The 56,221-nt window shown below is 65.0% G+C and carries 54 protein-coding genes (2 of these 54 only partly in view); 25 read left to right on the forward strand and 29 right to left on the reverse strand.

From position 1 onward, the window contains the following. Positions 1-601 carry the 5' portion of a LysR substrate-binding domain-containing protein gene (locus tag AC1DN9_RS11820; protein ID WP_478100273.1) on the reverse strand. Its footprint begins 338 nt before the window's first position, so only the first 601 of its 939 coding nucleotides appear in the window; its start codon is at positions 599-601; its stop codon lies beyond the left edge, outside the window. Positions 602-683: 82 nt separating this feature from the next. Here AC1DN9_RS11820 and AC1DN9_RS11825 point away from each other — a divergent pair, with 82 nt between their 5' ends. The 7 genes from AC1DN9_RS11825 to AC1DN9_RS11855 all read left to right on the forward strand — a co-directional run bounded on the left by AC1DN9_RS11825 (position 684) and on the right by AC1DN9_RS11855 (position 10,082). After that, on the forward strand, positions 684-2,027 hold the full coding sequence (locus AC1DN9_RS11825) for an MFS transporter (protein WP_478100275.1): 1,344 nt from the start codon (positions 684-686) through the stop codon (positions 2,025-2,027). Between the two features lie 40 nt (positions 2,028-2,067). Beyond that, positions 2,068-3,174, forward strand: coding sequence for a helix-turn-helix transcriptional regulator (locus AC1DN9_RS11830; RefSeq protein WP_478100277.1), 1,107 nt, complete (start codon positions 2,068-2,070; stop codon positions 3,172-3,174). Between the two features lie 128 nt (positions 3,175-3,302). Next, positions 3,303-3,800, forward strand: a complete 498-nt coding sequence (locus AC1DN9_RS11835; protein ID WP_478100278.1) for a hypothetical protein — start codon at positions 3,303-3,305, stop codon at positions 3,798-3,800. A gap of 245 nt (positions 3,801-4,045) precedes the next feature. Next, entirely contained in the window at positions 4,046-5,710 is a 1,665-nt protein-coding gene (locus AC1DN9_RS11840) for a ShlB/FhaC/HecB family hemolysin secretion/activation protein (RefSeq protein WP_478100280.1), read from the forward strand. A gap of 86 nt (positions 5,711-5,796) precedes the next feature. Beyond that, the gene (locus AC1DN9_RS11845) at positions 5,797-9,258 is read left to right on the forward strand and encodes a two-partner secretion domain-containing protein (protein WP_478100282.1); all 3,462 of its coding nucleotides are present in this window, start codon (positions 5,797-5,799) and stop codon (positions 9,256-9,258) included. A gap of 10 nt (positions 9,259-9,268) precedes the next feature. Beyond that, a complete protein-coding gene (locus tag AC1DN9_RS11850) occupies positions 9,269-9,724 on the forward strand; it encodes a FecR domain-containing protein (protein ID WP_478100284.1) in 456 nt (151 codons plus the stop codon). Positions 9,725-9,755: 31 nt separating this feature from the next. Next, positions 9,756-10,082 (forward strand): hypothetical protein, encoded by a 327-nt coding sequence (locus AC1DN9_RS11855; protein ID WP_478100286.1) that lies wholly within the window; start codon positions 9,756-9,758, stop codon positions 10,080-10,082. 43 nt (positions 10,083-10,125) lie between these two features. Here the strand turns inward: AC1DN9_RS11855 and AC1DN9_RS11860 are convergent, their stop codons facing one another. Continuing rightward, positions 10,126-11,652 carry an amidohydrolase family protein gene (locus tag AC1DN9_RS11860; RefSeq protein ID WP_478100288.1) on the reverse strand — a complete coding sequence of 509 codons (1,527 nt, stop codon included), beginning with the start codon at positions 11,650-11,652 and terminating at the stop codon, positions 10,126-10,128. Positions 11,653-11,764: 112 nt separating this feature from the next. Then, positions 11,765-12,670, reverse strand: a complete 906-nt coding sequence (locus AC1DN9_RS11865) for a LysR family transcriptional regulator (protein WP_478100290.1) — start codon at positions 12,668-12,670, stop codon at positions 11,765-11,767. 133 nt (positions 12,671-12,803) lie between these two features. On the opposite strand from AC1DN9_RS11865, the gene AC1DN9_RS11870 reads away from it, so the two are divergent. The 7 genes from AC1DN9_RS11870 (at position 12,804) to AC1DN9_RS11900 (ending at position 20,811) form a co-directional block, all read left to right on the forward strand. Beyond that, positions 12,804-15,143 (forward strand): NADP-dependent malic enzyme, encoded by a 2,340-nt coding sequence (locus AC1DN9_RS11870; protein ID WP_478100292.1) that lies wholly within the window; start codon positions 12,804-12,806, stop codon positions 15,141-15,143. Positions 15,144-15,220: 77 nt separating this feature from the next. Then, entirely contained in the window at positions 15,221-16,012 is a 792-nt protein-coding gene (locus AC1DN9_RS11875; protein ID WP_478100293.1) for an SDR family NAD(P)-dependent oxidoreductase, read from the forward strand. A 10-nt stretch (positions 16,013-16,022) separates the two neighbouring features. Continuing rightward, positions 16,023-16,853, forward strand: a complete 831-nt coding sequence (locus AC1DN9_RS11880) for a cysteine hydrolase family protein (RefSeq protein WP_478100295.1) — start codon at positions 16,023-16,025, stop codon at positions 16,851-16,853. Beyond that, positions 16,850-18,340: a dihydroorotase gene (locus AC1DN9_RS11885; protein WP_478100296.1), complete on the forward strand. Its 1,491-nt coding sequence runs from the start codon at positions 16,850-16,852 to the stop codon at positions 18,338-18,340. The genes AC1DN9_RS11880 and AC1DN9_RS11885 overlap by 4 nt, the downstream gene beginning before the upstream one ends. Before the next feature lie 98 nt (positions 18,341-18,438). Continuing rightward, positions 18,439-19,728: an oxalate/formate MFS antiporter gene (oxlT, locus tag AC1DN9_RS11890; protein WP_478100297.1), complete on the forward strand. Its 1,290-nt coding sequence runs from the start codon at positions 18,439-18,441 to the stop codon at positions 19,726-19,728. Positions 19,729-19,801: 73 nt separating this feature from the next. Beyond that, positions 19,802-20,212, forward strand: coding sequence for a DUF3830 family protein (locus AC1DN9_RS11895; protein WP_478100299.1), 411 nt, complete (start codon positions 19,802-19,804; stop codon positions 20,210-20,212). Positions 20,213-20,226: 14 nt separating this feature from the next. Further along, entirely contained in the window at positions 20,227-20,811 is a 585-nt protein-coding gene (locus AC1DN9_RS11900) for an LOG family protein (protein ID WP_478100301.1), read from the forward strand. Between the two features lie 6 nt (positions 20,812-20,817). Here the strand turns inward: AC1DN9_RS11900 and AC1DN9_RS11905 are convergent, their stop codons facing one another. The 6 genes from AC1DN9_RS11905 to AC1DN9_RS11930 all read right to left on the reverse strand — a co-directional run bounded on the left by AC1DN9_RS11905 (position 20,818) and on the right by AC1DN9_RS11930 (position 26,442). After that, positions 20,818-21,894, reverse strand: coding sequence for an amidohydrolase family protein (locus AC1DN9_RS11905; RefSeq protein WP_478100303.1), 1,077 nt, complete (start codon positions 21,892-21,894; stop codon positions 20,818-20,820). Beyond that, positions 21,866-22,576 carry an ABC transporter ATP-binding protein gene (locus tag AC1DN9_RS11910; protein WP_478100305.1) on the reverse strand — a complete coding sequence of 237 codons (711 nt, stop codon included), beginning with the start codon at positions 22,574-22,576 and terminating at the stop codon, positions 21,866-21,868. The genes AC1DN9_RS11905 and AC1DN9_RS11910 overlap by 29 nt, the downstream gene beginning before the upstream one ends. Further along, complete coding sequence (locus tag AC1DN9_RS11915; protein WP_478100307.1) at positions 22,563-23,342, reverse strand: ABC transporter ATP-binding protein; 780 nt, start codon at positions 23,340-23,342, stop codon at positions 22,563-22,565. The genes AC1DN9_RS11910 and AC1DN9_RS11915 overlap by 14 nt, the downstream gene beginning before the upstream one ends. Then, positions 23,339-24,328, reverse strand: coding sequence for a branched-chain amino acid ABC transporter permease (locus AC1DN9_RS11920; protein ID WP_478100309.1), 990 nt, complete (start codon positions 24,326-24,328; stop codon positions 23,339-23,341). Before AC1DN9_RS11920 ends, AC1DN9_RS11915 begins: the two co-directional genes overlap by 4 nt. A 1-nt stretch (position 24,329) precedes the next feature. Further along, positions 24,330-25,199, reverse strand: coding sequence for a branched-chain amino acid ABC transporter permease (locus AC1DN9_RS11925; RefSeq protein WP_478100311.1), 870 nt, complete (start codon positions 25,197-25,199; stop codon positions 24,330-24,332). Between the two features lie 70 nt (positions 25,200-25,269). Next, positions 25,270-26,442 (reverse strand): ABC transporter substrate-binding protein, encoded by a 1,173-nt coding sequence (locus AC1DN9_RS11930; RefSeq protein WP_478100313.1) that lies wholly within the window; start codon positions 26,440-26,442, stop codon positions 25,270-25,272. Positions 26,443-26,659: 217 nt separating this feature from the next. Here AC1DN9_RS11930 and AC1DN9_RS11935 point away from each other — a divergent pair, with 217 nt between their 5' ends. Further along, the gene (locus AC1DN9_RS11935) at positions 26,660-27,424 is read left to right on the forward strand and encodes a bestrophin-like domain (RefSeq protein WP_478100314.1); all 765 of its coding nucleotides are present in this window, start codon (positions 26,660-26,662) and stop codon (positions 27,422-27,424) included. Between the two features lie 15 nt (positions 27,425-27,439). Here the strand turns inward: AC1DN9_RS11935 and AC1DN9_RS11940 are convergent, their stop codons facing one another. From AC1DN9_RS11940 to AC1DN9_RS11960, 5 genes are all read right to left on the reverse strand, one after another. Then, positions 27,440-28,351 carry a LysR family transcriptional regulator gene (locus AC1DN9_RS11940; RefSeq protein WP_478100316.1) on the reverse strand — a complete coding sequence of 304 codons (912 nt, stop codon included), beginning with the start codon at positions 28,349-28,351 and terminating at the stop codon, positions 27,440-27,442. Between the two features lie 85 nt (positions 28,352-28,436). Next, positions 28,437-29,843, reverse strand: coding sequence for an MmgE/PrpD family protein (locus AC1DN9_RS11945; protein WP_478100318.1), 1,407 nt, complete (start codon positions 29,841-29,843; stop codon positions 28,437-28,439). 19 nt (positions 29,844-29,862) lie between these two features. Then, the gene (locus AC1DN9_RS11950) at positions 29,863-30,174 is read right to left on the reverse strand and encodes a DUF4387 domain-containing protein (RefSeq protein ID WP_478100320.1); all 312 of its coding nucleotides are present in this window, start codon (positions 30,172-30,174) and stop codon (positions 29,863-29,865) included. Then, on the reverse strand, positions 30,171-31,565 hold the full coding sequence (locus AC1DN9_RS11955; RefSeq protein ID WP_478100322.1) for an acyclic terpene utilization AtuA family protein: 1,395 nt from the start codon (positions 31,563-31,565) through the stop codon (positions 30,171-30,173). Before AC1DN9_RS11955 ends, AC1DN9_RS11950 begins: the two co-directional genes overlap by 4 nt. After that, positions 31,562-32,926 (reverse strand): LLM class flavin-dependent oxidoreductase, encoded by a 1,365-nt coding sequence (locus tag AC1DN9_RS11960; protein ID WP_478100324.1) that lies wholly within the window; start codon positions 32,924-32,926, stop codon positions 31,562-31,564. The genes AC1DN9_RS11955 and AC1DN9_RS11960 overlap by 4 nt, the downstream gene beginning before the upstream one ends. A 241-nt stretch (positions 32,927-33,167) precedes the next feature. Between AC1DN9_RS11960 and AC1DN9_RS11965 the strand changes: the two genes are divergently transcribed. The 4 genes from AC1DN9_RS11965 to AC1DN9_RS11980 all read left to right on the forward strand — a co-directional run bounded on the left by AC1DN9_RS11965 (position 33,168) and on the right by AC1DN9_RS11980 (position 37,734). Next, a complete protein-coding gene (locus tag AC1DN9_RS11965) occupies positions 33,168-34,250 on the forward strand; it encodes a flavin reductase (RefSeq protein ID WP_478100326.1) in 1,083 nt (360 codons plus the stop codon). 84 nt (positions 34,251-34,334) lie between these two features. Further along, complete coding sequence (locus tag AC1DN9_RS11970) at positions 34,335-35,810, forward strand: aldehyde dehydrogenase (protein ID WP_478100328.1); 1,476 nt, start codon at positions 34,335-34,337, stop codon at positions 35,808-35,810. A 25-nt stretch (positions 35,811-35,835) separates the two neighbouring features. Beyond that, positions 35,836-36,828: a Bug family tripartite tricarboxylate transporter substrate binding protein gene (locus AC1DN9_RS11975; RefSeq protein ID WP_478100330.1), complete on the forward strand. Its 993-nt coding sequence runs from the start codon at positions 35,836-35,838 to the stop codon at positions 36,826-36,828. A 24-nt stretch (positions 36,829-36,852) separates the two neighbouring features. After that, positions 36,853-37,734, forward strand: coding sequence for an NAD(P)-dependent oxidoreductase (locus AC1DN9_RS11980; protein ID WP_478100332.1), 882 nt, complete (start codon positions 36,853-36,855; stop codon positions 37,732-37,734). A 15-nt stretch (positions 37,735-37,749) separates the two neighbouring features. Here AC1DN9_RS11980 and AC1DN9_RS11985 read toward each other — a convergent pair whose 3' ends face one another. Beyond that, complete coding sequence (locus AC1DN9_RS11985) at positions 37,750-38,667, reverse strand: LysR substrate-binding domain-containing protein (RefSeq protein ID WP_478100334.1); 918 nt, start codon at positions 38,665-38,667, stop codon at positions 37,750-37,752. Between the two features lie 158 nt (positions 38,668-38,825). On the opposite strand from AC1DN9_RS11985, the gene AC1DN9_RS11990 reads away from it, so the two are divergent. Further along, positions 38,826-39,404 (forward strand): NADPH-dependent FMN reductase, encoded by a 579-nt coding sequence (locus tag AC1DN9_RS11990; protein WP_478100336.1) that lies wholly within the window; start codon positions 38,826-38,828, stop codon positions 39,402-39,404. A 7-nt stretch (positions 39,405-39,411) separates the two neighbouring features. Here AC1DN9_RS11990 and AC1DN9_RS11995 read toward each other — a convergent pair whose 3' ends face one another. The 7 genes from AC1DN9_RS11995 to badH form a co-directional block, all read right to left on the reverse strand. Next, positions 39,412-39,696: a hypothetical protein gene (locus AC1DN9_RS11995; protein WP_478100338.1), complete on the reverse strand. Its 285-nt coding sequence runs from the start codon at positions 39,694-39,696 to the stop codon at positions 39,412-39,414. A gap of 75 nt (positions 39,697-39,771) precedes the next feature. Continuing rightward, positions 39,772-40,209 carry a thioredoxin TrxC gene (gene trxC / locus AC1DN9_RS12000; protein ID WP_478100339.1) on the reverse strand — a complete coding sequence of 146 codons (438 nt, stop codon included), beginning with the start codon at positions 40,207-40,209 and terminating at the stop codon, positions 39,772-39,774. A 73-nt stretch (positions 40,210-40,282) separates the two neighbouring features. Continuing rightward, positions 40,283-41,167 carry a 3-methyl-2-oxobutanoate hydroxymethyltransferase gene (panB, locus tag AC1DN9_RS12005; protein WP_478100341.1) on the reverse strand — a complete coding sequence of 295 codons (885 nt, stop codon included), beginning with the start codon at positions 41,165-41,167 and terminating at the stop codon, positions 40,283-40,285. Positions 41,168-41,246: 79 nt separating this feature from the next. Further along, positions 41,247-42,902: a cyclohexanecarboxylate-CoA ligase gene (gene aliA, locus AC1DN9_RS12010; protein WP_478100343.1), complete on the reverse strand. Its 1,656-nt coding sequence runs from the start codon at positions 42,900-42,902 to the stop codon at positions 41,247-41,249. 34 nt (positions 42,903-42,936) lie between these two features. Continuing rightward, entirely contained in the window at positions 42,937-44,088 is a 1,152-nt protein-coding gene (gene aliB, locus AC1DN9_RS12015) for a cyclohexanecarboxyl-CoA dehydrogenase (protein WP_478100345.1), read from the reverse strand. A gap of 9 nt (positions 44,089-44,097) precedes the next feature. Then, positions 44,098-44,880, reverse strand: a complete 783-nt coding sequence (gene badI, locus AC1DN9_RS12020; protein ID WP_478100347.1) for a 2-ketocyclohexanecarboxyl-CoA hydrolase — start codon at positions 44,878-44,880, stop codon at positions 44,098-44,100. A 39-nt stretch (positions 44,881-44,919) separates the two neighbouring features. Then, entirely contained in the window at positions 44,920-45,687 is a 768-nt protein-coding gene (gene badH, locus AC1DN9_RS12025) for a 2-hydroxycyclohexanecarboxyl-CoA dehydrogenase (RefSeq protein ID WP_478100349.1), read from the reverse strand. 138 nt (positions 45,688-45,825) lie between these two features. Between badH and AC1DN9_RS12030 the strand changes: the two genes are divergently transcribed. Beyond that, entirely contained in the window at positions 45,826-46,341 is a 516-nt protein-coding gene (locus AC1DN9_RS12030) for a MarR family winged helix-turn-helix transcriptional regulator (protein WP_478100390.1), read from the forward strand. Between the two features lie 157 nt (positions 46,342-46,498). Then, positions 46,499-47,671: a D-alanyl-D-alanine carboxypeptidase family protein gene (locus AC1DN9_RS12035; RefSeq protein WP_478100351.1), complete on the forward strand. Its 1,173-nt coding sequence runs from the start codon at positions 46,499-46,501 to the stop codon at positions 47,669-47,671. Between the two features lie 28 nt (positions 47,672-47,699). On the opposite strand, the gene AC1DN9_RS12040 is transcribed toward AC1DN9_RS12035, so the two are convergent. Beyond that, positions 47,700-48,254 (reverse strand): nucleoside 2-deoxyribosyltransferase, encoded by a 555-nt coding sequence (locus tag AC1DN9_RS12040; RefSeq protein ID WP_478100352.1) that lies wholly within the window; start codon positions 48,252-48,254, stop codon positions 47,700-47,702. 62 nt (positions 48,255-48,316) lie between these two features. On the opposite strand from AC1DN9_RS12040, the gene AC1DN9_RS12045 reads away from it, so the two are divergent. Further along, positions 48,317-48,919 (forward strand): uracil-DNA glycosylase family protein, encoded by a 603-nt coding sequence (locus AC1DN9_RS12045; protein ID WP_478100353.1) that lies wholly within the window; start codon positions 48,317-48,319, stop codon positions 48,917-48,919. A gap of 20 nt (positions 48,920-48,939) precedes the next feature. Here AC1DN9_RS12045 and AC1DN9_RS12050 read toward each other — a convergent pair whose 3' ends face one another. The 4 genes from AC1DN9_RS12050 to AC1DN9_RS12065 all read right to left on the reverse strand — a co-directional run bounded on the left by AC1DN9_RS12050 (position 48,940) and on the right by AC1DN9_RS12065 (position 52,759). Next, positions 48,940-49,176: a hypothetical protein gene (locus AC1DN9_RS12050; protein ID WP_478100355.1), complete on the reverse strand. Its 237-nt coding sequence runs from the start codon at positions 49,174-49,176 to the stop codon at positions 48,940-48,942. An 84-nt stretch (positions 49,177-49,260) separates the two neighbouring features. Then, positions 49,261-49,974, reverse strand: coding sequence for a TSUP family transporter (locus AC1DN9_RS12055; RefSeq protein ID WP_478100357.1), 714 nt, complete (start codon positions 49,972-49,974; stop codon positions 49,261-49,263). Next, on the reverse strand, positions 49,971-51,401 hold the full coding sequence (locus AC1DN9_RS12060; protein ID WP_478100359.1) for an amidohydrolase family protein: 1,431 nt from the start codon (positions 51,399-51,401) through the stop codon (positions 49,971-49,973). The genes AC1DN9_RS12055 and AC1DN9_RS12060 overlap by 4 nt, the downstream gene beginning before the upstream one ends. Continuing rightward, positions 51,401-52,759 (reverse strand): uracil-xanthine permease family protein, encoded by a 1,359-nt coding sequence (locus tag AC1DN9_RS12065; protein WP_478100361.1) that lies wholly within the window; start codon positions 52,757-52,759, stop codon positions 51,401-51,403. Before AC1DN9_RS12065 ends, AC1DN9_RS12060 begins: the two co-directional genes overlap by 1 nt. 128 nt (positions 52,760-52,887) lie before the next feature. Between AC1DN9_RS12065 and AC1DN9_RS12070 the strand changes: the two genes are divergently transcribed. Then, positions 52,888-53,979, forward strand: a complete 1,092-nt coding sequence (locus AC1DN9_RS12070) for a LacI family DNA-binding transcriptional regulator (protein WP_478100363.1) — start codon at positions 52,888-52,890, stop codon at positions 53,977-53,979. Positions 53,980-54,060: 81 nt separating this feature from the next. On the opposite strand, the gene AC1DN9_RS12075 is transcribed toward AC1DN9_RS12070, so the two are convergent. Further along, a complete protein-coding gene (locus AC1DN9_RS12075) occupies positions 54,061-55,320 on the reverse strand; it encodes an MCT family MFS transporter (protein ID WP_478100365.1) in 1,260 nt (419 codons plus the stop codon). A gap of 73 nt (positions 55,321-55,393) precedes the next feature. Between AC1DN9_RS12075 and AC1DN9_RS12080 the strand changes: the two genes are divergently transcribed. Beyond that, positions 55,394-56,095 (forward strand): ArsR/SmtB family transcription factor, encoded by a 702-nt coding sequence (locus AC1DN9_RS12080; RefSeq protein ID WP_478100367.1) that lies wholly within the window; start codon positions 55,394-55,396, stop codon positions 56,093-56,095. A 16-nt stretch (positions 56,096-56,111) separates the two neighbouring features. Here the strand turns inward: AC1DN9_RS12080 and ggt are convergent, their stop codons facing one another. Next, positions 56,112-56,221, reverse strand: the 3' end of a protein-coding gene (gene ggt, locus AC1DN9_RS12085) for a gamma-glutamyltransferase (RefSeq protein WP_478100369.1). Its footprint extends 1,552 nt past the window's final position; the window shows 110 of its 1,662 coding nt (coding positions 1,553-1,662); the start codon falls outside the window, past its right edge; its stop codon occupies positions 56,112-56,114.

The following is a 56,221-nucleotide window of genomic DNA, read 5'->3' on the forward strand; positions in this document are numbered from 1 at the left end:
AGGCTTCCTTGGTCTTGCGTGAACCACCGGCGCGCTGCTGCTGCGTCCACCAGGACACGTCGAGCAATTCGGCCGCGGCTGGCCCGATCCACTGCAGCGGCAAACGCGCGAGGCGTTCGCCGTGCGCCAGCGAGGGCCCGCCCTCCACCTCCCACATCAGCGCGAGGTCGAGTTCGCCGAGTTCGAGCCGTTCGCGCAACTCGGCACTGCGCGCGACGCAGACTTCGATGCGCACCTTGGGATGCGCGCGGGCAAAGCGACCAAGCACACCTGGCAAGACGTTCTCTCCAAGGTCCTCCTGAAGCCCGAGGCGAACCCAGCCCTCGAGGTCGACACCCCGCATTGCGGCGGCTGCTTCGTCATTGATTTCCAGCAGGCGGTGCGCATAGGCCAGCATGGTCTCGCCCGCGTCTGTCAGCGCAAGGCCGCGCCCGGCCTTGCGCAGGAGTGGTGTCCCGGCTTGCGCCTCCAACTTCTTGAGTTGCGCACTGACCGCCGACGTGGAGCGCCCCAGCCTGTCGGCCGCACGCGCGTAGCTGCCGAGTGCCACGCCGGTAGAAAAACTGCGCAGCACGTCGAGATCGAACATTACCTGGGCCATTTGCAATCATCCTGTTTTTGTGGATTGTCATCGAAATATTTTCTGATTTTCAAAATGGTCAATTTTCCCGAAACTGACCGGCATGACATCCATCGACCCTCTCTCTTCGCCCCGGCATCGCTGGAAAGTCCTCGCCGCCGGGGTGGGCGCCAATGCGGCCTTTTCCACCGCCTTCAGCGGCATCCCGATGACGGCGGTCCTCATGCGCTCCGGCTATCGGCTCGACGACGCCGCGCTCGGCCTGGTGCTGGGGCTCATGGGCCTCGGCATTGCCGTCAGCGAATTGCCCTGGGGCTTGCTGACGGATCGATGGGGCGACAGGCCCGTGTTGTTGACGGGTCTTGGTGCGACAGCGACCGCACTGTTCGCGCTCGCGCTCTTCGGGGCGCCGGCGTCGGGCCATGTGCCTGGACTGGGCTGGCTCGGTGCAGGTCTGCTTCTCGTCGGTGTGTTTGGCGGAAGCGTCAATGGCGCCAGTGGCCGCGCGGTGATGGGCTGGTTCGCGGACGGCGAACGTGGGCTGGCCATGAGCATCCGGCAGACAGCAGTGCCCCTCGGCGGCGGCATAGGTGCCTTGGTGCTTCCCATGGTCGCGCTGCACTTCGGCTTTGGCGCGATGTACAGCCTGTTGGCTGTGTTGTGCATGCTGGGCGCACTGCTGGCGATGGCATGGGTGCACGAACCGCCAGTGGCAGCGGACGCTCCGCTCGTTTCGCATGTGCGACCCGCGGGACGCGCCGGGCCTTTGCACGACGCCCGTGTGTGGCGGCTCGTGGCTGGCATCGGGATCCTGTGCGCGCCGCAGTTCGCGCTGCTGTCGTTCGGCACGGTATTCCTGCACGACTTCGGACGCGTCGGCCTGGCGGCCATCAGCGCGGCGATGACGACCGTGCAGGCAGGCGCGATGGTGATGCGCGTTTGGAGCGGCCGGTGGACAGACCGCTGGAAGAACAGGCCGGCGTACCTGCGCGCTTGCGGCTTTCTGACGGTGCTGCTGTTTGCGGCGCTGGGCGCCACCGCCATGCTGGGCGAATCTGCGATCCTCGGCTCATCGATCGTTCGTACGGGGCTGATTGTCTTGCTGACGGTCAGCGGCGTATGCGTGTCCGCCTGGCACGGCGTGGCATACACGGAACTGGCCACGCTATCCGGTGCGGGGCGCGCCGGCACAGCGCTGGGGATGGTCAATACCGGCGTGTTCGCCGTGTGCTTTCTTGCACCGCTTTCCATTCCGCACCTGCTCGCGATTCAGGGCTGGCCGCTTGTATGGTTCGCAGCCAGCGGCTGCGCCCTGCTTGCACTGCCGCTCTTGACGCCGGCGACGCGCACTCAGGCACGTACCGCGGCTCGGCCGCCGGTGTCGGTTGTCGAAGGCCGATTCCAACCCTCTGGAGGGTGCCCTTCGATGACCATTCGGCCCAAGTAGAAAATTGCCAACCGGCGTGCGCCGGCCTGTAATTGCGGCCATGGAGTGCAAGCAGTCAGAGGCCGTCGCGAGGATCCGGCAAATCTGCTGTGCCGGCCTGCCAAGCCGATCGTTCGTGCCGATGGTGATCGCGCAACTGCGCGAATCGATTCCGTCGATGTATGGCCAATTCGCCTGGTCGAGCGAAGCTGGTCGCGTGACCAATGCGTGGGCCGACCGTTTCCTTCCGCGCCGCGCGGCGTGGATCATCCTGCACTACAAGCGCTACGCCATCGACGCCGGCATCAGCATCCAGGACCTGTTGATGTTCGGCAAGCCGACCGGCAACCTGCGCAGCTGCGGCGAGCCGGCGTTCGAAACCTCGCCCACTTATGCGGCCATCTTCAAGCCCTACGGCTTCAAGTGGGTGCTCGACGGCGTGGTGCGCGATGCGATGCGGCCGTATGGCTTTTTCAGTCTGATTCGCGGACACGACGATCAGGATTTCTCGGCAGCCGAGGAGGAACTCGTGGGCCGGGTACTGCCCTACCTGGCGCATGCCATGCGCGTCGAGTCGGCCCGCCCGCCCAGGTTCGTGCGCGGTGCGGGACGATCGGCACTGGTCGTCTGCGACGCGCAAGGCGAAGTCGTCGAATGGTCCGAGCAGGCTCACCACCTGGCGTTGTTTGCGCTGATGGACAGCATCACCCTCGAGACCGAAGTCGAGCGCGAAGACGTCCGCGCGATTCGTCCGGCCCTGCGCGACATCGCATTGGCACTGCGCGAGCGCATGGACCAGGGCACCGGTGGCGCCAGGTTGCCCACCGAAGTGCGGCGCAACGGCTGGGGCGAGTTCGTCTTCCGCGGCTACCGGCTGAGCGGCGAGCAAGGACCGTCCGAACGCATCGGCATCCTGATCGAGCAACTGGTGCCCTTCGAGGCGCACTTGCTGGAGCGTGTCAACGCCACCAACCTGACATTGCGTCAAAGAGAGATCGCGCTGCTGAGCGCCAAGGGCCTGTCGAACGCCGAGATCGCGCACCGGCTCAACATCACGCCGAACACCCTGAAGGACTTTTTCAAGGCCATCTACACACGGCTCGATATCAACAGCCACCAGCAACTGGTGGAGCGCCTGTCGGCCGATCAACCGGCCCTCGCCGACTGATCGACCTGCGCATTCCCCCCTGGAGTGGGATTCGGCGCATCGCCTTTCCAAATACCTTGGAGGCCTGGATCGCTTGTTGCCGGAAACGATCCGGATCCTTCAATTCCGGCCATCTCAAGGAGATCGAAATGTCAGTCCTCGACGACATCGCCAATGCCATGAACAGCTACCCCAGGGACGAAACCGTGATCGAGATCGTGAACGAAGGCCGGGTCGGAAGCAGCACCGACACCGACGTCAATTCGGGTGAAATCTGGGAATTCCGCATCAAGCTCACCAACAACGGACATGTCGACATGACCAACGTTTCGCTGCACATCCTCGGGCTGAACGGGACCACGGTGCGGGAGAAAGCGACCGACTCCTTCGGGCCCGGCATGATCGTCGGCAACCTGAATCCCCTGGGCGGCGGCAGCACGGTCACCTCACGCGCCTTCCAGTTCCAGGCGCCACCTGGAACGGAGCCCGCGGGCACCGAACTGTTCCACGTCCACATCCAGGACTGGGAAGCCGGATCAGGCTTCGACCATTTCTTCACCGCGCATACGAAGGACGACAACGACGCCGCAGCACTCGGGATCGTCTACCCCCGCAAGTTCTTCACTTCGCAGGTGTTCCCGGCGTAGTCCGTGCGGCAGGCGGGGCGAGGCGGAGCCGGCGCGGGTCCACGGCGATCGCGTAGCTCTACAGCGCATGGGCCGAGTTCGTGAAATACGCCCTGTTTTCAACCGAAGGCCGTCCGTTGATCCGTCACACCCGCCTGCCGCGTCGTTACATGACGTTACCATCCCCCGCATCCTGAACAGAGCTAGTTGCCACCGCGCGTCGTTTGTTCAGCCGAATGGACTGAGCAAGAACTGCGAGCGGACGCTTGAAGAAGAAGAAGACGAGATTCCTGGCCCGGCGCGGGCTGACCGCCGCCTTGGCTTTCGCGGCTGCATCGGCCATCGCTGCACCCGGCGAAGTGCGCTTCGACATCACCCGCTTCCAAGTCGAAGGCAACACGTTGTTGGCCTCTTCCGAAATCGACAAGCGCGTTGCCCCAATGACCGGTCCGGGCCGCGCGTACGGCGACATTCAACTCGCTGTCGAGGCGCTGCAAGACGCCTACCGGAAGACCGGCTACAGCGCCGTCACCGTCTCGCTGCCCGAGCAGGAACTGACCGGCGGCGTGGTGCGGATCAAGGTGGCGGAAAGCGTGATCGCCTCGGTCACCGTCATCGGCAACCAGCACTTCGACGCCGACAACATCCGCGCCAGCGTGGTGCCGTTGCAGGTCGGGCAGCCGCCCAGGCTGGGCGCAATCTCGGAATCGCTCCAGCTCGCCAATGACAACCCCGCCAAGCAGATCGGCGTGACGCTGGCTGAAGGCGCAGCGCCCGGGACCATCGATGCCAAGGTGGCGGTGACCGATTACCATCCGCTTCGCCTGATCGCCACGGTCGACAACACGGGGACGTCGTCGACCGGCACCTGGCGCACGGGCATCGCGCTGCAGCACGCCAACCTGTTCGATCGCGACCAGGTCGGAACGCTCGCCTACACCACCTCGCCCGACAAGCCGGACGGCGTGCGGATGGACCTCTATTCGCTGGGCTACCGGATCCCGTTCTACGGCATTGGCGACAGCCTGGACTTCGTCTACGGCAAGTCGAACACCAATTCGCCGGCCGCTTCGCCCACGCTGGGCGGCGTGCTGGGCTTCACCGGCAAGGGCGATGTGTACGGCATGCGCTGGAACCATTTTCTCGGCCGCGATGGCGAAAGCTCCGCGAAGCTGGTGCTCGGTGTCGATCACAAGAACATCGACTCGCGCTGCAACGTGGGCGGCCAGGAAGTCAGCATCGAAGGGCCGACGCCACCGATCGCCTCGTGCGTGCCGTACCAGACGACGCCGCTGACCCTGAGCTACGTCGGCCAGCGCGATGGGATCGACCAGAACCTGAGCTACACGGCCGGCGTGTGGCGCAACATCCCGACCGGCAGCAGCTACACCAACGTCGACGGGCGCGTCGACCGCTATTCGTACCTCACCTCCGGCAACCGCGACACGACGGACAGCTTCATGGCCGCGTACGGCGCGGCTGCCTTCAACAAGGCGCTGGCCGGTGGCTGGCAGGTGCGCCTGGCCAGCACAGCGCAATACAGCTCATCACCTTTGGTGAGCAGCGAGCAGTTCTCGCTGACCGGTGCGACGCTGGTGCGCGGCTTCGACGAGCGCGCGGTGGTGGCGGACAGCGGCGTGGTCGTCAACGCCGAAATCTACACGCCAGAGTTGGCCGGGTGGGCCGGCATCACGGGCCAGTGGCGGATGCTCGCCTTCCTCGACGCCGGCCATGGGAGCAACAACCGCGCGAACGGCGTCACGGTGCCGTACAGCGTCAACGTGTCCAGCGTGGGGTTCGGCACGCGCTATGTCTGGACGCGGGATTTCAATCTGCGCCTGGACGTGGCCCGTGTGGTGGACGCAGGCACCGCGACGAACGAAAAGCGCGGCGACTGGCGTGCGGAGTTCCTCGCGGTGCTGGCGTACTGAAGACGACAAGAAGAAAAGGAAAGATCCCCATGCGCTGCTTCAGACTCCGCCGTCTTCCACTTGCCATCGCCACACTGTGCGCGGCCATGAGCCAACCGTTGTGGGCGCAGGTCCAGCCAGGGGCCCTGCCGACGGGATGGAACGTCACCTCCGGCAATGCCGCCATCACCCGCAATGGCACGACCCTGAACATCAACCAGACGACCTCGCAGGCGCTGGTCAATTTCCAGACCTTCAATGTGGGCTCGGGCGCGGTCGTGGACATCCGCCAGCCGAACGCGCAGTCCGCGCTGCTCGCGCGCACGCTGGGCGGCGACCCTTCGCAGATCGAGGGGCAGATCAAGGCCAACGGGGCGCTGTGGCTCATCAATCCGGCCGGCATCATGGTGGGGGCTGGCGCGCGCATCGATGTGGGCAGCTTCGTGGCGAGCACCCTGAACGTGAGCGACAGCGACTTTCTCGCGGGCCGGCTGACCTTCAAGAGCGGTGCCACGGCGGGCGAGGTGCGCAACGCCGGCACCATCAACACGGCCAGGGGCGGGAGCATCTACCTGGTGGCACCGAGCGTGGTCAACACGGGCACGCTGAACGCGCCGAATGGCGAAGTGCTGCTGGCTGCCGGACAGAACGTGCAACTGATGGACACCGGCACACCGGGCGTTTCGGTGGAGATCACCGGCACGCAGGGTGAGGCGAAGAACCTCGGGCGCATCGTCGCGGAGGCCGGGCGCATCGGCCTGACGGCCGGCCTGGTGAGCAACAGCGGAGAGATCCATGCCGACAGCGTGGTGAGCGAAGGCGGACGGGTGTTCCTTCGCGCATCCGGTGATGTGAAGACATCGAGCACATCGGACATCAGCGCCAGCGGCACCACGGGCGGGCGCGTGGAGTTGATTGCAGACGGGGCGGCCTCGATCGACGGCCGGGTTGCGGCCACGGGCAGCGCCGGCAAAGGCGGCTACGTCGATACCTCGGGCCATCGCTCGCTCGATGTCGTCAATGTGCCGGTGTTGGGCCGCGGCGGAGAGTGGCACATCGACCCGTACGACATCGAGATCGTGGCGTCGGGCCCGGACAGCGGCGTCACAGGCGCCCTCGTGTCCAACGAATCCGGCGCTCGGATCAGTGCGGGCACCATCACTTCGCAACTCGATTCGGGGGTGAATGTAAGCATCACCACCGGCACGGGAAACCCGGCCACCGATCCATGGCATGGCGACATCACCGTTTCCGCCGCCATCACGAAGACGGGCAGCGTGGATTCGGCGCTGACGCTGAACGCCAGCAACAACATCGTCATCAATGCGCCGATCACGAGCGTCAACAGTGCGCTCGGGCTCAATCTCAACAGCAACTATCAAGGCAACTACACCGGCGTCGATCATGCGGTGAAGCTCAACGCGAACCTGGATTTGCACGGTGGCGTCCTCAATGTGTCGGAGGGCCTCGGCGGCAATGGCAACGGCACGCTCAACATTGGCGCAGGCACGACCTCCCTGAACATGGCGACGTCGGCGATCAACGCCGCCGTCGTCAACGTGCTGCCGGACGCCACGCTGGCGCTGAACCGTGCAGGCTCGGCCCTGTCAGGCACATTGAACAACGACGGAACAGTGTCCGTCGGCGGCACGGGCTCGGCGGTCCTCGACCATGGTGGTGCGCACACGGGCGAGTTCAACATCGCGCCGGGAGCGGGGCTCTCGATGTCCGGCGGACAGACTTTCAATGCGGGCACCGATTTCACGGGCAGCGGCACGCTGGAATGGTCGGGTGAGGTCCATCTGGGCACGACCCTGGTCTTCGGCGCCGGCGGCAATGCGCTGGTGCTGCACGACACCAACCTGTGGGGCTTCGGTTCAAGCTTGCTGTCGACGCAAGGCACGGGCGTGGTGGTCGATGGCACTCTCGCGCTGCACGGCGCGGCCGCCTGGACCAACGGCACGAGCGTGGCAGTCGTGGGCAACGGCGCGATCTCGTCGTCCGACGAAGGCACGCACTTCCAGAACGACGGGGTCGTCACGACTTCGGGCACGCAGACCTACGTGCTGAGGGGCGCCGGAGGGGCGCTTGCGAACTTCGTCAACAACGGCAGTCTGGTCAAGACGAGCGCGGTTGATCAGGTCTACACGGGCTTCGGCAGCACGGCGGGCAGCGTGGTGCGCTCGGAGGCCGGCTCGCTCAGCGTGATGGGTGCGCAGCTCGACGGGCAGGTGCAGGTGATGGGCGGTGCCCACGTCACGCTCGACAGCGTGGCGCTGAACAGCAGTGTCTCCTTTGCCGGCGCGGGCACGATGGGTTGGCAGAACTACATCACCCTGATGGGCTCGGTGGATGTCGGCGCCGGTGCGCCTGAACTGTCGCTGGGGACGAGCACTGCGATCAATGGGCAAGGCAACGTTCTCACCACGCGCAATCGGGTCCATGCGGACGGCGCGCAGGTGACGCTGCTCGACCAGTCGGTGTGGAACAACCTCGGCACAGTGAGCGTCGGGCCCGGAAGCACATCGGCGTTGATCCTGCAGGGCAGCGGCACCTTCAACAACCAGGCCGGCGGCACGGTGCAGATCAACCAGGGCGTGCTCGACGCGACCTTCGACGAGGCGCATATGAACAATGGCGCCATCGTGCTTCAAGGCGGCGGCACGCTGCGCACGGGCGGCGCGGACATCTACAACAACGGCAGCATCAGTGGCAGCGGCACCCTCGCGATGGGCGGGGCGAGCGGCGGCACGCTGTTCAACAACGGGAAGGTGGCGCCAGGCACGAGTACTGCGGTGGGCACCTTGTCGGTCCAAGGCAACTACTCGCAGGGCAGCAATGGCGTGCTCGACGTCAAGCTTGGCGCGCTGGGGGCTGGAGAGTTCGACTTGCTCGATATCGATGGCTCTGCACGCCTGGGAGGCATGCTGCAGATCGACGCGCTGGGGACCTTTGCGCCGGCGAACGCGGCGTATGCGGACTTCATCGTGGCGCGCGGTTTGAGCAATAGCGGGAGCTTTGATCAGGTCCTTGCGGCGCCCGTCTCGTTCGGTGGCGCCGTCGCCACGGTGGCCGTCAGCTACGCGCCGCAAGGCACTGCCGCGGCTCGCGTGACGGCGACTGTCGTGCAGGCCCCGACGCCACCTGCGCTCCCGGCCCTTCCGCCGGCACCTCCCGCGCCACCCCCAGCGTCACCCCCAACGCCAACGCCAGCGCCGACGCCAGCGCCGACGCCTCCGCCCTCGGCGGACATCTGCACCATCGCTCCCAATTCGGCGCTTTGCCAGGTGCTGTCGCCGCCGACCGCATCGGCCCCGGTGAAGCCCGTCCAGCAGGCTTCCAACGAAGTCATCCAGACCGTCACGGCGATGCAGGCGACGCCCGTGAGCCAGCAGGACCCGGTCTTCCTCAGCGCTTCCACCACTGCGTCTACCGGCGGGACCAGCAGTACCAGCGACGACAGCAAGAAAGCAGACAAGGTTGCGGACAAGAGTGACACCAAGGAGGTCGCCTCCAAGGACAAGTCCGGGACCAAGAACGAGCCCGCCAAGAAGATGTACTGCAACTAAGGAGCAAGGCATGAAATCGACCCCCCTCCTCCTCTTGCCTCTCATTGCCTTGCTGCTGTCGGCGCAGGCCGTATTCGCACAGGCAGTCGGCACCGTCACCGATCTGTCGGGCATGCTGGTTTCCAGAGGCTCTGATGGCGTGAATCGGGTGCTCGCCGTGAACTCGCAGGTGCACGAGGGCGACACGCTTTCCACCCAGCGCAACAGCTACGCCCGGGTGGTCTTCAAGGACGACGCCCAAGTGCTCCTGCAGCCCGAATCCACGCTGGTCGTGACGCGCTATGCCTACGACGCAGATAAGCCGCAGCAAGACAAGGTCGAACTGGCCTTGGCGCAGGGCGGCATTCAGAGCACCGCCGGCAAGCTTGGACGGCGCAGTGCGGAATCGACCGTGATCAACACGCCCATGGGGGTGCTTCAGGGGAACGCGAGCATGGTCGTGTCCCTGAACCCGATCCGTCCCTGATCGTCCCCTGATCCCCGAGAGAGAAATTCCCATGAACAAATTGCTGATCGCCCTGCTGTTCGGAATGCACGGCGCGGCGGCCTTGGCCCAAGGGCCGGTCCCGCCCGCACCGGTCTTGCCCCCGGGACTCTACGTGCAGGTCCTCGACGGCCTGATCCACGTCACCAATCCGACCGGCACCTCGAACTTTGCCGCAGGGCAGTTTGGCTACACGGCATCCATCACCCAACCTCCGGTCGTCGTGCCAAAGAATCCTGGCATCCAGTTCACGCCGCCTCCAGCGTTCAGCGCCCCAGCGCCCGCGCCGACGTCAACGTCGACTGCGAAGTCCAACGCTGTGGATTGCGAAGTGCGTTAGACGAGTCTGGCGTTTTTGGTGACGTGACCATCTCGATCGCCAACTAGCAGCAACCCCAGAGACGATTCGCACGGTAGAAGGGTCCGCTGTCTTCGGCCAGTGCCTTGACCGTTTCCCTCCACGACGCGTTGGTGGCGTCCGCGGCCAGCGCGCGGCGCATGCGGGCGAGCAACTCGGCGTTCATGGCCGCCTCGTCGATGCCCTGAACGCGGCCGCCGTCGACAACCAGGCGCCCGCCGACCAGCACCTTGGCGATGTGGCTCCCATTGGCGCGCGCCAGCAGCAGATCCAGCGGATCGACGTCCGGGAACAGGCTGTCGTTGTCGAGCGAATTCCAGTCCAGCAGCACGAGGTCGGCGGGGTTGCCCGGCGCGATGCGACCTGCCGATGACATGCGGGCACCTCCGACGCTGCGCGCTCCGTTGCACGCGGCAAATTCCCAAAGCTGCTTGCGCGACATCGTCGTGTCGTATCCCCAGCCGCGATGCAGCGCATAGGCCAGCCGCATCTCGCGCAGCGCGTCGTCATCTTCGTCGAAGGCCAGGCCGTCCAGGCCCATCGCCACGCGGCAACCTTGCTTGAGCATTTCCGGCACCGGCGCGATGCCGGACTTGAGGCCGAGGTTCGATCCGGTATTGACCGCGATGGTCGCGCCGCGCTCGGCAATCAGCGCCAAATCCTCCGGGCGGGCCCAGGTGCAATGCGCCAAGGTGAGGCGCGGACTCAGCAGACCGATCTCGTCGAGGAATCGCACGATCCCCCGAGGATGAACCGCATCGGCCCAATCCCTCTGGTAGCGGGACTCCAGCATGTGCATGTGGACCGGCCGCCCGGTGTCTGCCGAAGCCCGGGCGATGGCTTCGAGCAACGGTGTGCTGCACCATTGAACAGCCGTCGGCCCATACTGGACCGTGACCCAGTCGCCATAGCCGCTTTCTCGCACCATGGTCGCGACCTCTTCGACCTGCGCGAGTTGCTGTGCCGGCGCAACGGGCTTCACGGCGAGCCGCTTGGCGACGGCATCGCGGATCCCGGGTCGCAAGGCGGCCAGCACGGTCGCGTCGTCCGTGTACGCGATGCCGTTGCGGTCCCTCATCGAAACGGCAAAGCCGATGCGCACGCCGACGTCGCGCGCCGCGCGGGACACCGCGCGCGCCTCGTCGATGTAGGGCATGCCACCCTGTACCCGCGTGTAGTGCACCATCAGGTTGGCAACGCCGTGCCGTACCGAACGTGCGAACGATGTTGCCGCGCAGAGGTAGGGGTCCATGCCCGGCGTCACGCCAAGGAAGGGCAGCCAGCTCTCGAGCGGCTGGCCCGAGGCACCCAGCGTGGCACTGCGAAAGGTGCGCGCGTGGTCGTGTGCGTTGGACAGCGCCGGCAGCGCCAGATTTCGCGCTCCGCCCGCCGGGCCGGAGAGCCGTTCGATCGAACGGACGTTGCCGCCGTCGAAGGCGATGCGCACGTTGGACTGGGCCGCCGCGGTGCCCGGATCGGCCAGCAGCCATGCGCAGTCGAGGAAAGGAGGTGGTGCTTCCGAGCCGCCACCGGCGACGATGTTGTGATTCATCTTGGGCGTTTCCGGCCACTGTTGAGGGCACCGATGGTACGAAGCAGACGCGCCGGATGGTGCTTTCCAGATGTACCGAATCACGGGTCCTGCGTTGCCGTCACGGCAACAGTCACGGCTCGGCGCCTGCCTTTCCCATCGCGTGGATCACATGCTCCGCGAAGGTATGGGAAATCACGGGCAACTGCCGACCGCGCAGTTGTGCCAGAACGAGTTGCCCGCGCGGAAATCCGCGGTCTTCGATTTCACGGGCGACAAACTCGCCACGGTGACTGGTGGCGCCGATCTCGAACTGAAACGAGATGGCGTGCTCATGGAGCAGATAGCCGCGCAGGAATTCGAAGCCGGTGCTTTCCACCACCGGACTCAGCTTCTGCGAGCTTCGCGCCAGAAAGCGTTCCAGCATCTGTCTTCCCCCTGTGTCGCGGTTGGGCAGGACCAGCGGGTAGTTGGCGCAGTCGCGCAGTCGAATGCCGCCTTCGCGCTTGGCCAGTGGATGGCTGCGGTGCATCGTTGCCACCAGTTTCTGGTCGAACTCCGCGATGCGCTCGATGTCGGCATCGGGCGCGAGGTTGAACACGAGCGCGAACTCGATCTCGAAGGCGCGCAAGGCAGCAAGTGCCTGGACATGGTCGCCGAAGCGCGCCTGGAACGTCACCCCAGGGTGTTTCGCCCGGAAATCGGCGATGGCGCGCGGCAGGAATACCGGAGCGAGCGCCTGGCTCGACAACAGGCTCACATGGCCGCGCCGCAGGCCTTGGAGTTCCGCGATTTCCGATCGCACCTGCTCCAGGTCGGCTGCCCGGCTTCGGATGTAGTGCAGGAACAGTTCGCCAGCCGAGGTCAGGCGCATCCCGCGGGGCAGTCGCTCGAACAGCGGCGTTCCGAGTTCCTCCTCGATGTCCAGCAGACGGCGATTCACCGCCGATGCCGCGACGTGCAGGTTCTCGGCAGCTTGTCGAATCGAGCCCACGCGAGCGACCTCGTCGATATAGCGAAGAAAACGCAGATGGTTCATGGCTGGTCAGGATGGAAGGTGAACGTACCGTTGCCGAATCGGCAACGGAATTGACGCCAATCGGCAATATCCGAGAGCGAAGTGTCCCATACATTGGGCCGCTCAACTTCGTCCTGGAACTCCGAAAGCCCGCATGAAAAAACACCCCACCGACCTTTCCACCGCCGAACAGTCCTTGCGCGATGCGGCGCTCGAATATCACCGCACTCCGACGCACGGCAAGATCTCGGTGATGCCGACCAAGCCGCTGTCAAACCAGCGCGACTTGTCGCTTGCCTACTCGCCCGGCGTGGCCTACGCCTGCCTGGCCATCGAGGAAACGCCTTCCCTGGCCGCCGAATACACCTCGCGCGGCAACCTGGTCGGCGTGGTCACCAACGGGACGGCCGTGCTGGGCCTGGGCGACATCGGCCCACTGGCCAGCAAGCCGGTCATGGAGGGCAAGGGTTGCCTGTTCCAGAAGTTTGCCGGTATCGACGTGTTCGACATCGAACTCGCGGAGCGCGACCCCGACAAGCTCGTCGACATGATCGCCGCGCTCGAGCCGACCCTGGGCGGCGTCAATCTCGAAGACATCAAGGCGCCCGAATGCTTCTACATCGAGAAGAAGCTGCGCGAGCGCATGAGCATCCCGGTCTTCCACGACGACCAGCACGGCACCGCCATCATCTCGGCGGCGGCACTGTTGAACGGCCTGGAACTGGTCGGCAAGAAGATCGGCGACGTGAAGATCGCTGTCTCCGGCGCCGGCGCGGCTGCCATTGCCTGCCTTGACCTGATGCTGGAACTCGGCGCGCAACGCTCCCACATCCATGTTTGCGACTCCAGGGGCGTGCTCCACGACCGTCGAGAGGACAAGCTCGACGTGTCGAAACAGCGCTATGTGCAGAAGACGATGGCACGCACGCTGGCCGATGTCATGGAGGGTGCCGATGTCCTGCTCGGTTGCTCGGCCGCCGGCGCGGTCACGCCCGAGATGGTCGTGTCGATGGCCCGGCAACCCATCATCCTGGCGCTCGCCAACCCCGAGCCGGAGATTCGCCCCGAACTCGCCCGGCAGGTGCGGCCCGACTGCATCATCGCCACCGGCCGGTCCGACTACCCGAACCAGGTCAACAACGTCCTGTGCTTCCCGTACATCTTCCGAGGGGCACTCGACTGCGGCGCCACCAGCATCACGCCAGCGATGAAGGTCGCCTGTGTGCGCGAGATCGCCGACCTGGCAAGGGCTGAAATCAGCGCCGAGGTTGCCGCGGCCTACGCGGGGCGCGAACTGCGCTTCGGTCCCGACTACCTGATTCCCACGCCCTTCGACTCGCGCCTGATCCTGCGCCTGGCGCCGGCCGTGGCGCTCGCCGCGGAAGCCTCGGGGGTGGCGACGCGGCCGATCAAGGACATCGAGGCCTATCGCCAATCGTTGACCCGCTTCGTCACGCACACCGGCATGTTCATGCGACCGGTCTTCGCTGCCGCGCGTGCCGCGGCCAAGCGCGTCGCCTATGCCGAAGGCGAAGAAGAACGTGTGCTGCGCGCGGTGCAGATCGCGCTGGATGAAAGGCTGGTCAGGCCGATCCTGATCGGCCGCCCCGCCGTGATCGCCGCGCGCATCGAACGCGCCGGCTTGCGGATGCAACCGGGACGCGACTTCGAGACCGTCAACCCGGAGGATGACGCGCGATTCCGCCAATACTGGGAGGCCTACCACCGTCTCAATGCGCGCGCGGGCGTGACGTCGGAGATGGCCAAGGCCGCCGTACGTCGCTCGAACACCACCATCGCCGCACTGATGGTGCATCTCGGCGATGCGGACGGCATGCTCTGCGGCCTGGTCGGGCGTTTCGAAGGCCATCTCGAACACGTGCAGGAAGTGATCGGCCCGCGTGCCGGAGAACAGGTCTATGCCACGCTGAACGCGTTGATGCTGCCCAAGCACACGCTCTTCGTCACCGACACTTACGTCAACGACGACCCCAGCGCCGAGCAGCTCGCCGACATCACCACCATGGCCGCGGAGGTCGTGCACTACTTCGGGCTGGAGCCGCGTGTGGCCTTTCTCTCGCACTCTGCCTTCGGCAGCAGCAAACGGCCCTCGGCGCTGAAGATGCGTGCCGCGCGCGATCTGTTCGTGGAGCGCATGCCGGACGTGCCGGCCGATGGGGAAATGCACGGCGATGCGGCCTTCGACGCGGGCCTGCGCGACTCGCTGCTGCCCGACTCCACGCTCACCGGCAGTGCGAACCTGCTGGTGCTGCCCAATCTCGATGCGGCGAACATCCTGTTCAACGTGTTGAAGATGACCGGGGGCCAGGGCGTGACCGTCGGTCCGATCCTGCTCGGCGTCAGGGCCGCCGCGCACATCCTGACGCCCTCCGCCACCGTGCGACGCATCGTCAACATGACCGCACTCACTGTCGCGCACGCCGGGAGGCTGGCGACCCGACGCGTTGCCGAAACGGCAACGACACCCACGTAATTCAGCACGATTGAAGATCGCACGTGCGCCTATATTGACAACACCCGAGACCCACTCTCCACCGAAAGGACAAACACATGAACCTCCAACTCAAAGGCAAAGTCACCGTGATCACCGGGCCGGCCAAGGGCATGGGCCGGGCCGTCAGCCTGGCTTTCGCCCGTGAAGGCGCGAAGCTGGTGCTCGCGGGACGCGACATCGCAGCCATCGAACCGGTGGCCAAGGAGGCGCGCGGCCTCGGCGCCATGGTTGTCGTCGCGCCGTGCGACATGACGGACTCCGGACAAAGCACTGCGCTGGCCGCGTTCGCGCTCGAAGCGTTCGGCCGCATCGATATCCTGGTCAATGTTGCAGGCGGCTCCGGCCCGATCGGCAAGACCGGGTGGGACACCACCACCGAAGAGTTCAACCAGATCGTGCAGCTGAACATGACCGGCTGCTTCAACACCATGCGCGCCGTGCTGCCGGGCATGGTGGCGCAGCGCTACGGCAAGGTCGTCAACGTGGGTGGCACCTTCGGCATGCGCGGCCGCGCCGGACGCATGGCCTACTCGGCCTCGAAGTGGGGCCTGCGCGGCATCACCAAGAGCTTCGCGCTCGAAGCCGGCCCGCACAACATCAACGTCAACTGCGTCGCGCCCGGAATGGTCGACGGTCCCCGCTTTCGGGAGAAGGTGTGCGCCAACATGGCCGCAGAGCTGGGCATCACCCTCGAGGAAGCGATGACCCGTCACGCCGAGGACTACGCCATGCGGCGCGTCGCGACCGATGAGGACATCGCCAACGCGTGCCTGTTCCTGGCCAGCGACTCGGCCCGCCAGATCACCGGCGTGGACCTGCCCGTGGATGGCGGCTGGGCCATGCTCTAGAGGGCATCCGGTGGCCAAGTCCGACAAGACCATGAAGCCGGGGGCGTTTGGCCCTTCCCCCCACAACGCCTGGACCGTGGGTCCGCGAGGCGTGAGCCTGGTGCGCCAGCCGATCGCTCCGCGCCCGCTGCGGTTCGATGCCGAGCCCGAGTCCATCGAGATCGACATCGCACGCAGCGCGGTTCTTGTCGTCGACATGCAGAACGACTTTTGCCATCCCGAAGGATGGTTCGGTCAAAAGGGCATCGACGTGCGTCCGATGCGCAAACCGATCCGGATGATCAAGCGCTTGCTGCCCGCTTGGCGCGAGGCCGGCGGCGCGGTGGTCTGGCTCAATTGGGGTGTCCGACCGGATTGCCTCAACCTCAGCCCGACGATCCTGTTCAAGGGCAAGGGCGGCAACCCCGACGCCACGGGCTACGCCGAACGCTCGAAGAACGACCGCGGGCGAGCGGTCGTGCCCGGCGAATGGGGAACGCAGGTCGTCGACGAGTTGAACGTCGAGCCCACGGACATCACTGTCTTCAAGCATCGGCTGAGCGGCTTCTGGGACAACGAACTCGACACGATCCTGCGCCAGCAAGGCATCACCACCTTGCTGTTCACCGGCGTCAACACGGATCGATGCGTCTTCTCATCCCTGCAGGATGCCGCCTTTCTCGGCTACGACTGCGTGCTGCTCGGCGATGCGTGCAGCACGCCGTCACCAGCCTTCGTGACGCGCGCCATTCATTTCATCGTTCAACGACTCCACGGATTCTCGGCCAAGGCAGATGCGCTTCTGACCGCGCTCGCAGCGGGATCCGTGGCCCCTGCACTCCCCAAAAGGAAAACCCCATGAACACGATTCACAAAGAGGTCGATCTCGTCATTCGCGGCGCGAAGGTCGTATCGCCTGACCAGATCATCGACGCTTCCGTAGCGATCTCCGGCGAGCACATCGTCGCCGTCGGGCACGACGACACGATGCCTCCCGCGCGCCACGAGATGCGGGCCGATGGCCTGTATCTGTTGCCGGGCGCGATCGACAGCCACGTGCATTTCCGCGACCCCGGCTATCCGAACAAGGAGACCTGGAAGACCGGTTCGGCCGCCGCGGCATGCGGTGGCGTGACAACCGTCTTCGAGATGCCCAATACCAATCCGCCGACCGGCACGATCGAAGCGTTGAACATCAAGCTCAAGGCCGCCCAATCGTCGTATGTCGATTTCGGAATTCACGGCTTGCTGGGCGACGACACCATCGACCGGCTCGAGGAGTTGCTCGACGGCGGCGTGACCAGCTTCAAGGCCTTCGTCGGCAATACGTTCGGCAACCTGCCGGCACCCACCGACGGGGCCTTGCTGGAAGGCTTCGAGAAGCTCGCTCCGCTGGGCATTCGCACAGTGGTGCACGCCGAAAACTCTTCGATCATGGCGCGCCGCCAGAAGCGCATGGTCGAGGCAGGCCGCATCGACTCGCTGGCGCACCTGGCCGGGCGGCCGGCGGTGTGCGAAGTCGAAGCCATCAGCCGCGTGCTGATCCTGGCCGAATGGGCCGGCGCGCGCGTGCACATTGCACACCACAGCGCGGCGGACTCGCTCTATGTGCTGCGCGATGCCAAGCGCCGCGGTGTCGACGTCACTGTCGAGACTTGCCCGCAATACATGCTGCTGAGCACCGATGACATGCTCAAGCTCGGCGGCATCATGCGGGTCAACCCGCCGATCCGCGAGAAGCGCCACAACCAGCCGCTGTGGGACGCCTTGCTCGACGGCACGATCGACATGATCGCGACCGATCACGCGCCGCACACCGTCGAAGAGAACACGCGCGAAAGCATCTGGAACTGCGATTGCGGCTTTCCTGGCGTCGAGACCCAGATGCCGCTCATGCTCACCGAAATCAATCGCGAACGCGCCACGCTGATGGACTACGTCAGGTGGAGCTCAGTGGCGCCCGCCAAGGCCTGGGGCCTCTACGGCACCAAGGGCGTGATCGCGCCCGGAGCGCATGCCGACATCGCCATCGTCGACATGAACCGCACCGGCGTGCTGTCGCAAGGCAAGCTGCAGAGCATCAGCAAGATCTCGCCGTGGAACGGCCGCGCGGTCAAGGGCTATCCGTTGCACACGCTGCTGCGAGGCCGCTTCGTGATGCGCGACGGAAAGCTGGTGACAGAGGCCACGGGATGGGGCAAATCGGTGAAGGGCATCCAGAAGATGCCGACGCCGAGGCCCCGCAATACCGACAACTACAGCAGCGCCATCCTGTGCACGCCGCCGGGCGTGCCGCCCACGGCCGTGCCCGAGGGATACGAGGCCGAAACGGCCGTCCTGGCGAAGTAGTCGCCCCTCCGAACTGAGTACGCCGCGAACTGCCTCGGCAGTTCGTGACGTCGACCTTGTGACCATGGAATTCGGCCCGATACAACGTGGAGACAGACATGAACATGAACACAGCGACAGCGGCGACGGCATCATCGGCAGCGATGGCACCCACACGAGAGGTGACCAAGGAAAATCGATGGCTTCAACTTTTCTACGCCGTCGTCTGCATGGCGATGGCATCCAACATCCAGTACGGCTGGACGTTGTTCGTCAATCCCATCGCCGCAAAAACCGGCTGGCCCCTCGTGGCCATTCAAGTGGCCTTCACGATCCTGATCGTGTCCCAGACATGGCTGATGCCCATTCAAGGCTACCTCGTTGACCGGTTCGGCCCCAAGCCGGTGGTGATGGCCGCCGGCGTCCTCCTCAGCGCCGCATGGATTCTCAACGGCACCGCGACATCGCTTCCGCTTCTCTACGCGGCGGCCGTACTCGGCGGGATCGGCGTCGGCGGCGTGGTGTCGGTGGGCACCGGCAACACGCTGAAGTGGTTTCCCGACCGCCGCGGACTCGCCGTCGGATTGTCGGCAATGGGTTTCGGCGTGGGCTCCGCGGTGTTCATCAACCCGATGGCGGACATGATCAAGACGCAAGGCTACGAAAGCACCTTCATCACTTTCGGCCTGGTATTCGGTCTCACGATCTTCGTCTTGTCCTGGTTCATGCGCTCGCCGCCGACACACACGGCCCACGGCGCCGGCGCCGACGTGAAGGAGCGGCGCAGCTACACCCCTCTCGAAATGGTGAAGACACTCCCGTTCTGGATGCTGTACGCGAGCTTCATCTGCGTTGCGGCCGGCGGGTTGATGGTCATTGCCCAGATTGCCCCGATGGCCAAGGACATGAAGATCGCGGACGTGCCGGTCACGATGCTCGGGCTCACCTTGCCGGCCCTGGTTTTTGCCATGACGATCGACCGCGTCCTCAATGGCGTCACCCGCCCATTCTTTGGCTGGGTCTCCGACAACATCGGCCGCGAGAACACGATGTTCGTGGCCTTTGCGCTGGAAGCCGTCGGTATCTGGGCGCTGTCGGTGTTCGGCCACGACCCCGTGTCGTTCGTGCTGCTGACGGGGTTCGTGTTCTTCGCCTGGGGCGAGATCTTCAGCCTGTTTCCGGCCACAATCGGCGACACCTTTGGCAGCAAGTACTCCGCGACGAACGCCACGCTGCTGCAAACGGCCCAGGGCCTGGGCGCACTTCTGGTGCCACTCTCCGGGGTCATCATGCATGCAACGGGGAGCTGGAACATGGTCTTCCTGATTGCAGCCGGCATGAACGTGACGGCCGCACTGCTGTCATTGCTGCTGAAGCCAGTCCGCGCACGCCTGATGGCGCGACATTGAATGTTGACGCCGGCCTGCCGTCGGCGACGCATACTGGCTTTCCTGCACCCTATCCATTCACACAGGAACTTCAATGAATCGAATTCGTATCACGGCCGGTGGCTTCACCTTTGTTGCCGAGCCGCATGCGGACGCACCCAAGACCGTGACCGCCTTCGCGGCACTGTTGCCCTACCGCGAGAAACTCATCCACGTCAAATGGAGCGGCGAAGGTTGCTGGATTCCCATGGGTGATTTCAGGCTGGGCGTCGACTACGAAAACCATACGAGCCACTTGTCCGTTGGCGATGTCCTCTTCTACCCTGGTGGATACAGCGAGACGGAGATCATCTTCGCCTACGGGAGTTGCAGTTTCTCGAGCAAGCTCGGGCAACTCGCCGGCAACCATTTCCTGACCATCGTCGAAGGCAAGGAGCATCTTCGGGCGCTCGGCGAAAAGGTATTGTGGGAGGGCGCCCAGGACATCCTGTTCGAGGCGATGTAGGGGAAGGCAAAGCCATGTTCAAGAGCGTGGCCGTTTTTTGCGGCTCCAACTTCGGTAGCTCCGACGACTATGCCAACGGCGCACGCCTGTTGGGGCGCGAGCTGGCTGCACGGCGCATCACTCTCGTGTATGGCGGAACGACCAAGGGGTTGATGGGCGTGTTGGCAGATGAGACGCTGGCCGCCGGCGGAGCGGTCGTCGGCGTGATCAATCAGCGGCTGCACGAGCGTGGCCACCTGCATCCCGGGCTCACGCGTCATGAGGTCGCCACCGACATGCGCGCCCGCAAGGCGCGGATGGCTGAGTTGGCGGATGCGTTCATCGCACTTCCGGGAGGCCTCGGAACGCTGGAAGAACTGTTCGAGATGGCGACCTTGACCCAATTGGGCGATCACGCCAAGGCGTGCGGGGTGCTCAACACACGCGGCTTTTACGACCCCACGTGGGCGATGCTGGAGCGCGCAGTTGGAGAAGGCTTCTTGAAGCCCGAGCATCGGGACATGATCATCCTCGATCCGGACCCTTCCGCGTTGCTGGATCGACTGATCGCCTGGGAACCTCCTAGCGTCACCAAGTGGATCGGCCAGCCTGGCTCTTGACGAAGATCATCCTTCGAGCTCGATCCGATAGAGCCGGACTGCGTTGTCATGAAAGAGCATCTTCTTCTGCTCGATGGTCGCGCCGGAGGCCATCCTCTTGAGCGCATTCCAGACCACGCCATAGCCGGCAGAACTGCGATCCACCGGAAAGTTGCTCTCGAACATGCAGCGCTCCAGACCGAACAACTCCAGCACCGGATCGAAGACCGGCCGCCAGACATCGGCCAGCGCCTGCGATGAGGGTGGCTCCGGTCGGCTGGCGAAGTCGAACCCGAATACCGCCGTGCCGAGTCCGCCGAGCTTGACCGAAACGTTCGGACACTGCGCCAGGCTCTTCATCCACGGCAACCACTCCTGCAGCGCGGCATCCTGCCGCCCCTGATAGCCCGCGACTCCGAGCGGCCCGCCGATGTGATCGAGGATGAGCGGAATGCGCGGAAACGCGGTCGCGAGTTCGAGAACGTCCTCCAACTGCGTGTGATAGACCCACGCGTCGAAGCTCAGGCCGTGCCTCTCCAGGCAGGCGTAGCCTTCGCGAAACGCAGGGTCGGCGTACAGATGCTGCATAGGGCGCGGAAGCACGCCATGCTTGAAGTCAGGGTGGAAAGCCCCGCTGTTTCGGACGCCCCGAAACCGACCGTCGCCGGCAGCGATCTGCGCAGCCAGCACTTCGTCGACGGCCCCGCCCAGATGAAGATCCGCGTACCCCACGATGGCGGCGGCCACGCGCGTTTCGCGCTGGCGCAGGTTGACTTCGCGCGTGACCGCAACCACCGACTCGGTCTCGCCGACCGGGCGCAGCGCCTCTGGACCTTCAGGCCGGTAGCCCCAGCCGCATTGCACGTAGACCGTCGCGCGAATGCGGTGGCCCGCAATGTCCGCCAGCAGATCATCGGGCATGTAGCCGCCCCAATGCTCCGAGAAGTGATGATGGGCATCCACCATCGGCAGTTCGGGCTCCAGCGCCTCTTCCCTGCTCGCCGCGAGCCAGGCCCGGTCCGCCTGCCGGTGCGCGATCAGTTGCAGTTCCCTGTTCGTTGCCGTCTGCATCGATTCAGACCCCCAGATAGGCTTTGCGGACATACGGATCGTCGAGCAATTCCGCGCCCTTGCCCGACCTCACGACTTCGCCCCGTTCCAACGCATAGGCGTTGTGGGCAAGCCGCAATGCCAGTCGCGCGTTCTGCTCGACCAGGATGATGGACATGCCGCCCGCATTGAGCTTGCGGATCGCATCCGCGATCTCCGCCACGACCTTGGGCGCGATGCCGAGCGAAGGCTCGTCCAGCATCAGCAACTTCGGCCGGGCCATCAGCGCGCGGCCGATCGCCACCATCTGCTGTTCGCCGCCGGACAGCGAGCCCGCCAGCTGGCTGCGTCTCTCGTGGACGCGCGGAAACAGCTTGTAGATCTGTTCCAGCGACTCCGAGCGCTCCGCCGCCGACTTGATCGTGTGCGCACCGACGAGCAGGTTCTCCAGAACCGTCATGCGTCCGAACAGGCGCCGGCCTTCCGGCGACAGGGCAATCCCACGTTGCACCCGCTGCTCGGGCGACAGTCGATGAATCTCCTGACCTTCGAGGCGAATCGTGCCGCTGCTCATCGGCACGCTGCCCGCGATGGCCTTCAGCGTGCTGCTCTTTCCCGCACCGTTGGAGCCGATCAGCGCGACCAGCTCGCCCTTGTTGACGCGAAACCCGACGGAGCGAACCGCCTCCATCAACTTGTAGTGAACCGAGACCTTCTCGACTTCAAGCATGGGCATAGTCAGGCGCTCCAAGGTACGCTTCCACAACGGCGGGATTGGCGCGAATCTGCTCCGGGCTGCCCTCGGCGATCTTCTCGCCGTGTACCAGCACCACGATGCGTTCGCAGACCTCCATCACGATGGCCATGTGATGTTCGACGAGCAACAGCGTCAGGCCGTGCTCCCTTTGCAGCGTGCGAAGCAGCCGCGTCAATTCATTGCACTCTTCATGGTTGAGACCGGCTGCCGGTTCGTCCATGAGCAGCATGGATGGTTTCGCCGCCAGCCCGATCGCGATACCAAGCTTCTTCTGCAGGCCATAGGCCAGCGTTCCCGCCGCCATGTTCCGCCACGCCTGCATGCTCACGATGTCGAGGATCGCATCCACCTCGGACGCCACCTGCTGCGGTGCAAGCAGCCCGTGTGTGCGCCGCATCAGCCGCTGCGGCGCAGATCCTTCGATGCGGGTCAGGAGTGCGTACTCGATGTTCTTCGCGACCGTCTCTTCCGAAAATGTCGTGGTCGACTGGAAGGTACGCGCCAGGCCCGCCGCGACGACAGAACTGGGCCGCCGCCCGGTGACGTCCTTGCCGTCGAACGTCACCCGTCCGCGGGTCGGCGTGAGCGCGCCGCTGATCGTGTTGAACGCAGTCGTCTTGCCTGCGCCGTTCGGACCGATCAGGCCGACGATTTCGCCCTTGCCGACGTTGAACGAAAGATCCGCCACCGCGGCCAGCCCTCCGAAGTGCTTCGAAAGGCCCTGGACTTGAAGCAAGGCGCTCATGGGGCCGACCTCCGCGATGCCTTGAAGTTCAGGATGCCCACGATCCCACTCGGCAGGAAGCGCAGGATGACGATCAACGCCGCTCCGTAGAAGATCTGCTGCGTCTGCACCGCACCCCGGAAGAACTCCGGCAAAGGCGTCAGCACCAGGGCGCCGAGCATCGGGCCGTACAGGGACTTGCGTCCGCCGATCACGAGCATCGTGATGAACGCCACCGACGCGCCGGTAGCGAACGACTCGGGCGAGATGAATCCGATATAGCGCGCTGTCAGAACGCCGCCCAGGCCCGCGAGCACGCAGCCGCCGATGTAGGCCACGATCTGCAAGCGAAGCACACTCAAGCCGGTGGACTCCGCCAATGCCGGGTTCGCTGCGACGGCAGTCATCGCGCGACCGAGCGGCCGGCTGAACAGCCACACCATGAAGCCGACCGACGCAACGGCCATCACCAACGCCAGCGCATAGAAGCGCTCGCGCGTGTCGAAGGCGAAGCCGCCGATACTCAATGGCGGAATGCCGGCGATGCCGTTGGCCCCGCCGGTGATCGACGCGGCATCCAGCAGCACCAGGCGCACAAGCTCCGCGAACGCGAAGGTCACCAGCACGAAGTAGACGCCACGAAGCCGCAGGATCACCCACCCGAGCACGCCCGCGACCAGCGCGCCGACAACCAGCGAAAGCACGGCAGCGGTGATCGAGTCGAACCCGAAGATCGACGAGAACAACACCGAGCCATACGCGCCGAGCGCCACAGGCGCCGAATGGCCGAACGACAACTGCCCACAACGGTCGATGAGCGAGATGCCGTTGACGATCACGATGTTGATGCACGCCAGGATGGCGAGATGCAGCACGAACTGCCCCGCCGTCCACGGCCATGCCGCAACAAGCATCGCCGCCACTGCGCCGGCAATGACCATCCGGCGGCTGCGCGACGCTTTTCCGGCAATCGGCACCACAACGCTTTCCATCAATTGAGTCGTCATGTCAGGCCTCTCCCCGGCCGATCAAGCCACGCGGGAACGCCAGCATCCCCACGATCACGAGCAGGAAGATCAGCATGTCCGCCGTGCTCGTATTCAGGAACAAGGTCGAGTAACTCTCCAGCAACCCGAGGCAAAGACCCGCGAGCGCCGCACCCGGAATGCTTCCGAGTCCGCCGAGGATCACCACCATGAAGGCCTTCAGCAGCGGCGCCTGGCCCATGAAGGGCGACACCGAGAACAGCGGCGCCATCAGCGCACCGCCGATCGCGGCGAGCCCCACGCCGATCCCGAAGCCCAGCGGGTAGTAGATGCGCGCCCGCACGCCCTGGATCGCGGCGGTTTCCGAATCCTCGACGACTGCGCGAAGCCCGCGGCCCGCCTTCGAGTGGCGGAGAAACGCGTACAGCAGCAACAGAACGACGACGGCGAATCCGACGACGTACATGCGTGAGTTCGCCACAGTGATTCCAAGGACGCTGGAGGCACCCGACGCGATCGCCGGCATCGACACCGGGTCCGGGCCGAAGAGCATCAGCGCGAGGTTCTGCAGGATGAGCGCCAGTCCGATCGTCACGATCATCCCGTTGAGCTCGTCCTTGCGGAAGGGCTTCAGGATGAACCACTCGATGAAGCTGCCGAACACGACGGCGACCACGAAGCTCAGCGCGACGGCGCCCAGGAAGGGCAACCCCAGTTTGGTGGTGAAGAAGTAGGCAGCGAAGGCGCCGAGCATGTAGAACTCCCCATGCGCGAAATTCACCATTCGCATCACGCCGAAGACCAGCGTGAAACCCACCGCCATGAGCAGATACAACAACCCCACGACCAGGCCGTTGACCGTCGCCTGTCCTATCAATAGATGCCAGTCCATGTCAATCCTTCGCGCAGATGCCGTGTATGTCGTGTATGCCGTACATGCCGTGCATCCGACGTGACTGTTGTCAGTTGCAGCCTTCGATGACGGAGCAGCGGGCACGAATCACTTCGACGCCGTTCTTGATCTCCGCGACATAGAAAGGCAACGCCAGTTGGTGGTCCACGCCGTAGTTCGCCTTGCCGGTCCAGTTCAAGCTGCCCAGCACGCCGGGAAAGTCGTGGAGCTTCTCCAATTCGAGGCGGACCTTCTCCGTGTCCGTCACCGTCCCGGCACGGCGCATCGCTTCGAACAGCATGCTCGTGAAGTCGTAGTAAGAAGGGCTGAAGCCGTTCGGAGCTGTCTTGTGCTTGGCCGTGTAGGTGTCGATGTACGCACTGGTCGACTTCAGGCCCGGATCGATCACAGCATGCGTGATCATTCCTTCCGAAGCCTCCTTGCCCGCGACGGTGACGAGTTCTGCCGTAGCCGGGCCGCCGGTGCGAACAATCCTGCCCTTGAACCCGAGTTCGCGCGCCTGCTTCGTGATGAGACCGGCGGTGCCCGGCGAATTGCCGTCGAGCTCGATGGTGTCGATGCCGCGCGCCAGCATTCGCGTGAGCAACGGAACGAAGTCGACGCGATCGCGCTCGAAGAACTCCTTGACCGCCAGTTCCGCGCCATGCTTCCTGTACGCCGCCTCCAGGTCGCGGGCGATGACCTGGCCCGACTCGTCATTGGGGAACAGCCCGCCCGCCTTCCTGACGTCCAGGTTCTTCACCATCCAGGCTATCTGCGGTTCCGAAAACTCGTAGGTCGTGACGACGGGCCGGAAGCTGAACGGCTTGTCAGTGCCGAGCGCCTTGTTGGTGAACCCGAGCGTTGACGTGATGACCTTGTTCTTCTCGGTGAGCGGCTGCACTGCCAGCGTTGGCGCCGAACCCGTGGGGCCGATGATGTACTTGACCTTGTCCTCGAACACCAGCCGATTGGCGACGGTGACCGCTTCGCCGGCCTGGTACTTGTCGTCGTACGCAACGATCTCGACCTTGTACTTCTTGCCACCCACCTCCAGGCCGCCCGCGGCATTCACCTTGTCCGCAGCGAGTTCGGCTGCATTCTTCATCGCCTGGCCCCATGCGGCGCCGGGGCCGGACAGCGTCACCAGCGCGCCGATCCTGAGCGTCTCCTGGGCTGCGACATGCAGCGTGAGGGCTCCGAACAGCATTGCGCCAAGGGCAGTGCGAGTCACTCGATTCATCTTGTCTCCTGTAGAAATTAATCCGTGCCATCGATGGCTTTCAAACACCATCAAGTTCAACGGGCCGCGCGCAATTCTCTCGGCGCGCTGCGGAGAAGGACAATGAAGAATGCGTATGCACTTATTGCCCCGGTGAATAAGAGTGCGCCATGCCGGCACACGCCATGCGCCAAGACATCTGCCCATCTACTACTATGCGCTCCAGGAGGTCGAACCCATGAGTCCCATCCTCGTCGGACTGATCGTGCTGGCCTGCACCTTTTGCGGTGCGCTCGGGGGCATTGCGCTCCACCAAAAGTTGCCCGCGCGGCACAAGGCAGCGGACTCCAGGGACGTCGTCAAGTTGGTTCTGGGCTTGATCGCGACCATCTCGGCGCTCGTCATGAGCTTGCTCATCGCCACGGCGCACGCGTCCTACGTCACGCAAGAGTCCGAGGTGCAGGCACTCGGCGTTCACATCGTCCAGCTCGACCGCGTTTTTTCCGGCTATGGGCCGGACGCGGCAGAAGCACGCACAAAGTTCCGCCAACTCGTTGCGGCCAGGCTCGAACAGGCGTGGCCGAACCGTCGTGGCGCCAGGCCGAGCTCCGAAGCCGCCCGCGCGACGCGCGAGCAGAACGAGGCACTCATCGAGCATGTGATCAATCTGCAGCCATCGACAGACAGTCAGTACTTCGCGAAGAGCCGTGCCCTGCAGCTCCTCACCGAAATAGGCGACGAGCGCCAGCTGCTGCACGAGCAGGCCAGCAGTTCCATTCCCTGGCCTTTCCTCGTGGTGCTGGTGTTCTGGCTGGTCGTCCTCTTCGTGGGGTTCGGGTTTCTCAGCCGCACCAACGGGACTGTCGTGGTGGCGCTCTTCGTCGGCTCGCTTTCAGTGGCGGGCGCGATCTTCCTTGTGCTGGACATGAATCAACCCTTCAGCGGGCTGATGCATATCTCCAATGCGCCGATTCGGGTCGCCCTGGAGACCATCGGCCAATGACACCGGTGATCTGGCTCAAAGAAGCGGTTCGAATTCGCGATGGAGGTGGTCGCGAAAACTCTGCACGGCGGTGGTGAGCACCGTTCGTCGCGCAGTGATGCTGCCATAGCTTCTCACCGCACGGAAATCGGCGATCTCGATGATCGCTCTCGATTCGCGCGCGTTGATCTGCGCCATGGAACGCGGAAGGAAGGTCACGCAGCTTCCGGTGTCGATCATCCCCATGAGAGTCGGCAAGGTAGCGGCGGTCGTGGCCTCCAGCTCGGCGCCGAAGCGAAGGAACTCGGCCGACAGGCGCTCGCGCAGGCTCGTGTAGCGATCGAGAAAGATCATCCGGTAGGGAAGGATCATTTCAACGACGACGTTCCGCTCCTTCGCCAGGGGATGCTTCGCGGGCACGACGAGCACCACATCTTCTTCCGCCAGCGGTTGAAACAGCAGGTGCTCGTAGTCGCCGTCGACCGCCGTCACGCCAATGTCCGCGGAGCCGTCGCCGATGCTCTTCAGCAGCAATTCGAAAGGCATGTCGCGCAGCACCAGCTGCACGTCGGGAAACCGTTCGCTGTAGGAATGCATGATGCGCGGCATGAAGGTCGCCGAGATCATCGGCGTGGCCGCAATCACCACCCGATTTCTCGCCGCCTCCGATCGGTCGCGGAACTGGTGCAGCACGGCGTACAACCCCGACAGAGCCTCTTCGGCCGCCGCCCGAAGCAGGTTGCCATCGGCCGTAGCTTCGACGCTTCGCGTGGTCCGCTCGATCAGCTTCACACGCAGGACGTTCTCTAGCCTCTTCACACGACTCGACACCGACGGCTGGGAAATGCACAGCCGCTCCGCCGCGCGGCTGAAACTGCCTTCCTCCAGGACCACGAGGAAGGTCTCCAGTTCGGGCAAATGGAAACGCAGTTGCGGATGTCTTCTCAATCTGTTCTCGCAGCGCCGCCGATCGTCGCGTCCGCACGCGAAACGACCGGGTCGGGAATGAATGGCGCGAGCTTATACCAGGCCATCAAGCGCGCAACGCCCCGGCGATCGTGCGCACCGGGGTGCTCGGCGTCGCGGAAAGCAGCACTTCCAGGACGCTCGCCGTGCGCACAGGTTCGAGCCCGATTCCGGCGGTGCCGCGGAACTTGGCGACGATGTCCTCGCGCGTCAAGGCACGCTCGCCGCTGCCCAGGTTGACAGGCACGCGGCGCGTGAGGACTTCGCCCGATGCGAGATGCAACGTCAGGGCACCGGAGAAGTATTTCGGGAACTCCGAGCCCTGCTCCTCGACACACTCGACGCGCTTTGCCATGGCGAGAATGCTCGCGTCACGCAGACTTTCATCGCTCAGTTCGGCCAGGCCGAAGCGCCCGCGCAACAGGCAGGCCGCCACCACGAACGGCGCGCTGAACTTGGCTTCGTAGTCCGAGCGCGGCAAGGCCTTCGCCTCTGCCGGTTCGGCCACGATCGGAATGGTCGCCCCCGGCAGCTCGCAGGTGATCTTCACGATCTGCGCCGGGTCGCCAAGCACCTTGTGCAGTTGCAGCGCCGCTTCGGCACAGCCGTGAATGAAGTGGCACACCGGATACGGCTTGATGGCGGTATCGAGGATGGTCCAACGGCTTCCGAGCCCCTCCACGATCGATTCCAGGTCGACGTCGCCGGCATGGGCCTGCATGTGCGTCTCGAAGAACCCGAAACGGCCCTCGTAAGGCCGCTTCGGTGATGCGAACCCATGCTGGACCAGGTGGGCGGCGGTGATCCCGGCCAGCGCGCCCCAGCCAGGATGCATGCGCTTCGTCCATGCACCGTTTTCCAGGAATACCTGCACGCCGGAAGCCGTACTCGCGGCAATGCCTTGCGCATCGACCAACTGCTCCGCCCGCAAGCCGAGCAGCTTGCCCGCAACAACCGCTGCGCTGAAGTGAGACAGCAACCCGGTGGCGTGAAAGCCTGAATGATGGAAGCCGCCATTGACCGATTGGCCCAGGCGAATGCAGGTCTCCATCCCGGCGACGTACGCCGCGATCAACTCGCCCCAGCTGGCACCGGTCGCCTCGGCGACAGCCAGCGCAGTGGGCAGGCAGGCCACCGTGGGGTGCACGATGCTGGCCGGATGCGTGTCGTCGAAGTCCAGCCCGTGCATCAGGAAGCCATTGGCCATCGCGGCATCGCGCGGCGCCAGCCGGCGCGTGCTGCCGATGACGGTCGCAACGCCCGCCGCACCCGCGGCCGCGATACCCGCCAATCCGGGTGCCGCGAATGGAAACGTATGCGAGGCGAAAGCAAGGCCGATCCCGTCGACGATGTGATGGACCGACTTGGTCCACACGGCCTCAGGGACATTGGTTTCGTTCAGGTCGGCTGCAAAGGCGGCCAGCGCGGAAGCGATGTTGCCCGAGACGGGTTGGAGTGAAGAAGATGTTGTCATGGGTTCTGGGAATGTGGCGTCACAGCGGAACTTCAATATCGAGCAGGGGCGCGTGCTGCTGCGCACCATAGACGTCGGTATCGCCGACCGCCCCGGAGGGGATTCGCCGAGGAATGGTGGCCTTCCATGCCAGGGCGGGAGCGTACTCCGTGAACAGAACCGACTCCACCGGCACGCGGTAAAGACCGGCGATGAGCGTCGGCGTGATCACGCCCGAGGCGCGCACGAGATCAAAGAGCGCGGCGTCGTCGAACATGATGTCCAGCGTGATGTGGAACGGACCTGCGTTCTTGCTCTTGCAGGCTTTGGCGATGTCTTTGAGGCGAGTCATGCAGCTCCTCGGACTTGCTCGTATTCGATCGGGAACATGTGCAGCGGGTCATCGATCTCGACGACGTGCTGCAGCATGAATTCATAAATGGCACCGCGCTCGATGTCGGACGGAGAAAACGGAAAGGCCATGTTGCCTTCCCTGCACATGCGGCCCGGAAAGTCCGAGTGAAGCAAGGTCACGCGCGCGAGCGACAGCGCCGCGTTGGCAATGTCTTGCGTGGTGGCGACGACCTCCGCGATGATCGCCAGCTCCACGGGGTGCACGTCGCGCGTCGGCTCCCACGCGCCCATCACACCGTCACGCCCGTACACACGAAGCACCAGTTGGTAGTCCTCCGGCTTGATGTCCAGCGCGCTCACCTTGATGGCGGTGGATGCGCGCACGAACTCCAGGAAGGTGTCGATCTGCCCGATCAGCCCCGGGTCCCGGGTCGCGGCAATGGCCAATGCGCCGAAGCCGACGCGCCGTGCGCCTTCGAGCTTGATGGAATAGGGAGCGGGCTTCCATTCCATGCCGCTGACGCGCACCACGCGGTCGCTGACGGCCTCGATGCTGCAGTTCGTCGAGTCGACGATGCCACCCGGTTCGTAGCGAATCACGGGGCTGGCGTTCTCGTGCAGTGCCTGCACCGCAACGGACATTGGCGTGCATCGCAACTCCGGGTTGAGCGGCTCGGCCTCGATGAAGTCCTCGCCGACCGTGACCAGAAGGCAATCGTGCTTCTTCGGGATGGCCGCATTGCAGGCGCATTCGAGCATCTTTCCGGCGTACCAGGCCGGTGCCGGCGGCAAGCCGTGGTGCATCGCCAGTGCCACCCACGGCGCCGGGTCGGTTCCGCGTCCGCCCAGGATCACCTGCGCCCCTGCCGCCAGCGCCTCGCGATACGGCTCGGGGCCCATCATGCCGACGATGCGCTCTGCGCCCCGGATGTCTTCCGTCCGCAGCTGCGGCGCGTTGCCAAGTGCGCGCACCTTGCCGGCCTCGAGTTGCTCCAGCAGGAAGCCCTTGTCCTGCTCCGCATGAATGAGCGCCATCTTGAAGTTCAGCCCATGCTCGCGCGCCACCTCGCGAATGATGTCGGCGCAGGCCTGCAGGTGCGGCTCTCCGCCAGCGCCGCCGCAGGTGCCGACCATCATCGGGATGCCGTTGCGGATGGCGCCCCGCAGCAGCAGCGACAGATCGCGCTTCATGGCAAGGCGCGAGTTGAGCGTCTTGCCCGACCCGAGGTAGTGCGGGCCGGGGTCCGAGCTTCCGCCGTCGACGCCGATCATGTGCGGCTTGCGCGCGAGCGCGGCCTCGAGCGAGCTTTCGGGAAAGCCGTATCCCAGGATGCCGCTCGCCGACATCATCCTGACTGTCTTTTCCGTCATCGGGTTCTTCGCCGTCATTGGCCCACCCGCCGCCAGTCACCGGCGCGAGGGCGGCTGACGCCGAGGGTCTCGCGCAGCGTCGTGCCGGCATATTCCTTGCGGAACAGACCGCGCTTCTGCAATTCCGGAACGACGAGGCGAACGATGTCCTCATAGGTGCCCGGCACCTCAGTGGCCGACAGAACGAAGCCGTCGCACGCGTTCTCGAACCACTCCTGCATCTGATCGGCCACCTGGGCACCCGTGCCGACGAAGCAGGGGCCGTCGTTCAGCGTTCCGCGTCCCGATGATTCGACGAAGTCGCGCACCGAGGGATTCTTCTTGCCGCTGACCTGCACGACCTTGTCGCGCAGGCTCTGCCACGACACGGCGGCCAGTTCCGCATCGGTGAACGGCTCGTCGTAGGGCCGGCCCGAGAAGTCGATGTTGAGCGTCTCGCCCATCATCGTCAGCCCGTCGATGGGGCGTGACAGGCTCGCGATGAGGTCGCGCTTCTCGCGGGCCAGGCTTTCGGTCTCCGCGACGATGATCTTGAGTTCGGGCGCGATGCGCACCGAGGCCGGATCGCGCCCGGCATTCGCGATGCCATCCTTGAGCGCCTTGTATTGCTTTTTGCCGTTCTCCAACGTCGGGTACTTGGCGAACACCAGCTCCGCCCAACGCGACGCGAACGCCAGGCCGCGGCCACTCTGTCCCGCCTGCAGGATGACGGGATGACCCTGCTGCGAACGCGGCACCGACAGCGGGCCGCGCGACTTGAAGAAGCGGCCTTCATGGTCGAGTCGCCGAACCTTGTCGGGGTCCGCGAAGCGGCCCGTCGCCTTGTCCGAGATGATCGCGCCGTCTTGCCACGTGTCCCAATGGCCCAGGACGACCTCCATGAACTCGTCGGCGCGGTCGTAGCGCAGGTCATGTTCAAGGTGCTCGGAGTGGCCGAAGTTGGCGGCTTCCGAATCGTTCATCGAAGTGACGACGTTCCACGCGACACGCCCCTTCGTCATGAGGTCCAGCGTGGCGAACAATCTGGCGACGTGGAATGGCTCGTAGTAAGTCGTGGAGTACGTGGCGCCGAGCCCCAGCCGGGAAGTCGCCATGGCCATCGCCATCAGCACCGAGGTCGGTTCGAGCTTGATCGCCCGCACGCCGTGCTCGACCGTGTCGCGGTGGCTGTTGCCGTAGATGTCGGGCATGGCCAGCCGGTCGTCGAAGAAGGCCATGTCGAACTTGCCCTCTTCCAGCGTCCTCGCGATGCGCTGGTAGTACTCGGGAGAGAGGTAGTCCGTCATGCTGGACGGGTTTCGCCACGAGCCGGCGTAGTTGGAGCAGTTCTGAGCCTGCATGAATGCAATGAGCGTCATCTGACGTGCGGAATTGTTCATCGAGCTGCTTTCCTTTGAGCGATGGATCGTCCCTTCTTGGGCACGAATCGAGTATTCGCGCGGCATGTCCGATGGTCAATTTCTGCACTCCGATGAATCTATAGTCGGCGCGAATAATTCCGACGCTGGACGCACGCCGGGCACTCATTGCCGGAACGTATATGTCCATTGATGCTGGCGATTTGTTGCCGCCACACCCCATTCCTACACTGCCCTGCATTCTGGTGAATGGGAGACATCGATGAACTTCGACAGCCGACAACTGCGACAGGTGCTGGGCGCATTTCCGACCGGCGTGACAGTGGTGACCACGATCGACGACGCGGGCAAGCCCTACGGCGTCACAGCCAATTCGTTCAGCTCCGTATCGCTGGATCCGCCGCTGATCCTGTGGAGCCAATCAATGAAGTCCACGAGTCACCACGCATTCCGCGACGCGGAGCGCTTCGTGGTGAACATCATGGCGGACGACCAGGTCCACGTGGCCAACCAGTTCGCCAAATCCGGCGACGACAAGTTCTGCGGCATCGCGGTGCGGCCGGGACTCGGCGGCGTTCCGATCATCGACGGCAGCGCCGCCTACCTGGAGTGCGTGAAGATCGCGGCCTACCCGGGCGGCGACCACACCGTGTTCATCGGGCAGGTGGAGCACATCGATCGCGCACCGCGCGACTCGCTCGCTTTCGGTGACGGCAAGTACAAGGTCACCTTCGCGCATGATCTCGGCGGCCGTGTTGGCAGTGTCGATGGTGTCGCCTGCCTGCCCGCGCTCGAAGCGGTTCGACTCTCGAGCGCCGCCCTGCCGCATATCTGCGAAGACATCGGGCAACGCACCCTGGGGCTGGCCGTGTGGGGAAGTCACGGCCCCACCATCGTGCGATGGGAGCCGTCGCGAGAACCGGTCAGCCCCTATCTGCAGACGGGCGTCGTCGTCAGCCTGACGCAGTCCGCCACAGGGCGCGCCTTTGCCGCATTCATGGATTCGGATGCGACGGCGGCGGCTATGGCGCGCGAGTTGGAGAACAGGGCGGTTTCCGGAGACCCGGACAACGGGCGCCTGGCTTGCAGCATCGCCGAGGCCAGGGAGCACGGCATGGCCCGCGCGGTCGGGGAAGCGCCTTCGCGCCGTCACCAGGTGATCGTGAACGCCTTCAGCGCACCGGTGTTTGACGCCAGCGGGCAGATGGTGCTGGCTTTGTCCACGACCTGCCGCGCCGACCATCTCGCGCCGGATTGGGACGGCCCCGTACCCACCGCCCTCTTGCTCGCCGCTCGAAAGCTTTCAGCGCGCCTTGGCCACAAGGCTTGGCCGGCGACTAATTGAAAGACGATTTTCGTATTGGACTGCAATGACGCAGCGCCCATAGAGTTCCGCCCGACAACGAGATAACCCGAAGGAGACTTATCAATGAAGAAGCACAGGCTCTACATCGACGGACGATACGTAGAACCGATCAGCGGCCGCACGCTTCCAAGCGTTAACCCTTATACGAGCCAAGTCTGGGCGGAGATCCCCGATGCCGGCGTCGCCGATGTCGAAGCCGCCGTGGCCGCCGCCGAGCGCGCCTATCGCGAGACCTGGCGGCATACCTCCGGCGTGGCGCGCGCCGCGATGATGCTGAAGCTCGCCGGCCTGATCGAATCGCACGCGCAGCGGATGTCCGTCATCGAAAGCACCGACAACGGCAAGATCGTGCGCGAGACGTTGCCGCAGATGAAGTGGGTGGGCCGCCAATTGCGCTTCTTCGCTGGCTACGCGGACAAGCTCTTCGGCCAGCACATTCCGCTCGACCAGAAGGACACCCTGGACTATCTCGTGCACGAGCCCTATGGCGTGGTGGCGCTCATCACGGCGTGGAACTCGCCACTCGCGCTGCTGGCCAACAAGCTGGCGCCGGCGCTCGCCGCAGGCAACTGTGTGGTGGTAAAGCCTTCCGAGCATGCGTCCGTGTCGACGCTGGAGTTCGCGGCGCTGGTCGAGGAAGCGGGCTTTCCACCCGGCGTCTTCAACGTGGTTACCGGTGGCGCCGAAACCGGTCGCGCACTCGTCGACGCGCGCGGCGTTGCTCGCGTGAGCTTCACGGGAAGTCCTGGCGTGGGCCGCGAAATCGCCGCGGCAGCCGGACGCCGGCTCGTGCCTGTCACGCTCGAACTCGGCGGCAAGTCGCCGAACATCATCTTCGACGATGCCGATGTCGGCAAGGCCGTGATCGGCGCATTGGCGGGCATCTTTGGCGCCACCGGACAGACTTGCGTGGCGGGTTCGCGGCTGCTCGTGCAGCGCGGCGTGTACGACGAGGTCGTGCGCAGGGTGGCCGAGCGCGCGGCGTTGATCCGCATGGGCGACCCGATCGATCCCGCCACCGAGATGGGCACGGTGGCCAACGAGCCGCAGTTCCGCCGCATCCTGAATGCGATCGAGGGCGCCAAGGCTTCGGGTGCGAAGCTGGTCGTCGGCGGCGGCCGCGCTACTGGCCCGACGCTCGATGGCGGCTTCTTCATCCAGCCGACCGTGTTCGCCGACGTGAGCAACCGCAGCGAGCTGGCGCAGGAGGAAATCTTCGGCCCGGTCCTGGCGATCATCCCCTTCGACACCGAAGCCGAAGCCATCGCCATGGCCAACGACAGCCGCTTCGGCCTGGCCGCGGGCATCTGGTCCAACAACATTTCGCGCGTGATGCGCGTGAGCCGCGAGATCCAGGCCGGCTCGGTGTGGGTGAACACCTATCGCGCGCTCGCCGCGCAAGCGCCGTTCGGCGGGTTCAAGGAATCAGGCATCGGTCGCGAGCGCGGCGAAGCGGGACTTCGCGAATACATGACCACCAAGAACGTGATGATCGATTTCTCGGATGCCGAGCGCGACCCCTTCGCCATCAAGAGCTGACAACAACGGCCCCAAGGAGACAAACATGTCAAAGAACTCATCCATCTCGCTGGTTCGCCGCGCCCTGCTGCTGGCGTGCGCGAGCACAGCCATGAGCGGCGCTTGGGCGCAGCAGGACTACCCGTCGCGCCCCATCAAGCTCGTCGTGCCCTTTCCGCCCGGCGGCTCGGTCGATGCCGTCGCGCGCACTCTTGCCCCGCAACTCCAACGCCAGTTGGGACAGGCGGTGGTCATCGAGAACCGTCCGGGCGCGAACAGCGTTCTCGGCGCACAGACCGTGAAGCGCGCGCCGGCAGACGGCTACACGATCCTGCTCAACGCATCGCTGCAGGTGGTGAATCCGTTGATCATGACTTCGACCACCACCTACGATCCCGAGAAGGATTTCAAGCCGATCACCTACCTGGGCGCATTGCCGCAACTGGTCGTTGTCTCGGCCAACAGCCCCTACACGAACCTGCAAGCGCTGCTGGCCGACGCCAAGAAGCGGCCGGGCGAAGTGCAATGGGCCACCGCGGCCTACGGTGCAGGCGGCCACCTGGCGGCCGAGTTGCTGAAGGTCAAGGCCAAGGTCGACATGCCGATGATTCCCTACAAGGGAGGCGCACCGGCACTCAATGACCTGATGGGCATGCAGGTCGCCGCCATGATCGAACCCATGGCCTCGGCCTATCCCCTGGTCAAGGGCGGTCGTCTGCGCGCGCTGGCCGTGACCACATCGAAGCGCCTGCCGGGCCTGCCCGATCTGCCGACTGTTGCGGAAAGCGGCTTCCCCGGCTTCGATATGCCGAGCTGGTACGGCGTTTGGGCACCTGCCGGGACACCGCAGGACATCGTCGACAAGCTCAACACCGAAATCAGGATCGCCATGCAGACGCCCGCGGTCACGTCGAAGCTTTCGGCGATGTATTTCCAGACCGTGTTGTCGTCGCCGTCGGAATTCGCGACCTTCGTCGCGCAGGAGTCGGCCATGGACAAGGACCTGGTCGCAACGGCAAAGATCAAGTTGGACGAATAACTGGACAAGAAGGAAAGAACTCAAATGACCGCAATCAAATCCGTCGGCTTCGTGGGCCTCGGCGTCATGGGCGAGCACATGTGCGCGAACCTCGTGCGCAAGTCGGGCTTGCCCGTGCACATCTTCGATCAGTCTCCCGATGCCATCGCGCGGGTGGCGGAAAGAGGCGGCATCGCCGAGAAATCGCTTGAAGCGGTGGGCGCTGCAGCCGATGTCGTGTTCCTCTCGCTGCCGTCGATCGAGCAGGTCGAACCGGTCTGCGAAAGCCTGATGCGCGCATCGCCCGCGCCGAAGATGATCGTCGACATGAGCACGAGCGAAGTGGCGCGAACCCGCACACTGGCAGAGAGGCTCGCCGCCGCCGGCATCGCCTTTGTCGACGCGCCGGTCGCGCGCACACGCGAAGCCGCTGTGCAAGGCACCCTGTTCATCACCGTCGGCGGAAGCCAGGCCGACGTGGAAGCCATTCGACCGCTGCTGGCGTGCATGGGGAGCGATGTGCTGCACTGCGGCGTTGCCGGCTGCGGGCAGATCGTGAAGATCCTCAACAACATCACGGTCCTGATGACGGTCAATGCGTTGTCCGAGGTGCTGACGATCGGCCGCCGGGCGGGCGTCGATGGGCGCGAGCTGTTCAACGCGCTTTCGCAGGGTTCGGCGGACAGCTTCGTCCTGCGCAACCACGGTCTCAAGTCGCTGGTGCCTGATACCTTTCCCGAGAAGGTGTTTCCAGTCGACTATGCGATCAAGGATGCGGCGCTCGCGCTTTCACTCGCGCGTGAAGGCGGCTTCGATCCGCACATCGCCACGTACACGCACCAGATGCTTTGCAAGACGCGCGACGCCGGCTTTGCGCGCAACTACCACCCGGCGGTGATCAACCTGGTGGATGGTCGGGTCAGCTGAGGCGCTTGGTTGATCTCACTCAGGACAGGGCTCGATCTCGGTCCCTAGTGACTTGATCAGCCGCGGCACCAGCTGGCCGATCACGGCGAGCGTCAGGTCGGACGCGTGGCGCTCGCTCCAAATGGCTTCGAGTCGAACCCGGCCTTCGGCGGGCGCAATGTCGCGGAACTGGACGCCGGGATAAGCGCTGAACTGGTACGAGCGCGGCACCAGCGCGATGCCGAAGCCCACTCGCACCATCTGGAAAATCGTCAATGGGCTGCGGGCGGTGTGCTTGATGGTCGGGCTGAACCCGGCTGCCGCACACGAGGCGATGACCGCGTCGAAGACCGTGGGCGCGTGAGCCCTCGACAGGGCCACCATCGGTTCGTCCGCGAGATCCGCCAAGGTCAGATCCGGATTCCCGGCATGCTTGTGATCGTCGGGCAGCACCACCGACAACGCCTCGCCGAAGATCTGCTTGCGGCTCACGTTCATCCGCTCAGGCTTGACGTGAGCGATGCCGATGTCGAGTGCGCCTTGCGATATCGCGCGGACTTGGTCGTCCGACTGCATGTCGCTGACCAGCACCTCGACATTGGGAAAATCCGAGCGCATCAGTTCCAGGAACTTGGGCATGACGCTGAAGAGCCCTGAAGTCGCCACGCCCACGCGGATGCTGCCCGCATTGGTCTGGCTCGCTCTCACCGCCGAATTGACGGCAGATCGAAACTGATCCAGCAGAAGCCGGCTTTCTCGCAGAAAGACGGCGCCGGCGTCGGTCAGCCGAACCGCCCGGCGGTTGCGTACGAACAGCGCGACGCCCATCTCCTCTTCGAGAGACTTGATCTGCTGGGACAGGGGGGGTTGGGAGATATGCAGTCGGGTGGCCGCTCGACTGAAGCTCAGCTCCTCGGCCACCATGACGAAATAGCGGAGTTGCTTCAGATCCATTGTGGCGCGATGTTACTTCGGAGCACCTGACGCCCGAGATAGCGTTCGGTAAGATCGTCGCAGGGCCAGTCAACAACCGCGCACATTGCCGAGTTGCAGCGAGCAGCGCATCGCGCGGCATCGACATCACCGACATCCGTCAACATGCAAGAGGCTGAATGAGTCGCCCGCCAAAGATCCTCGCGTTCGCAGGCAGCGCACGTGAAGCCTCCTTCAATCGCCGGCTGATCCGCCTCGGCGCGGCGGCCGCGCAGGAGACTGGTGCCGAAGTCACGCTGATCGACCTGGCGGACTATCCACTGCCGATCTACAACGCCGACATCGAGCACCGCGATGGATTGCCGGACGACGTCGGCAGGCTCAAGGCGCTGTTCTTCGCGCATGACGGCCTGCTGATCGCCTCGCCCGAGAACAACGCATCGGTGTCGGCGCTGCTGAAGAACACGCTCGACTGGGTGTCGCGACCCTCGGGAGGCCCGATCGGCATGACGAAACTCGACGGCAAGGTGGCGGCCATCATGGCCGCAACGCCCGGCGCATACGGTGGGGTTCGGGGCCTGGTGGCGCTGCGCGCCATCCTCCAGTCGCTGGGCGTGCTGACCCTGGCGCGGCAATTCTCCCTGCCGCGCGCCGCCGACGCCTTTGCCGAAGACGGCTCGCTGCGAGACGCGGCATCGCACGACGCGATGGTCCAGGTCGTTCGCCAACTGGTGCACGTGGCGAGTCGACTCGCCTGATCCCCGTTCAGTCCCCTTCGCAGACAAGGCGCGCTTCGTGCACCAGATGGTCACGCACCAGCGCCAGGCCTTCGTCGTCTTCGCTCGCGCTGCGCAGAGCCTGGACCATGTCGGCATAGTCCAGCACCAGCAGCATCCGGATCGCGTAGCACTGCGACTGCGAGAACTCACCTTGCGCCGTCAGCGCTTCGAGCTTCCGGGTCGCCTCGTTGGGCGCCAGGAGGTTCTGTTCGACCAGTTCGAGCACATGGCTGATCTGCTGGGCGCTCAGGGTTTGCGATTCGGGCGACATTTGCTTTCCTTTCGGGTGTCGCCTTCAGTCTCGACCGCGGAACTTAAGCGGTGCTGAAACGCCCGCGCCCTCCCCTCAGCGCGAGTGGGACTCTGCCCATCGGACGATGTCGGCCGCGCCCATCGCGCCGGCCTGCCGGGCCACCTCGCGCCCGCCCTTGAAGAGCGCCAGCGTCGGAATGCTGCGGATGCCGAAGCGCGCGCCCAGGGCCGGCACGGTCTCCGTGTCGACCTTCGCCAGCCGGATGTTCGGCTCCAGTCGAGCGGCCGCCTGCTCGAAACCCGGCGCCATCTGGCGGCACGGACCGCACCACGGTGCCCAGAAATCGACGAGCACCGGAATCTCGTTGCGCGCGATGTGCCGCTCGAACGCGGCCTCATCGAGCGCCGTCGAGCGGCCTTCGAACAGCGGCCGGTGGCAGTTGCCGCAATCGGGCGCGCTGCCGAGCTGATCGCGTTTCACGCGGTTCGTGGTGTGGCAGTGCGGGCAGACGATGTGCAGCGATTCGTTCATGAACTCTCCTTCGACGCGGCGTCAGATCCCGTTGACCTGGGGTCTTCGAGGCCGATTGCAAGGTCTGCAAGGTCTACCAGGCGTGCAGTTGGTCGTCCGGAAAGCTCCCGTCCTTCACCGCCTGGACATACGCCTGGAGCGCCTCCGCAATACCCGGCGCACCCGCCATGAAGTTGCGCACGAACTTCGCCATGCGGCCAAGATTCATGCCCAGCATGTCGTGAAGCACAAGCACCTGCCCCGCCGTGCCCCGGCCGGCGCCGATACCGATGGTGGCGCACCGCTCCAGCTCGGTCGTGAGTTCCGCCGCCAGCGGGGCCGGGACCATCTCCAGCACGAGCATCGCCGCGCCCGCATCCTGCAGTGCATGTGCATGCTGCCTGAGTACGGCGGCGGCCTCATCGTCCCTGCCCTGAACCCGATAGCCTCCGAGCGCGTGCACTGTCTGCGGCGTCAGGCCGAGGTGCGCGCAGACCGGAATGCCGCGCTCGACCAGGAAGCGCACCGTATCCGTGGTCCATCCGCCGCCCTCCAGCTTCACCATGTGGGCGCCGGCCTGCATCAGCACAGTGGCGCTGCGCAACGCCTGCTCCCGCGACTCCTGGTAGGTGCCGAACGGCAGGTCGGCAATCAGCCAGGCCGTGCCCTGGACGCGCCGGAGGCCCCGGTAGACGCTCTCAGTGTGATAGCGCATGGTTTCCAGCGTCACGCCGACCGTGCTCGACAGTCCTTGGCAGACCATGCCGAGCGAATCCCCCACCAACAGGCATTCGACGCCGGCCTTGTCCGCCATGGCAGCGAAGGTCGCGTCGTAGGCGGTGAGCATGGTGATCTTCTCGCCGCGCGCATGCATGTCCGCCAGGCGGGGCAAGCTCAGCGGCTTGCGCTGCGAAGGAGGTGATGCGGGTGGCAAGGTGCCGTACGGCGTCGCGGCGCCGGCTTCGGGAGCAGATGACATGGTTGACCTCCGGCTAGAGACAGTGACGACTTCGCCGGCAGTGAACTGGTAGCGGCGCGAGAAAGTGCGGAGTGTAAGTTCATGCCGCACTCTCGCGCACCAGTTCACGCACGATCTCGCGCAGCTTGAATTTCTGGATCTTCCCGGAGGGCGTCGACGGCATAGCATCGCGCACGACCAGTCGTTCAGGGATGTACTGGACCGCCACCTTCTGCGCCTTCAGGAACTGCACGATCGAGGGCATGTCAACGCTGTGGCCCGGCCTGGGCACCACCACCGCGCAGGCCCGCTCGCCAAGGCGCTCGTCGGGGTAGGCCACGATGGCCGCCATGGCGATGCCAGGATGCCGATACAAGAGGGACTCGATCTCGACCACCGGGATGTTCTCGCCGCCGCGAATGATCACGTCCTTGCTGCGGCCGGTGATGCGGATGTAGCCCTGGGCGTCCATGCGCGCCAGATCGCCGGTATCGAACCAGTCGTCGGCGTCGGTGCCGTTGAGATGCGAGCGCCGCAGATAGCCGCCGAAGTTCGAGCACGAGCGCACGAGCAGCCTTCCGGGCTGATCGGCGGGCAGTACCTGGTCGTTMTCGCCGACCACCTTGAGTTCGACGCCGGGCAGCGGCAGCCCATCGGTCGTGACCGCGCGCAGGTCGTCGTCGTCCACCTGGATCAGCGTGACGGCGCCGTTCTCGGTCATGCCCCAGGCCGACACGATCTTGGTGCCCAGCACCTGCCGCGCCTGCTCCACCAGCGGTCCCGGAATCGGTGCCCCCGCACACAGGAAGGTGCGCAGGCTCGGCACCTCGACCGCGGTTTCAGCCACGGTCCTGGCGAGGTCGGTCAGGAATGGCGTCGAGGCCATCGTGAAGCTGACGCGCTCGGCACGGATCGATTCGATGGCCTGCTTCGGCTCCCAGATATCGTGCAGCACGACGCTGGCCTTGAGGATGATCGGCATCATCAGCCCATACATGAAGCCTGTCTGGTGCGCCATGGGCGAGGCCATCAGCACCACGTCGTCGGCGCCGAGCCGCAGGCGCTCTGCGTAGGGAATGATGTTGGCCATGGTGGTGTTGGCCGAATGCATCACGCCCTTGGGCTCGCCGGTAGTGCCGGAGGTGTAGATCATCTGCATCACGTCATCCGGGCCGGGCCGGCTTCGCGCAAGGATCTCCTGCGCATCGGGCTCGTCTTCCCAGGCCACGCCGCTGAGCAATGCCTCGAAACTGTTGGGCCCGGTGCCGCCGACCACCACGACGTGCTTCAGATCGGGCAGGCCCGCTTGCAAGCCTGCCACCATGCTTTCGAAGTCGAAGCCGCGAAAGGTCTTCGGCACGATCGCGACCTTGGCCTCGCCGTGCTTCAGCATGAAGGACAGCTCGCGTTCGCGAAAGATGTGCATCAGCGGGTTCATCACCGCACCGATCCGCGAGCAGGCCAGATAGGTCAGCGTGAATTGCCACCAGTTGGGCAACTGGCAGGCCACCACATCGTTGCGGCCCACGCCGAGGCGCGACAGTCCCACCGCGACGCGATCGGCCATGCGCGCCATTTCGCGGTAGGTGAAGCGGGTCGTGACGCCCTCCTCCACCCGCAGTGCAGTCAGGGCCACCTTGTCCGGATACGTCGCGACGCAGGCGTCGAGATCGTCGTTGATGGTGCGGTCATGCCAGAGACCTTGCGCCACCATCCGGACACGGCGCGGGGGCAGCAATACGGCATCGAATTCCATGGTTTGTCTCCTCTTCTCTTTGGCGTTGCGAAAGTCAGGCGGGTACGGCGCCGCGGCCGGCACGGGTGCGCGCCACGATGGTCTTCATGATCTGGGCCGTCCCGTCGCCGATCTGGAAGCCCAGCACGTCGCGAAGGCGCTGCTCCATCACGCCGCGGTCGTAGCCACCGTGGCCGAACATCAGCAGGCACTGGTGGATCACGTCGTAGGCGAGCTTGGGCGCCCACCATTTGCACATCGCGGCTTCGGCGGTGTGGGGGGCACCCTTGTCTTTCAGCCACAAGGTCTGCAGACACAGCAGGCGCGCGGCGGTCACCTGCGTATCGAATTCCGCCAGCGGATGCGACACGCCCTGGAAGGCCGACAGCGGCTTGCCGAAGGCTTCGCGCTGCGCCACGTAGTCCCAGGTTTCTTCCAGCGCGACACGCGCCACGGCCAGCACCTGCAGGCCGATGAGCGCGCGCGAGAAATCGAAGCCCTGCATCACCTGCACGAAGCCCCTGTTCTCTTCGCCGAGACGATGGCTCACAGGCACCCGCACGTTCTCGAAGAACAGCGAGCCGCGCCCGATGGCGCGCTGCCCGTGGCAATCGAAGCGGTTGCGCGTGACGCCCGGCAGGTCCATCGGCACAAGCAGCGCCGTCACGCCGTGCGCTGCCGATTCGATCGATCCGGTGCGGCCGAACACCACGGCCGCGTCGGCCTGGTCGGCGGCGGAGATGGAGGTCTTCTCGCCGTTGATCACGTACTCGTCGCCCACGCGCTCCACCCGCAGGCGCAGGTTGGCTGCATCCGAGCCGCCGCGCGGTTCGGTGAGCGCGATGGCGAACAACGCCTCGCCACGCGTCAGCTTTTCGAGCCACGACCGGACCACTTCCGGCCGGCCGTGCGCCGACATGATCTGCCCGTTGAGCGATGCCAGCAGATTGATGTAGGAGATGCTGAGATCCGCGCGCGCAATCTCCTCGTGGATGACACCTGCAGCCAGGCAGCCCATGCCCTGGCCGCCGTGCTCCTGCGGCAACTCGGGCGCGATGAACCCCATCTCGCCCATTTCGCGCATCAGCTGGCGCTCGATCACGCGGGTCTTGTCGCGCTCCAGAAAGCCGGGGGCAATGCGCTCGGTCGCGAAACGGCGCGCATGGTCGCCAAGCGCTGTCAGGTCTTCGTCGAGATAGGGGTTCATCGCGGGCCCCTACTTCGCATACTTGCGGAATTCGGGCTTGCGCTTTTCCTTGAGGGCGTTCACGCCTTCACGCGATTCTTCGGTGTCGTAGTAGAGCTTGAGTGCGTACATGCCCATGCCGGCGATGCCGCTCTGGTGTGCGGTGTCGGCGTTGAAGCTGCGCTTGGCGATGGCGATCGCCGTGGGGCTGCGCTCGCAGATTTCCTCGGCCCACTTCTGCACCTCGGCGTCGAGTTGGTCGTGCGGGACGACCGCATTCGCCAGGCCCATGGCCACGGCCTCGGCGCCGCTGTGGCGGCGGTTCAGGTACCAGATTTCGCGTGCCTTCTTCTCGCCGACGACGCGTGCGAGGAAGGCGGTGCCATAGCCCGGATCGACCGACCCCATCTTCGGGCCGACCTGGCCGAAGATGGCCTTCTCGGACGCGATCGTCAGGTCGCAGATGGTGCACAGCACATTGCCCCCGCCGATCGCGTAGCCCTGCACGCGCGCAATCACCGGCTTGGGCACGTTGCGGATCGTGTCGTGCAGTTCCTCCATCGGCAGGCCGATGGTGCCGCGGCCGTCGTAGTTGCCGTTGTGCGCAGACTGGTCGCCGCCCGTGCAGAAGGCGCGGTCGCCGGCACCGGCCAGCACGATCGCGCCGATGCCGCGGTCGTAGCCGGCGCGGTTCATGGCCCTGATGATCTCGTCGCAGGTCTGGCCGCGAAACGAGTTCATCTTGTCGGGCCGATTGATCGTGATCCAGGCCACGCCGTTGCGCACTTCGTAAAGGATGTCTTCGAATTCCATGGTGTTCTCCTTGGGTGTGTGGGGGATGCGGTCGAGCGGTCAGCCGTTCATCGTCAGGCCACCGGAGACGCTCAGCACCTGGCCGGTGACAAAGCCGGCGTCGTCGCTGGCGAAAAAGAGAATGGCGCCGGGCAGGTCGTCCGGCTGGCCGATGCGACCCAGCGGAATCGAGCGCGTGAATGCTTCCATCAGCTTTTCGGGATTGCCGGCGCCTTCCTTGTAGTCGGCGAACAAGGCGGTGTCGGTTGGGCCGGGGCACACCACGTTGACCGTGATGCCGTGGCGCGCATGCTCGCGGGCGATGGTCTTGGAAAACGCCACCAGGCCGCCCTTGCAAGCCGCGTACACCGCTTCGCCGGAGGAGCCGACACGCGCTGCGTCGGACGCGATGTTGACGATGCGCCCTGACTTGCGCGCCGCCATGGCGGGCAGCACCGCGTGATGCATGTGCAGTGCACCCGTCAGGTTGATGGCGATCAGCTTGTCCCACTGGGCCGGCTCGGTCTTGGTGAAGGGCTTGAACACGTCCCAGCCTGCGTTGTTGACGAGCACGTCGATCGGGCCGAGGCTTTGTCGAGTGGCCTCCACCGCCTTGTCGACGCTGGCGCGGTCGGTGATGTCGCAGCGGAAGGCCTGGGCCTGCCCGCCCTCTTCCCGGATGCCCGAGGCGACCTTCTCGGCCGCCTCCAGGTTCATGTCGTAGACCGCGACCTTGGCGCCTTCGCGAGCGAAGCGCCGGCAAGTCGCTCCGCCGATACCGCCGCCGCCACCGGTGACCACCACTGTCTTGCTTTCGAATCTCTGCATCAGGTTCTCCATCAGTTTTGAAGCTTGCTATCGTCGACGCACTGAAGCTTGAAGATTCGCCGTCATTACGTCAATGTGTTGTCTTATTATGCGACTTCAAAATTCCAGGCGCAAGGCATCGCGAAGAGAGAGATTTCCATGGTTAACCCTATGAATAGTGAAGAAACGACAAGGATTGAACTGGCCAACCGAGTGTTCTTTCGGCTGTACCAATGTGCAAATATGTTGCATAAAACAGGCACCAAGGCGGTCGAGTCCGAGGGCCTGACGACGCAGCAATGGGCGGTGCTCGGCGCGCTGTCCAGACCGGCCGTGAGCGGAGGCATGAGCGTGGGCGATCTGGCGCGCTACCTCAAGGTCAGCAGGCAGAACCTCTCCGGGCTGCTCAGCCGCATGGAAAGAGATGGGCGAATCCAGACCGCGGCGGACGAGCGCGACCGTCGATCGCGTCTCGTGTCAATGACGACCACAGGGATGCGCGTATGGCAAGACGAGGCCTTGCCGAAGATTCACGGCTATTACGCGCAGGTGCTCGACGGGTTCTCCGTGAATGACATCACCCACACCTTGCACTACCTGCTCAAGATCCTGGACAACATGCAAGTGGTCGACGACGGTCAAGGAGGCGGCGACGACGCTGCCCAGGATGCCTGACCCGTGCGCGACGCGCAGTGCCGAAACTCGTCCTGTTCGTGATCGCCATACGCGATAGACATTCTTGTTGGAAGGCCGATGGCCCGTGGAGGACAATCGGTATCCGGAATTTCGATGGTCCGCCGTCCGACGGGCCTCTTTCACCCCCTCGACCTTCATGACTCGTCTCACTCGAGCGCTTCGCGCGCTGGCGCTGATCGGCGCCACTTCCATCGGACTCTTCGCACACGCGCAAGTACCCGTTCCTCCCGAAATCGCTGCGCCCAGCTATCTGCTCCTCGACGTCACATCCAACCAGATCCTCGCGGCGAAGGACATCGACACCCCGGTCGAGCCTGCGTCGCTCACCAAGCTGATGTCGGCCTATCTCGTCTTCGATGCGCTCAAGGCCAAGAAGATCACGCTGGAGCAGACCTTGCCGGTGAGCGTTCGCGCCTGGAAAATGCCGGGCTCGCGCATGTACATCGACCCCAAGATGCAGGTCCCGGTGGACGATCTGATCAAGGGCCTGATCGTTCAATCGGGCAACGACGCCACTGTTGCCTTGGCGGAGGGTGTAGGGGGTTCTGTCGAGCGGTTCGTCGAGATGATGAACGAAAAAGCCAAAGAGCTCGGCATGAAGAACACGACCTACAAGAACCCCGAGGGTCTCCCGGCGCCGGGCCATGTGACGACGACGCGCGATCTCAGCATTCTTGCCGTACGGCTCAGACGTGACTTTCCAGAGGAGGTGAACTACTCCTCGATCAAGAAGTATCGCTATCCGGGTACGCCGGCCGCCAACGCCACCAACCGCAATACGATGCTCTTCCGCGATCCGACCGTCGACGGCCTGAAGACCGGACACACGGACGCAGCCGGCTTCTGCGTCGTCGTGACTGCAAAGCGCGATGCGCCGAATCTCCCAGGCGGCCGCCAGTTGCTCTCGGTCGTTCTGGGCGCAAGCAGTGACCACGTGCGCACCGACGAGTCGCAGAAGCTCCTGAATTGGGGCTATACCGCCTACGAGGACGTCCAGTTGTTTCCAGCGGGCCAGGCCGTGGCGACGCCGCGTGTCTGGAAGGGCGCGGCGAATACCGTGAAGATCGGCCGCGCCGAGCCCATCGTCGTGGCCGTGCCCGCGGGCTCGTCGGCGAAGGTCAAGACGCAAGTCGTGGAAGCGGACCCGCTGATCGCTCCGTTCACGCTCGGCCAGCCCATCGGCTCGCTGAAGGTCACCGTTGCCGACCAAGCGTTGACCGAAGTCCCACTGGTCGCCCTCGGCGCCGTGGACAGCGCTGGTTTCGTCGGTCGCACATGGGATGCCGCCCGGCTGAAGATGAAGTGGTGACCGCGGCTCGACGAGTGCCACCGCGTTCCTACATCAGGAGTTCGCGCGCCAACGACTCGAGCGCCTCGTGCGCCGTGTCCACGATGCGGATCGATCTTGAAAGCATGAGGTTGAGCGGCTGTCCGAGACCTTCGACCGTCACGCCCGTGGCCACCTCCCTGACCTTCCCTGCCGCATCTTCGGAGCAGGCAATGGATCGTGCGACGCGCTCGGCGTACGTGCCCGCGGGAACACCGTAACCGACGACCGGCTTGCCCAGTGCGACAGCGAAGCCGACCTCGAAAACCGTCCCTGAATCCGGCTCCTGTCCCCGAAAGGGCACCAAATTCGCAATCACAGCGTCAGCCTGGCGGATGAACTCGACGTTGCCCTCGAAGATCGCCTGGGCGAGGTCGCCGGGATCTCTGCGCACGGCTGGCGAAAGCACCGTGTCGGTCGGCGCCAGTCCTTCCATGCCGAGCGCAAGGCAATGCGCCTTCAAGGCGCCAAAGATTTCGGCGGCATCGGGGAAAAAGACATCGGGGCCAGCCAGGTAGACCTTCGGACGCCCGCGCTGCGAGTTGCCGGTGGGGACGGAGTTCATGCCGGGGATCGTACCCGTGACGATCTTGTCGCTACCCCGACGTGGATGCAAGATGGGAATCCGTGAAACCCGCCCATGCGTATCGGTCGCTCGACGCCCTCCTCGTCGCGGTGCGCGCTTGCCGGGCATGCGAAGCGCACCTGCCGCTCGGCCCGCGACCGGTGTTGCAGGCCGGGGCGGCGGCGCGGATCCTGATCGTCGGTCAGGCACCGGGCGCCAAGGTGCACGCGAGTGGCGTCCCGTGGGACGACCGAAGCGGCGAACGTCTGCGCAACTGGATGGGCATCTCGACAGAAGTCTTCTACGACAAGGAGCGCGTGGCGCTCGTTCCGATGGGTTTTTGCTACCCGGGGCGCGGGGCGAGCGGGGACCTGCCGCCCCGCCCGGAATGCGCGCCCCTGTGGATCGATGCCCTGCTCGCCAAATTGCCGCATATCGAGCTCACCTTGCTCGTTGGCCAGTACGCGCAGGCCCACTTTCTTCGCGGCAAGGGCCATGCATCGGTGACCGCCACGACCCGAGACTGGCGCGCACATGCGCCCCGCGTCATCCCCCTGCCCCATCCATCGCCGCGCAACGTGGCCTGGTTCAAGGCGAATCCATGGTTCGACAACGAGCTCGTCCCCGCGTTGCGAGAGAGAGTGTGCGAGATCGCGCTTGATTGAGGACGCTGCCCTCTCGGAATTCACCCGAGTTTTCGAGGCACTACGGCGGGTTCACGCGCGTCGCGCGCCCGCTTGGCGGGCTTGCGAGGGCCCAGGTCTCTGGTCGGAACCATCAGGGGGTCGACGGTCCCGTTCGACGCTTCCGGCACCGGGGCAGGGCCCATGATCTTGTCCATTGCGATCGAAAAATCCCGACAAGCGCGCTCGAATTCGGCCATGGCCTGGTTGTATTCGATGCGTGCAGATCGTGCGCTCATGGGCGGAGTGTGACCTCCGGGACCGATTTCGTCGATGGGCCGGTCTCGCATGTTCCGGCTGACCGATTGCACGAGCACCAGACCTCAGACCGCGTGCGCCAGCAATACGACTCCCGATGTGATGGCGAACACCTGAACGAAGGCCCGCAGGAACCGTCCATTGATCCGTTCGTGCACGACCCGGCTGAGCCCGGCGCCAACAAGCAACGCCGGCAGCAGGCTCAACGCGGCGACAAGCTGCGCTGAATCGATGCGGCCAGCAGCCAGCAATGTTGCCAGCGACACCACTTCGCCAACGAGAAAACACAGGGCGATCGTCGAACGCACGATGGGCGGCGCATGGTGCTGGTAGACCAGCGCCAGTGGCGGTCCACCGATGCCTGTGGCGGTTTCAGTGACGCCGGTGACGAGTCCAGCCGCGACGAAGGCCGGTCGGCCGGGCGAGAAGGCCGGCATCACGAGAGTGACAAGCGCCGCGGCGACGGTCGACAGGCCGACGAACAAGGCCAGGTGATTCGCGCTCAACACTGCCAGCACCCACAGGCCGCCCGCTGTCCCGAGGATGCGCCCCGCGGTAATCCAACTCGCGCCAGCGCGGTCGATCGCCGCACGTTCGCGCCACGCCACGTAGAGGTTCAAGGGCAACATCAGCACCAGCACGCACACTGGCAGCAACTCGGGCCGCAAGAGGCCGATCACTGGTGCGACGATGAGCGCGAAGCCGACACCACTCGCGCCTTGGACGAAAGCGGCAAAGACGACCACCAGCGAGATGACGATAAGCTGCTCGACGCTCACAGCGCGGCCCCGATCGTCGCCGCGGTGCCCAGCTGGCGATGCTGTGCCGCCGTCGGATGCAGGCGCTGGATCGGCGCCTTCGCGATCGCCTCGCCGGCCACGCGCGCAACCTGTCGCATCAGCGAGCGCGCGTCCCAATCGGTCGGCCAGCCCTTCCAGAGTCGCAGCTTTCCCGCCACGAATACCGCTTCGATCTGGTCCCGATTGCCCAATCGCACGAGGTCCCATGTCAAGTCGACCGAGGTGCAGAGCTCCGGTGTGTCGACATCGACGAGCAGGAAGTCCGCCTCCTTGCCGACTGCGATCTCTCCGACGAGATGGTCCAGGCCGATGGCGCGCGCGCCATCGTGAGTGGCATGGTCGAGCCAGGTCCACCCGCCGCCGCATGACGCGTCGCCAATGGCAAGCCCGAAGGCCAGCTTCTGCGCTGCTTCGGCGGCGTCCATGAGGCGGAAGGCATCGCTTCGGGTGGCATCGGTGCCAAGTCCGAAGCGGATCCCCAGCGCTGCCATCAGGTTCGCCGGCGCCACCGCATTGCCCTTCCACTGGCTGGCGACCGGGTTGTAGCTGACGGCAGTGTCGGTCTGCCGAAGAAGATTGAGCTCGCTGGGCGTCACCAGTGTTCCGTGTGCGATGAGCACTTGCGGACCGAGGGCGCCCAGGTGCGCAAGAAGCTCCAGCGGGCGCATGCCGCGTTGCACGACTGAACGCTCGACCGAGGCGAGATGTTCGTTGACATGCGTCTGGAAGATCGTGCGTGCCTCGGCGCACAGGGCCGACACGGCGACGAGCATCTCGTCGGAAGCCGCCTCAGGCACCGAGATCGCCAGCGAGGGGTGAATCAGCGGCGCGCCCGACCACTTCTGCAGGAATCGTTCGGCACGTGCCTTCAGTTCGTCGCGCTCGACTCGCGCACTGTCATTGCCACCGTCGTTGCAGATCAGCCCCAACACGCAGCGCAGCCCTGCCTCCTGGGTGGCCGTTGCAAGTGCGGCGATGTCCCCCTTGGCGCGCGTCCCGGCATCGCAAACGGTCGTGAAGCCACCGCGCAGCGATTCCAGCGCGGCGAGCTTGGAGACGCCGTAGACGAATTCGTCGTCCAGACTCGCCTCCAGCGGCACCCATACGCGACGGAAGATTTCGGAGGGCTCACCGTAGGCCAGCGACTTGCCGAAGGATTGAGTCAGATGATGATGCGCGTCGATCATCCCAGGCATGAGCAGCTTGCCGGGCAGGCGCATTGGCGTCAGATGTGGATGGCGGGCGGCCAGGTCGGCCACCGGGCCGATGTCGCGGAACTTGCCGCCCTCGACCATCACGGCGTGGTCCTGCACCGGCCCTTCGCGCAGCATCAGGTGATCGGGAACGAGTAGCAGCGAGTCGTGCGCGAAGTGGGCGGCCTCGGTCAGGGTATTGGTTGGGTTCATCATTGGGCCGCCGGCGCCCGCTCGGGAGTCGACGTTTCGTTGTTGTCGTCGCGGCGCGCCGCGGCAAGGTGGTGGAAGAGGATGTTGAGCACGATGGCGGTGAGAGCGCCCATGGCCAGACCATTGCCCAGCACGAGTTGGAGCGTTGGCGGGAACTTGCTATAGAGGCCAGGCACGAGGATTGGCAGCAGGCCCATCGTCAGCGCGCCGGCCAGCACGAACATGTTGCTGCGTTCATGGAGGTCGACCTTGCGCAGGATGTCGATGCCGATGGTGCCGATGATGGCGAACACCACCATGGCCGTACCGCCCACCACTGCCTCGGGAATGGCGCTGGCCAGGCGGCCGAGCGGCGCTGTGAGCGCGATGAGAACGAGGATGGCGCCAGCTGTAGCCGTCACGTAGCGGGAGCGCACGTTGGTGGCGCGCACGATACCGATGTTCTCGCCGCTGGTGATGATCATCGAGGTGCCGAAGAATCCTCCCGCCAGGGAGATCAGCGCGTCGCCGCGGATCGTTCGCGGCACCACGTCGCGCGGATCGATCTTCTTTCCCACGACTTCGGCAACGGCAATGGTCTGGCCGGTGGCCTCGACCATTGAAATGACACTGAAGATCAGGAGTGGCAAGGCTGCGACCAGGTCGAAGTGCGGCATGCCAAACGGCAGCAGGGTCGGCGCGCTCCACATGGGCCCGACCGCCACGCCGCCGAAATCCATCATTCCGCACAGGGACGCGAGGATCGTGCCCGCGACCAAGCCCAGCAGCACGGCCAACTGTCCGAACATGCCCTTGCATACGCGCGCGAACAGCACGGTGAAACCGACGGTCGCGAGCGCGAGGCCGATGTGCGCCGGATCTGCGAAGGTTGGCGTTCCGGGCTTGCCAGCGATGATGCCGCCGTACACCTTGACCAGGTTGATCGACACCAGCATCAGCAAGGTGCCGATCACAATCTTCGGAAAGAACCTGATGCAGCGCGAAAAGACCGGCAGCACCAGGAAGTAGAAAAGTGCGGTAAGGATGACCGCACCCGACGCCGTCTGCAGATCGCGCTGTTGCGCGATCGTCAGGAACATCACGATCGGCGCGCCGCCAGGCACCATCACGAAGGGCAGCCGCGCGCCGAACTTCCAGGGGCCGAACGATTGCAGCAGCGTACCGATGCCGCACAGCAGGAATGTGGCGCTGATCAGGTTGACAGTCAGTTCCGACGACAGGCCCAGTGCCTTGGCGACCAGAAAAGCTGACGTGATGGGCACGGCAGCCATCACGAGTACGTGCTGCAAGCCGAACAGAAGCATTTGCGGCCAGGGCAACATGGCGTCCACTGCGGGGGTGTCGGAAGCACGGAACATGATCGATTCCTTTGGTCCGGGCGGCGCCCAAATCGATTTGGGCGCCAGTGCAAAAAAATCCGCCGAAGGCGGGCTGAAGTACATTTCAGGTCATTCCCAAAACGATTTGGGCGATTGAATCACTGTCTTTGGAAAAGGTCAACAGAATGCTTCCAAGTGCTGTGCGGAAGGTCAATATCAAGGACGTGGCCCGGGAGGCGGGTGTTTCGCCCACCACGGTTTCGCACGCCCTCAACGCCCGCGGACAAGTCGACGCCGAGACCCGGGCGCGGGTCGAGAAGGCAGCCTTGAAGCTCGGCTACCGGCCCAACAGGCACGCGCAGCGTCTGCGCACAGGCGAGGCGCACATGATCGTCCTGCTGTCCTCGATGCCTTTTGCGGTGGCGGGTGGTCCCTCGCGTCTGGGATTCATGATGGAAATCGCTGCGGTCGCGGCCGCTGCGGCGCTCGATCGCAACCTCGCCCTTGTGCTCGCGCCGCCGATGGAAAGCGGCAAGGTGCCGCTCGAACTCCTGGACGTCGATGGCGCGCTGGTCATCGAGCCCTCTGCCGGCGACGCGAACCTGGACTATCTGAGGCGCCAGGGCCTGCCGGTCGTGACGATCGGAACGCCTTTCGGCCTGAACGAGCCTGTCGAAACTGTCCCCCATGTGGACATTCATTCCAAAGAGACCACCCGGCTCCTGCTCGAGCACTTGCATGCGCAGGGCGCGCGCATGATCGCGATGATCCTGGGTTCGGCGCAGCGCGATTCCTATGTCCAGGCCCGGGTGGCCTATGAAGAGTTCATCGCCGAGCGCGGGCAGCCATGGTTGTTCGCGACAGCCGACGAGGCGCATGGCGAGAACGGGGGCCAGGAAATGGCTGGCGCCCTGCTGGCGGCGCACCCCGAAATCGACGCATTCTGCGTGCCGGTGGATGCCTTCGCCGTGGGCGCAGTCAACGCAATCCGCGCTGCGGGCCGGCGCATTCCGGAGGATGTGATGGTCGTGACCCGCTACGACGGCGTGCGCGCCCGCACCTGCGACCCACCGCTCACCGCAGTGGACCTGCACCTCGACCAGGTCGCGCACCAGGCGATCGATTTACTGTTCGATCACCTGCGCGGTGACACGACACGTCGCTCGGCTTCCGGGCCGATGGCTCAATTGGTGCCCCGACAATCCTCGGCCCGGGCGGCTCGAGTCGTCAGTAGATCGGGGAAAAGGCGCCAGTCCTGAAGGCGTGCCTCGGTCGGCCACTTGGCACCTTCCGAAGCGCTCAGTGCATGGCGATTCGAATGCTTGCGCCTGCAAGGCCCTTCACCGAGCCTTCGGTCGCGCAATGGCGAGCACGATTCCGCCCGCGGCAAGATTGCCGAAGATGCTCGCGGCAATCACCAGCGTATAGCTGTGCGTGACGTCGAACACAAAGCCCGCCGCGCTCGGACCCACCAGCGTGCCAAGCGCCACGCCGGTGTAGAGCACGCCGATGATGGCGCCGATATTCCTGCCGCCGAAGTAGTCCGCCACGAGCGCCGGCAGCAAGGCCACATAGCCGCCATAGAAAACGCCGAAGGCCAGCGCGAACACGGCGAGCCCGGTCGCGCCGGTCGACATCACCCAGACGAGCATCGAGGCAGCCATGCCGGCGTACATGAGCAGCAGCGCCGGCTGGCGTCCCATGCGGTCGGCGAGATTGCCCAGCACGAAGCGTCCGGCGGTGCTGCCGACCCCGATCGCCCCGAGCAGCAGCACCGCCGAGGCCTGCGGAACGCCATGGTCGAGCGCAAAGGGTACGAGGTGCACGAACGGGACGAACAGACCGAACGACGAGACCAGGCACGCGGCATACAGGCCGATGAATCGCGGCGTCTTCAGCGCTTCCCTCAACGAATAGCCCTCGGGCACAGGCGTCGGTACACCGCCTGGCGACGCGGGGGGCGCCAGCTCGCCATCCGGCAGCAAGCCGCGCTCTCGCGGGTCGTCCGCGATCAGCAGCGCCATGCCCACGCCGACAACCGCGGCCAGTGCACCGAGGATCAGGTAGGCCATGCGCCAGTCCCAATGCCCGATCAGGAACGAGGCGAGGGGTGGCATCACGAGCGTGCCGACGCCGATGCCGCTCACCGCGAGCCCCGATGCGAAGCCGCGCCGGCGCGCGAACCAGCGCTGGATGGTGCCCAGCGCGGGCACGTACGACAGGCCCACGCCCAGCCCTACCCCCAGCGCGTACGCTGCATAGACTTGTCCGAGCGTGCGCGCCATGCCGGCGAGCGCCAGTCCAGCGCCCGTCAGCACCATGCCTGCGATCACCAGGCGGCGCGCACCCCATCGGTCGGCCAGCGGGCCGCTCAGCACGCCAAGGCCGAAGTACAGGAAGCCCGCCAGCGAGAAGACCAGCGACACCGAGCCGCGTGATGCGGCGAATTCGGCCTGCAACGAACCGACGAAGGCGCTGAAGGTGTAAGCACTGCCGAAGCCGACGAAGGTGGTGGCAAACGCCGCCGCGACAACGACCCAACCATAGAAGATGGCCGGTCGCCTGCGCTCCCGGTTTGGCAATGCCGTGTTGACGGTCATGTGAGTCCTTTCTGGACATTGACACCTATTGTGATCACCATCGGGCCACGAACACTTCATCGTCAAGTGAAATATGAAAGACGCGCTCAACATCCCCCGCATTGCCGCGCTACTCGCCGACCCGGCTCGTGCGAGCATGGTCTGGACGCTGATCGACGGCACCACGCGCCCTGCCGGAGAGCTTGCATTCGCGGCCAACGTCTCTGCCCCGTCTGCGAGCGCCCATCTGGCAAAGCTGGTGGAGGGCGGCCTGTTGGTCGCCGAATCGCAGGGGCGCCACCGCTACTTCCGCATTGCGGGAGCCGATGCAGCGCATTTGATCGAGAGCCTGGCCTCCTTCGGCGCGAAGTCCCCGCCGCGCGTACCCCCGCAGCCGCCGCTCGTTCGTTCCATGCCCAGCCACTTCCTGCATGCACGGACCTGCTATGACCATCTTGCAGGCGAGGTTGCGGTGGAGATCCTCGAAGCGATGCTCAAGGCCCGCTGGCTGGCGCACGACGACGCCCGGAAGTACGAACTGACCCGCCTCGGCAAGAGCAAGCTCGCTGAACTCGGTGTCGACGCAAGCACCGACGGCCGCAGCCGGCGCGTATTCGCACGCAGCTGCGTCGACCTGACCCAGCGGCGCCCGCACCTCGCAGGCGCGCTGGGCGCAGCGTTGCTTGATCTCTATACACGGGAGGGTTGGCTTCTGCGGGCACCGCGCTCGCGCGTGGTGAGCGTTTCACCAAAGGGCGCGGCTGCGTTCGCCAGGGTGTTCGGGGTCGCCGTATGAGCCGACGGCGATTTGATCAATAGCCCAACGCGGCCCCATCACCCCTGGGGTCGGCCCCGCCTTCAAAAAACCCCTGCTTGTGATCGACGCGAATGGCATGGGCATGCCCCATGTTGTCGTTCCAAT

The organism is Variovorax sp. 05L425, assembly GCF_056397705.1.

Bases quoted from the DNA above. Each gene is read 5' to 3' on its own strand.
- AC1DN9_RS11825 (WP_478100275.1), top strand. From the start codon at position 684: ATGACATCCATCGACCCTCTCTCTTCGCCCCGGCATCGCTGGAAAGTC.
- AC1DN9_RS11830 (WP_478100277.1), top strand. From the start codon at position 2,068: ATGGAGTGCAAGCAGTCAGAGGCCGTCGCGAGGATCCGGCAAATCTGC.
- AC1DN9_RS11835 (WP_478100278.1), top strand. From the start codon at position 3,303: ATGTCAGTCCTCGACGACATCGCCAATGCCATGAACAGCTACCCCAGG.
- AC1DN9_RS11845 (WP_478100282.1), top strand. From the start codon at position 5,797: ATGAGCCAACCGTTGTGGGCGCAGGTCCAGCCAGGGGCCCTGCCGACG.
- AC1DN9_RS11850 (WP_478100284.1), top strand. From the start codon at position 9,269: ATGAAATCGACCCCCCTCCTCCTCTTGCCTCTCATTGCCTTGCTGCTG.
- AC1DN9_RS11855 (WP_478100286.1), top strand. From the start codon at position 9,756: ATGAACAAATTGCTGATCGCCCTGCTGTTCGGAATGCACGGCGCGGCG.
- AC1DN9_RS11860 (WP_478100288.1), bottom strand. From the start codon at position 11,652: ATGAATCACAACATCGTCGCCGGTGGCGGCTCGGAAGCACCACCTCCT.
- AC1DN9_RS11865 (WP_478100290.1), bottom strand. From the start codon at position 12,670: ATGAACCATCTGCGTTTTCTTCGCTATATCGACGAGGTCGCTCGCGTG.
- AC1DN9_RS11870 (WP_478100292.1), top strand. From the start codon at position 12,804: ATGAAAAAACACCCCACCGACCTTTCCACCGCCGAACAGTCCTTGCGC.
- AC1DN9_RS11875 (WP_478100293.1), top strand. From the start codon at position 15,221: ATGAACCTCCAACTCAAAGGCAAAGTCACCGTGATCACCGGGCCGGCC.
- AC1DN9_RS11885 (WP_478100296.1), top strand. From the start codon at position 16,850: ATGAACACGATTCACAAAGAGGTCGATCTCGTCATTCGCGGCGCGAAG.
- oxlT (WP_478100297.1), top strand. From the start codon at position 18,439: ATGAACATGAACACAGCGACAGCGGCGACGGCATCATCGGCAGCGATG.
- AC1DN9_RS11895 (WP_478100299.1), top strand. From the start codon at position 19,802: ATGAATCGAATTCGTATCACGGCCGGTGGCTTCACCTTTGTTGCCGAG.
- AC1DN9_RS11900 (WP_478100301.1), top strand. From the start codon at position 20,227: ATGTTCAAGAGCGTGGCCGTTTTTTGCGGCTCCAACTTCGGTAGCTCC.
- AC1DN9_RS11905 (WP_478100303.1), bottom strand. From the start codon at position 21,894: ATGTCCGCAAAGCCTATCTGGGGGTCTGAATCGATGCAGACGGCAACG.
- AC1DN9_RS11910 (WP_478100305.1), bottom strand. From the start codon at position 22,576: ATGCCCATGCTTGAAGTCGAGAAGGTCTCGGTTCACTACAAGTTGATG.
- AC1DN9_RS11915 (WP_478100307.1), bottom strand. From the start codon at position 23,342: ATGAGCGCCTTGCTTCAAGTCCAGGGCCTTTCGAAGCACTTCGGAGGG.
- AC1DN9_RS11920 (WP_478100309.1), bottom strand. From the start codon at position 24,328: ATGACGACTCAATTGATGGAAAGCGTTGTGGTGCCGATTGCCGGAAAA.
- AC1DN9_RS11925 (WP_478100311.1), bottom strand. From the start codon at position 25,199: ATGGACTGGCATCTATTGATAGGACAGGCGACGGTCAACGGCCTGGTC.
- AC1DN9_RS11930 (WP_478100313.1), bottom strand. From the start codon at position 26,442: ATGAATCGAGTGACTCGCACTGCCCTTGGCGCAATGCTGTTCGGAGCC.
- AC1DN9_RS11935 (WP_478100314.1), top strand. From the start codon at position 26,660: ATGAGTCCCATCCTCGTCGGACTGATCGTGCTGGCCTGCACCTTTTGC.
- AC1DN9_RS11945 (WP_478100318.1), bottom strand. From the start codon at position 29,843: ATGACAACATCTTCTTCACTCCAACCCGTCTCGGGCAACATCGCTTCC.
- AC1DN9_RS11950 (WP_478100320.1), bottom strand. From the start codon at position 30,174: ATGACTCGCCTCAAAGACATCGCCAAAGCCTGCAAGAGCAAGAACGCA.
- AC1DN9_RS11955 (WP_478100322.1), bottom strand. From the start codon at position 31,565: ATGACGGCGAAGAACCCGATGACGGAAAAGACAGTCAGGATGATGTCG.
- AC1DN9_RS11960 (WP_478100324.1), bottom strand. From the start codon at position 32,926: ATGAACAATTCCGCACGTCAGATGACGCTCATTGCATTCATGCAGGCT.
- AC1DN9_RS11965 (WP_478100326.1), top strand. From the start codon at position 33,168: ATGAACTTCGACAGCCGACAACTGCGACAGGTGCTGGGCGCATTTCCG.
- AC1DN9_RS11970 (WP_478100328.1), top strand. From the start codon at position 34,335: ATGAAGAAGCACAGGCTCTACATCGACGGACGATACGTAGAACCGATC.
- AC1DN9_RS11975 (WP_478100330.1), top strand. From the start codon at position 35,836: ATGTCAAAGAACTCATCCATCTCGCTGGTTCGCCGCGCCCTGCTGCTG.
- AC1DN9_RS11980 (WP_478100332.1), top strand. From the start codon at position 36,853: ATGACCGCAATCAAATCCGTCGGCTTCGTGGGCCTCGGCGTCATGGGC.
- AC1DN9_RS11985 (WP_478100334.1), bottom strand. From the start codon at position 38,667: ATGGATCTGAAGCAACTCCGCTATTTCGTCATGGTGGCCGAGGAGCTG.
- AC1DN9_RS11990 (WP_478100336.1), top strand. From the start codon at position 38,826: ATGAGTCGCCCGCCAAAGATCCTCGCGTTCGCAGGCAGCGCACGTGAA.
- AC1DN9_RS11995 (WP_478100338.1), bottom strand. From the start codon at position 39,696: ATGTCGCCCGAATCGCAAACCCTGAGCGCCCAGCAGATCAGCCATGTG.
- trxC (WP_478100339.1), bottom strand. From the start codon at position 40,209: ATGAACGAATCGCTGCACATCGTCTGCCCGCACTGCCACACCACGAAC.
- panB (WP_478100341.1), bottom strand. From the start codon at position 41,167: ATGTCATCTGCTCCCGAAGCCGGCGCCGCGACGCCGTACGGCACCTTG.
- aliB (WP_478100345.1), bottom strand. From the start codon at position 44,088: ATGAACCCCTATCTCGACGAAGACCTGACAGCGCTTGGCGACCATGCG.
- badI (WP_478100347.1), bottom strand. From the start codon at position 44,880: ATGGAATTCGAAGACATCCTTTACGAAGTGCGCAACGGCGTGGCCTGG.
- badH (WP_478100349.1), bottom strand. From the start codon at position 45,687: ATGCAGAGATTCGAAAGCAAGACAGTGGTGGTCACCGGTGGCGGCGGC.
- AC1DN9_RS12030 (WP_478100390.1), top strand. From the start codon at position 45,826: ATGGTTAACCCTATGAATAGTGAAGAAACGACAAGGATTGAACTGGCC.
- AC1DN9_RS12035 (WP_478100351.1), top strand. From the start codon at position 46,499: ATGACTCGTCTCACTCGAGCGCTTCGCGCGCTGGCGCTGATCGGCGCC.
- AC1DN9_RS12040 (WP_478100352.1), bottom strand. From the start codon at position 48,254: ATGAACTCCGTCCCCACCGGCAACTCGCAGCGCGGGCGTCCGAAGGTC.
- AC1DN9_RS12050 (WP_478100355.1), bottom strand. From the start codon at position 49,176: ATGAGCGCACGATCTGCACGCATCGAATACAACCAGGCCATGGCCGAA.
- AC1DN9_RS12060 (WP_478100359.1), bottom strand. From the start codon at position 51,401: ATGAACCCAACCAATACCCTGACCGAGGCCGCCCACTTCGCGCACGAC.
- AC1DN9_RS12065 (WP_478100361.1), bottom strand. From the start codon at position 52,759: ATGTTCCGTGCTTCCGACACCCCCGCAGTGGACGCCATGTTGCCCTGG.
- AC1DN9_RS12075 (WP_478100365.1), bottom strand. From the start codon at position 55,320: ATGACCGTCAACACGGCATTGCCAAACCGGGAGCGCAGGCGACCGGCC.
- AC1DN9_RS12080 (WP_478100367.1), top strand. From the start codon at position 55,394: ATGAAAGACGCGCTCAACATCCCCCGCATTGCCGCGCTACTCGCCGAC.